The organism is Mesorhizobium sp. WSM4813 (genome assembly GCF_055811555.1).
In genome coordinates, this window is record NZ_JBVVQU010000031.1 from 1 (window position 1) to 57118 (window position 57118).

The 57118-nt window shown below is 60.4% G+C and carries 51 protein-coding genes and 1 pseudogene (1 of these 52 cut by a window edge); 15 read left to right on the forward strand and 37 right to left on the reverse strand.

Features of this window, described 5'->3' with window-relative positions:
- Positions 1-1097: 1097 nt before the first annotated feature.
- From AC0L25_RS18770 to AC0L25_RS18795, 6 genes and pseudogenes are all read left to right on the forward strand, one after another.
- On the forward strand, positions 1098-1757 hold the full coding sequence (locus AC0L25_RS18770) for an ABC transporter permease (protein WP_473596882.1): 660 nt from the start codon (positions 1098-1100) through the stop codon (positions 1755-1757).
- A complete protein-coding gene (locus tag AC0L25_RS18775; RefSeq protein WP_473596883.1) occupies positions 1757-2002 on the forward strand; it encodes an ATP-binding cassette domain-containing protein in 246 nt (81 codons plus the stop codon). The genes AC0L25_RS18770 and AC0L25_RS18775 overlap by 1 nt, the downstream gene beginning before the upstream one ends.
- A complete protein-coding gene (locus AC0L25_RS18780) occupies positions 1983-2450 on the forward strand; it encodes an ABC transporter ATP-binding protein (protein ID WP_473596942.1) in 468 nt (155 codons plus the stop codon). Before AC0L25_RS18775 ends, AC0L25_RS18780 begins: the two co-directional genes overlap by 20 nt.
- Positions 2451-2714: 264 nt before the next feature.
- Positions 2715-3209, forward strand: a complete 495-nt coding sequence (locus tag AC0L25_RS18785; RefSeq protein ID WP_473596884.1) for a hypothetical protein — start codon at positions 2715-2717, stop codon at positions 3207-3209.
- Positions 3210-3529: 320 nt separating this feature from the next.
- A complete protein-coding gene (locus AC0L25_RS18790; protein WP_473596885.1) occupies positions 3530-4093 on the forward strand; it encodes a sigma-70 family RNA polymerase sigma factor in 564 nt (187 codons plus the stop codon).
- A 542-nt stretch (positions 4094-4635) separates the two neighbouring features.
- Positions 4636-5402: pseudogene (locus AC0L25_RS18795) on the forward strand (IS5 family transposase).
- 664 nt (positions 5403-6066) lie between these two features.
- Here the strand turns inward: AC0L25_RS18795 and AC0L25_RS18800 are convergent.
- The 19 genes from AC0L25_RS18800 to AC0L25_RS18890 form a co-directional block, all read right to left on the reverse strand.
- Entirely contained in the window at positions 6067-6972 is a 906-nt protein-coding gene (locus AC0L25_RS18800; RefSeq protein WP_473596886.1) for a class I SAM-dependent methyltransferase, read from the reverse strand.
- A 62-nt stretch (positions 6973-7034) separates the two neighbouring features.
- Entirely contained in the window at positions 7035-8024 is a 990-nt protein-coding gene (locus AC0L25_RS18805) for a GNAT family N-acetyltransferase (RefSeq protein ID WP_473596887.1), read from the reverse strand.
- 9 nt (positions 8025-8033) lie between these two features.
- On the reverse strand, positions 8034-9098 hold the full coding sequence (locus AC0L25_RS18810; RefSeq protein ID WP_473596888.1) for a glycosyltransferase family 4 protein: 1065 nt from the start codon (positions 9096-9098) through the stop codon (positions 8034-8036).
- Positions 9095-9946, reverse strand: a complete 852-nt coding sequence (locus AC0L25_RS18815; protein WP_473596889.1) for a PIG-L deacetylase family protein — start codon at positions 9944-9946, stop codon at positions 9095-9097. The genes AC0L25_RS18810 and AC0L25_RS18815 overlap by 4 nt, the downstream gene beginning before the upstream one ends.
- Positions 9947-9953: 7 nt before the next feature.
- Complete coding sequence (locus AC0L25_RS18820; protein ID WP_473596890.1) at positions 9954-10886, reverse strand: glycoside hydrolase 5 family protein; 933 nt, start codon at positions 10884-10886, stop codon at positions 9954-9956.
- Positions 10879-11640 (reverse strand): TIGR04290 family methyltransferase, encoded by a 762-nt coding sequence (locus AC0L25_RS18825; protein WP_473596891.1) that lies wholly within the window; start codon positions 11638-11640, stop codon positions 10879-10881. The genes AC0L25_RS18820 and AC0L25_RS18825 overlap by 8 nt, the downstream gene beginning before the upstream one ends.
- Positions 11641-11642: 2 nt before the next feature.
- Positions 11643-12449 (reverse strand): sugar phosphate nucleotidyltransferase, encoded by an 807-nt coding sequence (locus tag AC0L25_RS18830; protein ID WP_473596892.1) that lies wholly within the window; start codon positions 12447-12449, stop codon positions 11643-11645.
- Positions 12449-13552, reverse strand: coding sequence for a CgeB family protein (locus tag AC0L25_RS18835; RefSeq protein WP_473596893.1), 1104 nt, complete (start codon positions 13550-13552; stop codon positions 12449-12451). The genes AC0L25_RS18830 and AC0L25_RS18835 overlap by 1 nt, the downstream gene beginning before the upstream one ends.
- Positions 13553-13565: 13 nt before the next feature.
- The gene (locus AC0L25_RS18840) at positions 13566-14162 is read right to left on the reverse strand and encodes a histidine phosphatase family protein (protein WP_473596894.1); all 597 of its coding nucleotides are present in this window, start codon (positions 14160-14162) and stop codon (positions 13566-13568) included.
- A complete protein-coding gene (locus AC0L25_RS18845; RefSeq protein ID WP_473596895.1) occupies positions 14159-15262 on the reverse strand; it encodes an inositol-3-phosphate synthase in 1104 nt (367 codons plus the stop codon). Before AC0L25_RS18845 ends, AC0L25_RS18840 begins: the two co-directional genes overlap by 4 nt.
- 149 nt (positions 15263-15411) lie before the next feature.
- The gene (locus tag AC0L25_RS18850; protein WP_473596896.1) at positions 15412-15597 is read right to left on the reverse strand and encodes a hypothetical protein; all 186 of its coding nucleotides are present in this window, start codon (positions 15595-15597) and stop codon (positions 15412-15414) included.
- A gap of 138 nt (positions 15598-15735) precedes the next feature.
- Entirely contained in the window at positions 15736-16809 is a 1074-nt protein-coding gene (locus AC0L25_RS18855) for a UDP-glucuronic acid decarboxylase family protein (protein ID WP_473596897.1), read from the reverse strand.
- Positions 16806-17915, reverse strand: a complete 1110-nt coding sequence (locus tag AC0L25_RS18860) for a CgeB family protein (RefSeq protein ID WP_473596898.1) — start codon at positions 17913-17915, stop codon at positions 16806-16808. Before AC0L25_RS18860 ends, AC0L25_RS18855 begins: the two co-directional genes overlap by 4 nt.
- Complete coding sequence (locus AC0L25_RS18865) at positions 17912-19006, reverse strand: CgeB family protein (protein WP_473596899.1); 1095 nt, start codon at positions 19004-19006, stop codon at positions 17912-17914. The genes AC0L25_RS18860 and AC0L25_RS18865 overlap by 4 nt, the downstream gene beginning before the upstream one ends.
- Positions 19003-20133: a CgeB family protein gene (locus tag AC0L25_RS18870; RefSeq protein ID WP_473596900.1), complete on the reverse strand. Its 1131-nt coding sequence runs from the start codon at positions 20131-20133 to the stop codon at positions 19003-19005. Before AC0L25_RS18870 ends, AC0L25_RS18865 begins: the two co-directional genes overlap by 4 nt.
- Before the next feature lie 2 nt (positions 20134-20135).
- Positions 20136-21197 (reverse strand): glycosyltransferase family 4 protein, encoded by a 1062-nt coding sequence (locus tag AC0L25_RS18875; RefSeq protein WP_473596901.1) that lies wholly within the window; start codon positions 21195-21197, stop codon positions 20136-20138.
- Between the two features lie 23 nt (positions 21198-21220).
- On the reverse strand, positions 21221-22513 hold the full coding sequence (locus AC0L25_RS18880) for a TIGR04295 family B12-binding domain-containing radical SAM protein (RefSeq protein WP_473596902.1): 1293 nt from the start codon (positions 22511-22513) through the stop codon (positions 21221-21223).
- Entirely contained in the window at positions 22510-23577 is a 1068-nt protein-coding gene (locus AC0L25_RS18885; RefSeq protein ID WP_473596903.1) for an NAD-dependent epimerase/dehydratase family protein, read from the reverse strand. Before AC0L25_RS18885 ends, AC0L25_RS18880 begins: the two co-directional genes overlap by 4 nt.
- On the reverse strand, positions 23574-24680 hold the full coding sequence (locus AC0L25_RS18890) for an NAD-dependent epimerase/dehydratase family protein (RefSeq protein ID WP_473596904.1): 1107 nt from the start codon (positions 24678-24680) through the stop codon (positions 23574-23576). Before AC0L25_RS18890 ends, AC0L25_RS18885 begins: the two co-directional genes overlap by 4 nt.
- Positions 24681-24969: 289 nt before the next feature.
- Here AC0L25_RS18890 and AC0L25_RS18895 point away from each other — a divergent pair, with 289 nt between their 5' ends.
- Positions 24970-25242 carry a hypothetical protein gene (locus AC0L25_RS18895; RefSeq protein WP_473596905.1) on the forward strand — a complete coding sequence of 91 codons (273 nt, stop codon included), beginning with the start codon at positions 24970-24972 and terminating at the stop codon, positions 25240-25242.
- A 170-nt stretch (positions 25243-25412) separates the two neighbouring features.
- On the opposite strand, the gene AC0L25_RS18900 is transcribed toward AC0L25_RS18895, so the two are convergent.
- Positions 25413-26009, reverse strand: a complete 597-nt coding sequence (locus AC0L25_RS18900) for a response regulator (protein ID WP_473596906.1) — start codon at positions 26007-26009, stop codon at positions 25413-25415.
- Between the two features lie 366 nt (positions 26010-26375).
- On the opposite strand from AC0L25_RS18900, the gene AC0L25_RS18905 reads away from it, so the two are divergent.
- Entirely contained in the window at positions 26376-29474 is a 3099-nt protein-coding gene (locus tag AC0L25_RS18905) for a CheR family methyltransferase (RefSeq protein WP_473596907.1), read from the forward strand.
- Entirely contained in the window at positions 29471-29830 is a 360-nt protein-coding gene (locus tag AC0L25_RS18910) for a response regulator (protein ID WP_473596908.1), read from the forward strand. The genes AC0L25_RS18905 and AC0L25_RS18910 overlap by 4 nt, the downstream gene beginning before the upstream one ends.
- A gap of 19 nt (positions 29831-29849) precedes the next feature.
- On the opposite strand, the gene AC0L25_RS18915 is transcribed toward AC0L25_RS18910, so the two are convergent.
- The 3 genes from AC0L25_RS18915 to AC0L25_RS18925 are packed head-to-tail and all read right to left on the reverse strand — an operon-like array spanning position 29850 to position 30491.
- Positions 29850-30071 (reverse strand): GFA family protein, encoded by a 222-nt coding sequence (locus tag AC0L25_RS18915; protein WP_473596909.1) that lies wholly within the window; start codon positions 30069-30071, stop codon positions 29850-29852.
- Between the two features lie 13 nt (positions 30072-30084).
- Positions 30085-30255: a GFA family protein gene (locus tag AC0L25_RS18920; RefSeq protein WP_473596943.1), complete on the reverse strand. Its 171-nt coding sequence runs from the start codon at positions 30253-30255 to the stop codon at positions 30085-30087.
- Positions 30252-30491 (reverse strand): hypothetical protein, encoded by a 240-nt coding sequence (locus AC0L25_RS18925; RefSeq protein WP_473596910.1) that lies wholly within the window; start codon positions 30489-30491, stop codon positions 30252-30254. The genes AC0L25_RS18920 and AC0L25_RS18925 overlap by 4 nt, the downstream gene beginning before the upstream one ends.
- Before the next feature lie 212 nt (positions 30492-30703).
- On the opposite strand from AC0L25_RS18925, the gene AC0L25_RS18930 reads away from it, so the two are divergent.
- Positions 30704-30922, forward strand: coding sequence for a hypothetical protein (locus AC0L25_RS18930; RefSeq protein ID WP_473596911.1), 219 nt, complete (start codon positions 30704-30706; stop codon positions 30920-30922).
- A gap of 1434 nt (positions 30923-32356) precedes the next feature.
- Positions 32357-34876: a caspase family protein gene (locus AC0L25_RS18935; protein WP_473596912.1), complete on the forward strand. Its 2520-nt coding sequence runs from the start codon at positions 32357-32359 to the stop codon at positions 34874-34876.
- Positions 34877-35362: 486 nt separating this feature from the next.
- Here the strand turns inward: AC0L25_RS18935 and AC0L25_RS18940 are convergent, their stop codons facing one another.
- The gene (locus AC0L25_RS18940) at positions 35363-35941 is read right to left on the reverse strand and encodes a DUF6931 family protein (RefSeq protein WP_473596913.1); all 579 of its coding nucleotides are present in this window, start codon (positions 35939-35941) and stop codon (positions 35363-35365) included.
- Between the two features lie 193 nt (positions 35942-36134).
- Between AC0L25_RS18940 and AC0L25_RS18945 the strand changes: the two genes are divergently transcribed.
- Positions 36135-36665, forward strand: coding sequence for an OmpA family protein (locus AC0L25_RS18945; RefSeq protein WP_473596914.1), 531 nt, complete (start codon positions 36135-36137; stop codon positions 36663-36665).
- Between the two features lie 106 nt (positions 36666-36771).
- On the opposite strand, the gene AC0L25_RS18950 is transcribed toward AC0L25_RS18945, so the two are convergent.
- From AC0L25_RS18950 to tagH, 8 genes are all read right to left on the reverse strand, one after another.
- Positions 36772-39105, reverse strand: a complete 2334-nt coding sequence (locus AC0L25_RS18950) for a M23 family metallopeptidase (RefSeq protein ID WP_473596915.1) — start codon at positions 39103-39105, stop codon at positions 36772-36774.
- Entirely contained in the window at positions 39102-39608 is a 507-nt protein-coding gene (locus AC0L25_RS18955; RefSeq protein ID WP_473596916.1) for a DUF1036 domain-containing protein, read from the reverse strand. The genes AC0L25_RS18950 and AC0L25_RS18955 overlap by 4 nt, the downstream gene beginning before the upstream one ends.
- Positions 39609-39619: 11 nt before the next feature.
- Entirely contained in the window at positions 39620-42184 is a 2565-nt protein-coding gene (locus AC0L25_RS18960; protein WP_473596917.1) for a serine/threonine-protein kinase, read from the reverse strand.
- Positions 42185-42189: 5 nt separating this feature from the next.
- Positions 42190-42957: a PP2C family protein-serine/threonine phosphatase gene (locus AC0L25_RS18965; protein WP_473596918.1), complete on the reverse strand. Its 768-nt coding sequence runs from the start codon at positions 42955-42957 to the stop codon at positions 42190-42192.
- Positions 42954-43115 (reverse strand): hypothetical protein, encoded by a 162-nt coding sequence (locus AC0L25_RS18970; protein WP_473596919.1) that lies wholly within the window; start codon positions 43113-43115, stop codon positions 42954-42956. Before AC0L25_RS18970 ends, AC0L25_RS18965 begins: the two co-directional genes overlap by 4 nt.
- 1 nt (position 43116) lies before the next feature.
- Positions 43117-46674, reverse strand: coding sequence for a type VI secretion system membrane subunit TssM (gene tssM / locus AC0L25_RS18975; protein WP_473596920.1), 3558 nt, complete (start codon positions 46672-46674; stop codon positions 43117-43119).
- Between the two features lie 22 nt (positions 46675-46696).
- The gene (gene tssL, locus AC0L25_RS18980) at positions 46697-48217 is read right to left on the reverse strand and encodes a type VI secretion system protein TssL, long form (protein WP_473596921.1); all 1521 of its coding nucleotides are present in this window, start codon (positions 48215-48217) and stop codon (positions 46697-46699) included.
- Positions 48218-48628: 411 nt separating this feature from the next.
- Positions 48629-49687 carry a type VI secretion system-associated FHA domain protein TagH gene (tagH, locus tag AC0L25_RS18985; RefSeq protein ID WP_473596922.1) on the reverse strand — a complete coding sequence of 353 codons (1059 nt, stop codon included), beginning with the start codon at positions 49685-49687 and terminating at the stop codon, positions 48629-48631.
- A 202-nt stretch (positions 49688-49889) separates the two neighbouring features.
- Between tagH and AC0L25_RS18990 the strand changes: the two genes are divergently transcribed.
- The 3 genes from AC0L25_RS18990 to AC0L25_RS19000 are packed head-to-tail and all read left to right on the forward strand — an operon-like array spanning position 49890 to position 53016.
- Entirely contained in the window at positions 49890-52217 is a 2328-nt protein-coding gene (locus AC0L25_RS18990; RefSeq protein ID WP_473596923.1) for a type VI secretion system Vgr family protein, read from the forward strand.
- 32 nt (positions 52218-52249) lie between these two features.
- Positions 52250-52675 carry a DUF6484 domain-containing protein gene (locus tag AC0L25_RS18995; protein ID WP_473596924.1) on the forward strand — a complete coding sequence of 142 codons (426 nt, stop codon included), beginning with the start codon at positions 52250-52252 and terminating at the stop codon, positions 52673-52675.
- Positions 52672-53016, forward strand: a complete 345-nt coding sequence (locus tag AC0L25_RS19000) for a hypothetical protein (protein WP_473596944.1) — start codon at positions 52672-52674, stop codon at positions 53014-53016. Before AC0L25_RS18995 ends, AC0L25_RS19000 begins: the two co-directional genes overlap by 4 nt.
- A 47-nt stretch (positions 53017-53063) precedes the next feature.
- On the opposite strand, the gene AC0L25_RS19005 is transcribed toward AC0L25_RS19000, so the two are convergent.
- The 5 genes in view from AC0L25_RS19005 to tagF are tightly spaced (at most 3 nt apart) and all read right to left on the reverse strand, a layout consistent with a single transcriptional unit that may run on beyond the window.
- The gene (locus tag AC0L25_RS19005) at positions 53064-53903 is read right to left on the reverse strand and encodes a hypothetical protein (protein ID WP_473596925.1); all 840 of its coding nucleotides are present in this window, start codon (positions 53901-53903) and stop codon (positions 53064-53066) included.
- 3 nt (positions 53904-53906) lie between these two features.
- On the reverse strand, positions 53907-54842 hold the full coding sequence (locus AC0L25_RS19010; protein ID WP_292518838.1) for a DUF4150 domain-containing protein: 936 nt from the start codon (positions 54840-54842) through the stop codon (positions 53907-53909).
- On the reverse strand, positions 54842-55864 hold the full coding sequence (locus AC0L25_RS19015) for a 3-oxoacyl-ACP synthase (protein ID WP_292518836.1): 1023 nt from the start codon (positions 55862-55864) through the stop codon (positions 54842-54844). Before AC0L25_RS19015 ends, AC0L25_RS19010 begins: the two co-directional genes overlap by 1 nt.
- Complete coding sequence (locus AC0L25_RS19020) at positions 55861-56961, reverse strand: DUF2169 family type VI secretion system accessory protein (RefSeq protein WP_473596926.1); 1101 nt, start codon at positions 56959-56961, stop codon at positions 55861-55863. Before AC0L25_RS19020 ends, AC0L25_RS19015 begins: the two co-directional genes overlap by 4 nt.
- A protein-coding gene (gene tagF, locus AC0L25_RS19025) for a type VI secretion system-associated protein TagF (RefSeq protein WP_473596927.1) crosses the window boundary here: on the reverse strand, positions 56961-57118 show its end. The gene runs 385 nt beyond the window's last position; 158 of the gene's 543 nt are visible here — the last part of the coding sequence; its start codon lies off the right edge, out of view; it ends in the stop codon at positions 56961-56963. The genes AC0L25_RS19020 and tagF overlap by 1 nt, the downstream gene beginning before the upstream one ends.

Sequence of the window (57118 nt, forward strand, 5' to 3'; positions counted from 1 at the left end):
TCCCAGCCAGCAGGTTGAATCAAAATTGTCGTGATTCGGGAATCCCTACGATTCAATCAAATGACAGAACGCTCTAGCGTTCCTTAATGGCTAATCACCAGCTACCATCGGCGTCGATCGATCGGGCGCCATGCCGCGCTCTTCTGTCGGCGAGCAAAGTGTATGAAGCACAGCGGTGTTGTCTTGCAAGAACATGGCGCGCGGGCGACGCCAGTTCTCGGCTTCGACGTCCATATATGGCGGATCGCCCTCGATGCTCCAATTTCACAATTGGACCTGGCCGCGCTTAGCCCAGCTGAATTGACCAGGGGCGGTCGGTTTGTGTTTGAGCGCGATCAACGGCGTCACTTGGCAGCTCATGCCGCCTTGCCGCTTGGCCGACGTAAACTGACAGCACAGTGCGCCAGAAGAGCTTGATCTGCGCGAGACCCCCGAAGGAAAGCCGGTCCTTGCGGACGGGCGTCTCGCCTTCAACCTTTCGCATTCTGGGGAGCTTGCCCTTGTGGCCGTGGCCGCCGCCGGGCAGGTCGGCGTGGATATTGAGCTCGTCGCCCCGCTGAGCGACGAGATGTCCATCGCCCGCTCTCTGTTCGCGCCCGGTGAGGTCACACGGCTTGAAATCCCTGACATCAGACGCTCGTCGCCTGATGTTCTACCGGTTTTGGACTTGTCGCGAAGCCTTGCTCAAGGCCGCAGGCGTCGGCCTCTCCGGAGAGGGACTTGAAATAGGCATGGAGGCGAACGGCGAAGCCTATATCCTATCACCGGTGAGTTCCGCCCAAGCGCGCACCATGTGGCCGCCGCCGCCTGGAGTGCACGCGGTCCACAGGCCGTCGCACGTCTCTTCGACTTCGACAGCACGGCTTGCCTTCACGCTTTCAGCAGTTGGACCTCGGTTGACCCTGGTATCAAGCTTAGCGCGGAAGATTGAGCGGACGGCGCTCCTCTCAAAAATAGACAAATCGACTTAAAAAAGCAGTCGGATCGGCTTAAAAAGCAGTCACATTGGCTTAAAAGCAGCGATAGCCGACAAAACGCTCGGCCTGGCTGTTGGCGACGAGATCCGGCTTGGACGGGATAGCTATACGATTGTCGGCGTGTCGACCGGGCAGGTCGATATGGTGGCGACCGCCTGCTGTTCGTCACCATCCCGGACGCGCAGGTCATCAAATCAGCTCCTGCCCAGCGAAGCGATCCTCCTCAACCGCGCCGCCAAGGGCAAGACCCGCATGGATCTGGGCGATGATACCGGAAGTGTCGCCGCGGTGATCGTCGAAACTCTCCCGGGCGCCGACAAGGAGGTCGTGCGTGACGCGATCAAGCGCTGGGGTGATGTCGAGGTCCTGACTCAGGATAAGGAAACGCTTCTGCTGGACGGCCGCCTCGGCAAGCTCCGCGTCCAGATCCTGGCTTTCACGACGATGACGCTGCTCATCTGCTGCGCCGTCATAGCGCTGACCATCTATACGATGACGATCGATAAGGTCGCGCAGATAGCGCTTTTAAAGCTGATTGGCGCCCGTGACAGGGTGATCATCGGCATGATCGCGCAGCAGGCGGGGATGATCGGGTTTTGCGGCCTCGTTCTGGCCATCGCCATCTCGTTCATGATCTATCCGAGATTCCCGAGAACCGTGCTGATCACCGAATCCGACCTGGGCGTGTTGTCGTTGGTGCTCATGGCGCTCAGCCTTGCTGCCAGCTGGTTTGCGATCCGTCGTGCGCTCGCGGTCCGTGCCCAGGAAGTGCTGGCCTGATGTCGCAGCGCCGTCTCGCCACGCTGGAGGTCCGCAGCGCCAGCAAAGTCTATGAAAGCGGCGGCTCCCCGGTCACCGCGCTGGCTGAAGGTTCGCTGACCTTGAGCCCCGGCGCCGTCAGCGGCATCGTCGGCCCCAGCGGCTCGGGCAAGACGACACTGCTGATGATCGCCGGTCTGCTGGAGAGCTCCGACTACGGGAGAGGTTCTGTTCGACGGCAAGGTAATTTCGCGTCCCGGTGCTAAGTTCAACGAGCTGCGGACCTTCAGGCGGACCCACCTTGGCTTTGTATTCCAAAAGGCGAATTTGATCCCTTTCCTCACGGCGGCCGAGAACGTCGCCATCGCCATGCAGGTCAACGATGTCGGTCGAGAGCAGGCGCAGGTGCGAGCCGCGAGGCTGCTCGATGCGTTGGGCATGGGACATCGCGGCTCCAACTATCCGTCCCAGCTTTCCGGCGGCGAGCAGCAGCGCGTTTCGATCGCGAGGGCCCTGGCTAACGATCCTACCGTCATTCTGGCCGACGAACCCACTGCTGCGCTGGACGGCACGCGGGCGGAGATGGTGATGACGGTCTTCAGGCATCTGGCGGACAGTCGCAATGTCGCGATCTGTGTTGTGACCCACGATACGCGCTGGATGACTTATTTCGATTCGACGCTCGAACTCGAAGACGGCCGAGCACGGAGGTAGACACCCGCCGCTGCAAATGACCGATAGCCCACAGACAGACACCGGCATTTTCGCGCTTGCGGCATTCTCGACCAAGCGCTCAAACCAATCCTGGCCGCACGTTACCGCAAGATTGCCGGATCTACCGGCCAGAAATCGCGTCGACCAGTTTGCGTTGCAGCGATAGGCGGCGGCTCGCTGAACAAGAGCTGTGCATCGTGCCGGGTGAATGGAACATCTGCCGACCATTGCCGTTGATATGCTCGTCAGGCGAAAGGGCTGCATATGTCAAAACTTCAGGCGGTAACTCCAGAGCATCTGCAGCGGCTCAAGCTCGAAGCGTCTGCTTATTTTGGTCCGAAAGTGCTCCACGAGGCATTATTGCGTCTTTGCCAGGCCTGCGGAAGCGATAGCCTTGACCGGTTCGAGAAGACTATGGTCGATCAGATCGAGGCAATGCATGACGAGAGGGCCGATTTCGAGACAATGAAGGAATTTGCCATCGAACAGCTTTACGCCTGTGTTCGAGAGGTCAGTTGTTCGCCGAAAATGAAACAGCCGCTGGAGGAAGCAGAAACTCGAAGGACACTCGGTCGGTCGGAAGAGCCGAAAACCTTGGAAGACCAGTTGCAGGCCGGACTTGAGGATTCCTTTCCCGCGAGCGACCCGCCGGCCGTGGTGTCCACAGCGATCTCCGGCGGCGCGAAAAAGCTGGTCGGGACTGACGAAGTCCTGAAAAAGCAGCGAGAGGAAGCGGCTAAGAACAACGACCGGTCATAAGGTGCCTCCGCAGCGAAAGGATGCTTCCGCCCACTTGGTTGCCGCGGCTCCGGTACCTGCCTTGGCCAGAAGCGGCTCGGCTTGCGACGTGAAACCGATGAAAGGGCGGGGCATTTCCCTTGGCTGCTCCGCGGGCGGGAATTGCCGCAAAAGAAGCTCAGCCGCAAAACGCACGGCCTGCGCGTATTTCGCCCATCCGAGATTTTCTAGCGACTTATTTCAACGTCCGGAACGAACCCAACCTTCATGCATTTAGCTAGGTCTGCTGCATCAACTTATTCTTGCTGGGAGCTGGACCATTGTCCTCGAGGGGCTACGCCTTGGCCAACCAGGAAGCGAATGACGTTTCCATCGTTGACCTGATACCTGCCTTGCGAGCCTTCGCCCGCACCTTCTGCCGTGTTCCTGACGATGCTGATGACCTGGTCCAGGAGACGTTGACCAAAGCGCTCGCCAACATCGATAAGTTCGAGCCCGGAACGCGTATGAAGTCATGGCTCTTCACCATCATGCGCAACACCTATTATACGCGCATTAAGGCCGCCGACAGGGAAAAACCAGGCCTGCTTGACTGCGCCTCCGCAATCCCGATTACGGAGGCGACGCAGGAGTGGTCCGTTCAGAGCAAAGAAGTCTCTAACGCAGTCCAGAGGCTGCCCGAACATCAGCGCGAGGTGCTGATGCTGATCGGAGTTCTTGGCGTCAGCTATGAAGAAACTGCCGAAATATGCGGTTGCGCGGTGGGAACGGTAAAGAGCCGGCTGAACCGAGCGCGCGCCAGCGTGCTGGAATACCTCGGCGAAAGTTCGTTGCAGACATTGGTGGAAAGACGCAATCACCTCTCCGAAGCACAGGGGAACCTCGCAGTCGACAGGCGTCGATAGCTAGGCTGTGAACTCATAAATGCGGAATGCGATCGGTGGAAAGCTGTCGTCGCTCCATGTGAGGAAACTGCACCCTGTGGAGGAAGATGCGATGGCAATCGTTCAAGAACCGCTCGACCTGCATCCTATGTCCCGCTGCCGGTCTGCGGCTTCGATCACTTTCCTGATTATCCTTGGGGCAAGGATGGCAAATTGGCGAGCTATGAAATCTGCGGGTGCTGCGGGGCTCAATACGGTTACAGCGATGTGACGGTGGAGGGCTGCCATGCGGTGCGCAAGCACTGGGTTGAGACGGAGCAATGTGCCTTTTGGTCATGGCCCAAGGAAAAGCCGCCAGCCAACTGGTCGCCTTCCACGCAACTGAACTTGGTTCCAACCGCGTTCCGTACAACGGATGACGACCGGCTGATTGTCCTTGCCGCAGAGTGCGAGCGGACAGGCTTGCACTTGCAGCGGCGGCCCCGGTTGCCTTGATCGTCCGCGTTGGGTCCGTTTTCCGATTGAGGCTTTCCTATCGCGGCGAAACCTGATTCAGACTCCGCATGAGCCGATATGACCTGACCGACTTCGAATGGCGCGTGATCGAGCCGCTGTTGCCCAACAAACCGCGAGGCGTGCCGCGTGTCGATGATCGGCGCGTCCTGAACGGCATCTTCTGGGTGCTGCGATCCGGTGCGCCATGGCGCGATCTGCCAGAGAGATACGGCCCACGCACCACCTGCTACAATCGCTTCGTCCGATGGCGAAAAGCAGGCGTGTGGGACCGCCTCATGGACGCCATCACCAAAGACCATGACGGCAAGGTACAGATGATCGACACCTCCATTGTTCGCGTCCATCAGCAGGGCGCGACGGCAAAAAGGGGGATCGAGATCATTTTCTCGGTCGTTCCCGAGGCGGGCTGACAACCAAAATCCATGCTCTTGTCGACGCCCAAGGCAGGCCGATCAAGCTGTCGCTCACGGCAGGCCATAAGAGCGACATCGCCTCCGCAGCGGACTTGATCAAGGATTTGCCTGAGGGTGCCATGCTACTCGCCGACAAGGGCTACGATGCAAACGCATTGCGCACTGCTGTCACCGAGCGAAAGGCATGGGCCAACATCCCGCCCAAAGCCAACCGCAAGGACGCGATCTGCTTCAGCCCTTTCTTATATAAAGCCCGTAACCTGATCGAGCGCTTCTTCAACAAAGCCAAGCAGTTCCGCCGCATCGCGACCCGTTACGATAAACTGGCTGAGAACTATCTGGCCGCCCTCAAACTCGTCGCAGTCCGCATCTGGCTACGCGGTAATGAGTCTACGTCCTAGTCTTCTTTCTTTGCGTTGCACCGACGCTTCTCGACAAGCGCGCTCTGCAATTGAACCGCAAGATCAGTCAGCCGGTCGGGGACCTTTTCCTGCTCGATAGCAGTCAGCAGAGATGCAATCTTCCGGTCTATTGCCAGCCGGAGTTGCGGGCTGATGGTATCGTCGCTCGAGCGAGACATAGTGTTCTCTTAATGAATTGATCCCTTCACCAGTGTGGTGACAGCAATAAGAGTTGCAAGGATTGCCGCGTCGTCCTCACAGCCAGCGCCGTCCCTTGCACAGCATTGTTTCGAAGCCGCTGGTCTCGTCGGGAAAGCCTATGCTTTCCCTCGGTTCCTTCGGGCAATATTCCCGGGTGCGCTCGACAACTCGACTCCCGCGACCTCAGCTGGCCACTGGTCATGATTGGCGTCTGCGGTTGCAGCAGTCAGTCTTAAGAGAGCCGATCTGCGGCGTGATACTGATCGGAATTGATCCGATTGTCATCGAGCCGGCGTCGCTCGGTATGCTGCTTTTGGCCTCTGTTGGACAAAGCCGCGTTTCCTCGACCTCGTGCTTTGGCCAACCGGTCATCACGCCGGCCCCAGAGCCTTTACCCTGGCGGCAGAGATGATGTCTATCTTGCCGCCGGATGCCATCTAGTCCTCCTTCGGATTGTGGGCACTCACAGGTGCCTTTTCTCTTTGAGGCCCGAACAATAATTGGGCCGTAATGTTCCGTCGGATGCCATAAGAAGAAAGGCATTGCCATCCCACAGGCGGAACGGCTTCTCGCCGTCAACCACAACTTGCATGCCGTGGGCTTCGGCGAGGCGGTGAACATCAGCACGATCCAACGCCGGCGATCCGCGATAGGAGTAGTTCAGAAGTGCTGCCATGCCTGACGTTTTCAGAACACGCGCAATTTCCTTGAAATGCCGCTCCGCCAGGCCAGCCAGCACCAGATAGGGGAAACTGTCGACAGCCAGCACGCAATCGAAGCTTGCGTTGCTGAAATCGGCAAGATCGAGACCAGAGGTCAGTCGCAGCTCCACATTGCGCAGCCCGGCACATCGCCGGCGAGCGACCGAAATCATCTCTAGGGCTATGTCGATGCCGACGATCCGGTGCGCTGCATCGGAGAGCGCGCTTTCGAAACGCCCGATGCCGCAACCAATGTCCAGTATGTCCCGGCCGGCGCCGGTGAAGCCTTGCCTTCCCAACCATACGACGATCTCGTCGGTGGCGGCGGTGAGTCTCTCCTCGTCTCCTAACGAAGACAGCTGAACGCTCGCCGCCAAGGAAATCATCGCCGCGGCATCGAAGCCGGAGGCCAGCCGCCGGACGACCGCGGCATCCGTTTCCTCCTCATTACGCTCATGGCGAACGGCCGCACCTGTTTCGCGCAGCATGGCAAAGATATCAGGCCTGTGATGAAGCAGCTCGGCAATCCGCTCCAGCCTGTCTCGGTTGCGAAGGTCGGCTGCGCACATATCCAGCGCCACTTCGGCCAGTTCTGCGGCATCGATCCCCGTCTCGAAGCGAAGCGCCAGCCTGGCAATGATAGCTTCGACGCAGGCATTGTCGGCCATGCACTCCTCGATCACCATTCTTGCGGTCGACGACTGTGACGATGGTTTTCGTCCAGTCGTGCTCATCGAGCCATGCTCCGCGTCCAGACCTTTCGCGTTGTCCATTGGTCGACGGCGCCCCAGCCATATTTGTAGGTCTCCTGGCCGCGCAGGAAATCGAACTCCAGCGCCCCTTCACGAGCCGCCTCGGCAATCGCGTGACCGATCAGGATTGCGCCGGGGCTTTCCTCGGCATAGGCCGGATCAAAACCGCCAAGGTAGGCGTAGGCGCGGTGGCGATGGTGAAATCCGTAGTAGGCGCCGACGATTGCATCATCGATAGCAACAAGCCAGCATCGGACAAGACCCTGTGCGGCAAGCAGGGGAAGCGCCTGCCGATGGAATTCTTCCGCAGCCGGATCGGCCAGAACGCCGTCGCCACGCCCGGCCCAACGCGCCCCGTGAAGGCGGATCAGGTGATCGAAAAATGCGTTGGGATCGGCTTGCGCCGGTATGATGGAGACGCGGCCGCGCCTGCATGCGGCCTTGTGTGCGCGGCGCAACTGGCGTCTTCGCCGCGCTGGAACACAGACCGCAAGCGCATTGTCACCAGCGATCGGGAGCACGGGACAAGCGGCGTGGTCGACGAGTTGACCCGCCTCCAGCGCAGGGTGCGTAATGGTGAGACCCGCAGCACCCGCCGGTAGGTCCGATAAGATCCATTGCGACCAATTGATCGCAAGAACCCGGTCGGCGATGACGGCGGCGACAGCCGCCTCGATGCCGGGGAAACACAGGACATCCAGATAGTCGCTTAATGAAATCCCGACCGGAAGCAGTCTCAAGCCGAAAGATGCGTCCTCCAGGTAAAGCGGGGCCAATCCCACCAGATCGTCGCCACGCCAGACGGCGATCGCCGTCAGCTCTCCGGGCGCGAATGTGCGCCACCACGGCACCAGCCAAGCGGGGCATTGGAACGGCGTCGCCGTCCGGCTGTGCGCCCAGAGCTCCCGCCAGCGCGGCGCCAGGGCCCCAAGAGCGGCCGGATCGTCGATGATCTCTGAGCGGAACATGAAAACCGCTCACTGCGCCGCCGCCAGGCGCCTGCGGCTGGTACCCAGCCCTGCCAGCGCACGGTAGGCGTCCATGTAAGACGAAATCATCCGGTCGAGCGAAAAGCGCCGCCGCGCCTCGGCCCGGCATATCTCGGGATCCAGGCGGGAGGCTGCGACGATGGCCTCCGCCATCTCGTCGACGTCGTTCACCAGAAAGCCCGTCCTGCCGTGTTCGACCACGTCCGGCAGCGCGCCGTTTGCAAAGGCGACAACCGGCGTGCCGCAGGCGAGGGCCTCCATCGCTACAAGCGAGCTGGTTTCTGCGGCAAGGCTGGGCATGACCAGGCAACGGGCGGCGTTGAGAAAGCGCCGTTTGGCGGTGAAGCCGAGCGGACCGAGGAAGCGGCACCGCTTGTCGAGGCGCGGCTGGACTTCGTCACGAAAGTACAGCGTGTGCGTTTCGTAGGGGTAGACCTTGCCGCCGATGACCAGCGGCACACCAGCCTGTTTGGCCGCGTCCAGTGCCAGGTGGATGCCCTTTTCCGGGCAAATGCGGCTGAGCAACAGCGCGAAGTTGCGCTTGGACTGCCGGGCGCTCAGCGCGTCGATATCGACGCCGTTTGGAATGGGCGCAACCAGTCTGGCACCCGCCGGCGCGGTCCTCTGTTGGGCCACCGAGACGGCGTGAAGCCATAGATCGTCACGGACCGTGCGCAAGGCGTCGGCAGGATACCAATCGAGCGGCAGGTGCAGGCTTACAAGTGTCGGGCCATCGTCAGGCAGATAGGCATCAAAATCGATGCCGTGCAGATGAACCACGTCGATCGGCCAACGGGCGCGTGCGGATTCTATCGCCACGCGGTGGGAGCGCTGTGCCCGTTTTTTCGCCGCATCGTCGAGCACGCCTGGTTCAGCAGGTGTCTCGATGAGGACGCCCTCTGCTTTGGAGCCCTGGCAACCGATCACGATGGAGCCGTGTCCCGCGCGCACGAGTGCCTGGTCGAGCATCGATAGCACCTGCTCGGCACCGCCAACCGCATCCGGGCCGACTGGCGCGAGAGGGTAGGCGACGTTCAGGACGGTGAGGGTCATGGCCGGTCGAGCCCAAGCTCCTCATGTGCAGCGGCTGCGGCGTGGAGCCAAACCGCCGGCTCGAAGCCGAGCGGAAGCGCCTCGTAATAAAGCTTGCCGTTGTTCGGCAGCGCCAGGAAATCATAGGCGGGCGCCACCCGGAAACGTTCGACGCGCGCCGCAAACGGCGCCAGCGTCCGTTGCTGTGTCCAGTGGCAAGCCAGCATGCACTGCTTCCGTTCGAAAGCCGCTTCCGTAAGGTGCAGTTCGATGCAGTCACTGCCGGAATCACTGTTGAAATCCTGGAGGACCGCGCCATCAGGCCCGGCGCAATAGAACGCCATTTCGATGATGGCCGGCGCATGGCGTCCGTGGCGGCGCAGCAAATGGCAGGCCGCATGGACGGCAAAGGCGGTCGCGTCATGATCAGGGTGACCGCCTTCATAAGGATGCGTACAGACGAAGCTGACATCGCGCTCGGACAAAACGCCGGTCAGTTCCCGTGCGAGCGAGCTAAGATTTCCGGCGGCTTGCTTGTCCGGATAACCGAGGCTGATCAGCGCCGTCGACGGCAAACCCGCTGCCGCCACCGCCGTCTCCAACTCCTTATGGCGGGCCTCGGCGTAGTCCTGCCACGTCTCGAATCCGTACGCTCGCGCGTCGTCAAGGTCTCGCGGCGCGCCGTCGGTGACGTGAACGATGCGAGATCCGCGCAATCCGGAAAGATGCCCGCCAATGCCGATGGTCTCGTCGTCTGGATGCGCGACAACGATCACGATTTCAGCACCGTCAGAGCCATGCGGTGCCGAGCCTAGCAACAGGGCCGCGAAGTCGGCGAGCGTTCCGGGCCTATCGGGTGCGAGTTGCATGACAGACTCATGCTGCCGAAGCCCGCACGGCTCTGACCGGCGAGGCAGCCATGGCGGGAGCGTAGCGGCGGGTCATCGTCGCGCAAAACTCGGCGAATTCCTCCGGTATCAGCGGCGGACTGGTGTGATGCGGCATCACTCCGCGGTGCTCTGGAGTGAAGCAGAAGGTGATGGTCACGTCGAAATCGGCAAGTGCTTCCATCTGTCGGTCGTACCAGTCCAGCGCATTCGGCCTGAAGCTGTCGGCCCAGGAAAGCCCGGTGCGCAGCTTGGTGACGCCCAGCCGTTTCATCCAGGCGACGGCGTCGTCCAGCCGGGGATCTTCAAAGTGGAACCATTGCACCAGTCCCATTTCGGGCGTGTAACGCAGGAATTCCTCGAGCGCGGATTTGGGCGTACCGTCTTCGCGTAGGAGGCCCATGTAGAAGTGGCGATAGTAGGAGGAGCCTTCCGCCTCGCGATGACGCGTCGTTGCCCCCCATTCGCGCGGAAGATCATAGAGGCTGTACCATTGTACACGCGAGGCATTGCCGAGCAGCAGTTCGGCGCTCCTGCGCAAACCCCACAGCTGTACCTCCTCGGCCCCGAAACTCGACACACCAACTTCGCTGACCCATACGGGAAGCTCGGTGACGCTCGAAATCTCGCCGATCTTCTGGGGCCATTCCTGAAGCTGCCAGAGATTCCAGTCGAGCGGGAAGCCATGCACCCCGACGGCATCGACATGATCAAGCACCCCGTACCCCTTCATGAGCGCCATGAAATCAGCATCGATCGGCGAAATGCCGCCCAGGATCTTGGTCACGGCGGGGTTTTCCGATGCGATCGCATCGGCTGCCAGTATTGCCATATTGGCGAAGCGGCTCCAGTCGGGGTCGAGTTCGGGATCCCAGTGGGACTTGTTGTTCGGCTCGTTCCAGATCATCGCGGCTTCAATCATGAAGTTGTCCTTTCGACGGGTAGACGGCGCCGCCGCCTGCCGGCTCATCGGCGGCGCGGCAGAAATAAACCTCTTGTTCCGGGTGCAGCACGATCTCGAAGCCGGCGCTTCGCAGCATAGCTTCGGTGCAGGCGCTATTGGGAATCCACCAGTTGGTCGGGTCGTCGGCATAGCGATGCTCGACGAAATGGAGCTTGGGAAACTCCGGCCGGTCGAACAGATCGTGTGTCCAGAAAGGATAATTCTCATCGAGTGCAGGCAGTTCGGTGCTGCCGCGCTGCATGGACTGGAAGATCATCAGGTCGCCGGCGACGTGCTCCCGGATCAGATCGAGAGCGAGCAGGGGGTGGCGCAGGTGATACAGCACACCCATGAACAGGACGATGTCGAATTGCTCCCGCAGCGCGCCGATGTCGTAGACCGACAGTTGCTGGAATTCGATGTCGCAGTCCGCGATTTCGGCGGCGAAGCGCGCCTGAGCCAGATAGGCTTCATCAAAATCGATGCCGAGGACACGGCCGGCGCCGCGTCGTTTCATCTCGATCGAGTAGAAGCCGGCGTTGCAGCCTATGTCGAGCACGGCCTTGCCGGACAGATCGGCAGGAATGGCGTCGGCGAACTTGCGCCATTTGATCAGCGGGTAGTTGCCGAGGAAATGGTCGGGGGCGGTTTCGACGCCTGCCAGCTCCATATTGTGGAACCACGGGCCAAGAGCATCGATGCGGCGACGGATTTCGGCGTTCGAATGCAGCATGGCTAGCCTCCTTCACCTGGATGGCTTGGTATCTGCGACTGCCCTCGCAGCACGAACATGAGGTTTTTCGGGTCCTTCAACACAGTTTCGTTGTTCTCAAGCAGCCGAAGTGCCGTGCGGTAGCCGTTGAAAGTGCCGACGTCGACATAGGCGGTGCCTGCCTTGACGCCGTAAGCCTCACCGCCGGCCGCCAGATAGGCATTGATAAGTGTACCGACGTATTCATCGCTTTGTTCCCGCTCGCGCCAAAGCGCGGCAAGCTGGTGAAGTATGCGGCCCGGCATCTTGAACGCGCCCCAAATCCAGTTCGATGCGGCGTCTTGTTGCTTGACCTGGATCTCCCTCACTCGATCGCCCTGGTCGAGAACGACGGCATCGAAGAGTTCGGGGTGATCCACCGGGAAGAGTAGAAACGACAGCCGGTCGTCCGGCAGGCGGCAGAAGCCATCTTCCGGAAACCAGATCGTGTCGGGCAGACCGATCAGAACCGTCTCGTCCGGTGCGACGAGCGGTGCGGCGCGGAAGATCGCATCGCAAAGACCGACGGGGGTCGGCTGTACGACGAACAGTGCAGCGGCGTCGCCGTAGCCGGCGGCGTAGTATTCGAGGATGTCCGATTTGCCCGATCCGATGACGAAGCAGATTTTGTCGACACCGTTGCGCACCATGCGACGCACCAGATATTCGCTCACCGCGCAGGGTCGCTCGGTTTGGCCGTCGATGCGGCTGCCGACCGGCAGGAGCTCCTTTGAGAAGCCGAGCGGTTGAATGCGGCTGCCGCGGCCGGCCGCGGGCACGATGCCCAACATCAGATTGCTTCCTTCAACGGCTCGCTCGCCGTCGAGCCTTGCAATGCATCGGACAGGAGGCGGTCCAGTTCCCTGGCGCGCTGCGCAGAGGTGTGTTCGTCCAACACCCGCTCGCGCGCACGGCGCCGGATTGCGTCAACTTCGCTGTCGGACAAGCAGACTGCCGCGACCACGTCGTCGGTGGTGTCCGCAAGGATGATTTCGCTGCCGGGTTGGAAAAAACTGCTCAGCCCGGGCCAGGTGTCGCTCACGATAGCCGCACCGCAGGCTGCCGCCTCGAACAGCCTGCCCGAAGGACACCAGCCCCTCTTGGCCATCGCCTCGCGGGTCACGTTCAGCGTCAGACGCGATGAGCAGAAGAAGGCCGGATGATCCGCAGGCGGAAGGTGCCTGACAAAAAAGATATTTTCGCCCCAAGGAAATTCGGGCGGATATTGGGCGCCGCCGATGACGAAGCGGTGGTCCGGCAGGCGCGCCGCCGTGCGGACCAGCAGCTTTTCGACTCCGGCCTGGCGATCCGCGGCATAGGTTCCGAGATAGGATAGATCCCCGGCAAATTCGGGCCGGGGCTCTGCCGGCCGGTGTCGCTCGGGATCGACATGGCCGTAGAGAGGCAAGACAAGACGGGCACCAAGCAGTGTTTTAAGCGCGTCGATTGCGGTTCCCCCAGTGTAACTCAGGACGAGGTCGAAATCGCGAAGGCCTTCGGGCCCGTAATACGCCGGTCGAAGACCTTGTTCGATCCGGGCGAGTGTCACCGGGGTGTCCAGATCGTAGAAAGCTTTCAGCCCGCGACAGGCCTGCTGCGCCAGGCGCGATGCTTCCACGGCGTCGGGGCAATAGGACGTGACGATGACGACGTCCGATTCCCCGATAGCCTGTTCCGCGACATGGCGAATGTCCTCCCAGTCCGGATAGAGAACGACATTGCCTCCATCGAGATGATCAAGGTCGCGCGCGCCGGCATAGTATGGGGTGTTGCGTTCAAAGAAGGTGACGGACCAGCCCAGCCCGCCCAGCGCCCGGATCAGGCCGCGCCACAGCGTCGCGTGTCCGTTTCCCCACGAAGAGGTGACGGTGAGACCGAAAATGACCATTCGCATCCGGCAATCCTCGTCAGGCGGCTTCGTTCAATCGGATCAGCTTGGAGCCCCAGTCACCGGATACGACCGTGGTGATCGAAGCGGGATCGATATCGAAGCGAAAACAGTCTCCCAGCGGCAAGCCGAGCACCTTGCAGACGGCGGCCTTGATCACGTCGGCATGGCTGACCAGTGCCACTGACTGGTTCTCGTAGCGTTTGTGAAGCTGCTGCATCAGCGAGGTGACACGTTGCTGCACGTCCAGCATGGTCTCGCCGCCCGGCGTCCTCGCCTGCTGACGCCTACTGTTCCACGTCCGCCAGTCCGCGTCCTGGTTCAACTCTTCGAAGGTCTTTCCCGACCACGCGCCGAAGTCGATCTCATCGAGCTCTTGGCAGATCGTGATCTTATCGGGACCGCAGGCGACTGCGATCGGTTTTGCGGTTTCCAGCGTTCGTTCGCGCGGGCTGCAACAGATGGCTGCTAGCGGCTTCGGTGCCATGTGGCCGGCCAGGCGCAAGGCTTGTGCCCTGCCGGTGTCGCCAAGGCAAACTCCGGTCATGCGTCCGGCAAGATAGTCGCCGACATTGTCGTGCGCCGCATGGCGGATCAAAAAGAATGTCGTCGTCATTCCGCCGCATCGAGCATCGGCTCGTCCTTCCCGGCGATGAAAGACAGCGTGCGCAGGCGTGCCTCGGCATCGGTGAATTGCTCGGGCGGCGACTTCATGAAATAGCTGCAAGGGCCAGTCAGCGCCCCCGCGATGCCGCGGTCGAGCGCCAGCTTGGCGCAGCGGACAGCATCGATAACGACCCCGGCCGAGTTGGGCGAATCCCACACTTCCAGTTTGAGCTCTGCATTCAGCGGTACGCCGCCGAACGTCGTGCCTTCGACGCGGATGTAGGCCCATTTTCGATCGGCAAGCCAAGGCACATGGTCGCTGGGGCCGACGTGGATGTTACCGGCCTCCAGGGGAACGTCGAACTGGCTGGTTACGGATTGTGTTTTAGAAATTTTCTTTGATTCCAGCCGCTCGCGTTCCAGCATGTTGAGGAAATCGGTGTTGCCGCCGAAATTCAGCTGATAGGTGCGGTCGATGCGGACGCCGCGCTCGCGGAACAGATTGGCGAGCAGCCGGTGCACGATCGTTGCGCCGACCTGGCTTTTGATATCGTCGCCGACCAGCGGCAGACCGCGCTGTTCGAAGCGCCGGCGCCATTCCGGCCGCGACGCGATAAAAACCGGTATGCAGTTGACGAAGGCGCAGCCGGCCTCAAGCGCGCATTCGGCATAAAAACGCGTAGCCTGTTCCGAGCCGACCGGCAGATATGAGACCAATACGTCAGCGCCGCTTTCTCGCAGCAGCGCGCTGACATTCGCGACCGGCTCTTCTGCCTCCTCGATTTCATCGCGTAGATATTTGCCGATACCGTCGAGCGTTGGTCCGCGCTCGACGCGAACGCCGGTTGCTGCGACATCGGCAAAGCGGAAGGTGTTGTTGGGTGCATTGTATATGGCTTCCGCCACATCACGCCCAACTTTGCCCTTGGCGACGTCGAAAGCACAGACGACCTGGATGTCATCGACATGATAACCGCCGAGATCGGTATGCATCAGGCCCGGTATCGGCTCATTGCCTCTGGCGTCCCGATAATATGAGAGGCCCTGGACAAGGGAAGACGCGCAATTGCCAACGCCGGCTATTCCAATCCGTACCTTTTTTGATCCCACGAAACTGCCGCCATCGCTGTTGAAGGTAAGATCTGCGCCGAACTGTCAGCTGCCGGGAATGTTCCTTGCGACCTGGAAAAATCACGAATTCCATGGCGGATCAAAGCTGCGCGCTGTTTGAGGCTGCCTGGGCCTGAGCGCCGCAAGCCTCAGTCGAGGCTTCGCAGCATATCCGCTTCTTTTTCTAGAATGGTGGCCACTTCCTCGCGCTCGAGATGCGTCATCATCAGGCTCACACAGCATTCGAGGTAGGTGATCGAGGCACGTCTCAGAAAGGCAGCCGTTTCCCTTGCGGCCATTTGCTCGATGTCCTTGGCGGCTCGCTTTCGATGCACGGGCTCCGTCCTCCATGCGGTATCGTGGCCCAACGGCGAGCTCGGATGGATGTTCCCACAATGAGAAAAAATGATAGCCCATGTTGGGATGGTCGCGGTCTCACCACGACCATCCCGGGCGCATAGCTCTCCCTGACTTCAAGCCGGCAGGTTTTGCAGTCGGCCTGAAGCGGACTTCACATTTGTCGCAATTGGGGAAATTCGATCCTCGTGACGGCTGGCTTCGAGTTCCATAAAATAGCTGATCGTCTGCATCAGACCTTGCCTGAGCGGCACCTTTGGCGACCAATCGAGAAGAGTTTTTGCCCGAGAAATGTCCGGTTGCCGCCGGCGAGGGTCATCTTGCGGCAGTGGCAGGAATTTGAAGACCGAGTTGCTGTGGGTCATATCTCTCACCAATCCGGCCAGTTGAAGAACGGTGAATTCCCCGGGGTTGCCCAAATTGACCGGTTGGCGCGGATTGGGATCTACATCCATAAGGCGGACCAGACCGTCAACCAGATCGGAGACGTAGCAGAACGACCTGGTCTGCAGCCCGTCGCCGAATATCGTCAGTGCTCTCTTCTCGAGGGCCTGCATCACCAGGTTCGAGACAATCCGGCCGTCGGCAGGATCCATCCTCGGACCATAGGTGTTGAAGATGCGCGCGACCCGGATGTCGGCCATTTCGGTTCTCAAGTAATCGAAGCACAAGGTTTCGGCGGTTCGCTTGCCTTCATCATAGCAGGCACGAGGACCGGTGCAGTTCACGTGACCGACATAGTCTTCCCTTTGCGGGTGCTGTTCCGGATCGCCATACACTTCGCTTGTCGATGCCTGAAGGAAGCGTGCATTATTTCGGGCGGCGAGCTCAAGCAGATTGAGCGTTCCGATCACGCAGGTTCGCGTGGTGTGAACCGGATCGGCTTGGTAGCGCGTCGGCGATGCGGCGCACGCCAAGTTGAAAATGCGGTCCACCGGCTCAGCAAGGTCCAATGGTCGGCAAATATCCTGTTCGATCAGCCGGAAACGAGGACGGTCCATGATCGAGATGATGTTTTCCATCCGACCGGTAAGAAAATTATCGACACAGATCACACGGTACCCAGCCTGAAGCAGTGTTTCGCAAAGATGCGAACCGAGGAAACCCGCGCCGCCGGCGACAAGCGCCGTTTTGGTCCGTTGCGTCCTTCTTGATTGCCGCATCTCTATTTTCTCCTGTCTGCCGATCATGCTGCACTTTCGATGTCCAGATCGAGAGCTGGACGTGCCGATCTTGGCCGCGCCAGCAGCGAAACGAATTCGCGGGCTCTCGCGGCGCCCGTATGTGCTGCCAGTATCGTTTCGCGTGCTCGCTTGGCCATAGCCAGCCTGACGCGGTCGGATTGCCTGGACAGGATATCGATCACGTCTTCGGCTTGGCCGGCCGTATTGATCGTGGCTGTCGGAAAGAAGCTATCCAGACCGGTCCAGCGATCGCTGATGATCGCCGTGCCACAGGCAGCCGCCTCGAAGAGGCGTACGCTGGGAGACCATCCAGCCGCTATCATGGAACTGCGTGTGACGTTCAATGTGTAGCGCTGGCGGCTGTAAAAAGCGGCGTGATCCGCCGGCGGCAAATGCTCGATGCGATCGACGTTGCTCGGCCAGACGGTCTCGGACGGGAATTGCGAGCCGGCCACGACGAACCGACGGTCCGGCATGCGTCTTGCCGGCTCGAGCAGGAGAGCATCCAGCGTCGCCTGCCGGTCCGAGCTGTAGGTACCCAGATAGCCAAGGTCCCAGCAGATCGGATCGGTCGTTCGGCGATGCCGCTCAGGGTCGACGGAGCAGTAGAGCGGCTCGGCGCGCCGTGCACCGAAGTCCGCCGCCAAACGGGCGAGCGTCGGCCCGCCGGTGAATGAGAAATAGACATCGAAATACGGAATCTGCCGTTGGCATATGTAGTCGCAATCATTCGCGGCGAGCTTTGCCAGCGTGACCGGCGTGTCGATGTCGTAGAAGCAGAACTGGCCCGTGCACAGGGACGCGACAATGTCGATGACGGCTCGGCCCTCCGGGACGAAGGACCCAACCACCACGACATCGGCACGCTGCAGGCAGCGGGCATACGTCCGACGAAGATCGTTCGTAGTTTCGTAGTAGCGCAACGTGCAGAAATCCGGGTCGCGCAGATCGCGATGGTTTGCATACCATGGCACGTCGCGTTCGAGGAAGGTGATGCGATGGCCGAGTTCGTGCAGGCCCTTCAGCAACCCGCGAAAGGTCGTGGCGTGGCCGTTTCCCCATGAAGAGGACAAGGACAGGCCAAGAAAGACGATATCGAGCCGCTTGGTCATTCCGCTGCCTCCACGGTGGGGCGCTCGAAATGACGCCTGAAGACAGCGTCGGCCACAGCTGCTCTCAACGCATAGGTATGTTCCGCGAGAACACGTCGAAGCGCAGATGCGCCGATCGCCTTTGCCCGCTGGGGTGTGAGGGTCCGCATGATTTCGGCCACATCGTCGCCGTCGCGCGCCACCAGGATCTCTTCCCCAGGGACCAGGAACAATTCGACGCCGAGCCAGGCGTCCGTGATGAGGCATGCGCCGGCACCCGCAGCCTCGAAGACACGCGTGGCAGGTGAAAAGCCGTTGGCGGCCATGCTGTCGCGGCTGATGTTGAGCACCGCCTTGGGTGTGACATTGAACGCATTATGATCGCGCGTCCCGACGTGGCCGAGCCATGCGACATTCGCCGGAAGCTGCTTGTCACCCCAACCCGATCCGCCGAGCAGAAAGCGCTGATCGCCCGAACGGCTGGCCGGATCCAGGAAGAAGGCTTCGACGCGTGCTTCACGGTCCGGCAGGCGGTTGCCGAGAAAGGCGAGATCGCAAGCGAAACGCTTATCCTTCGCGACCGGATGATGCGTTTCGGGATCGAGCGCATTGTAGATCGGCACGCACTCGGCCGCCCCCAGCGCACGATAGGACCAGACGACCGGATCGCCGCCGCCATAGGTGAGGACAAGATCGATCTCCCGCAACGCGCGGTGCAGGGGGTGGTCCGGCTCGTCGCGCAACTGGCCCAGAGTTGCCGGTGCGTCGACATCCCAGAACACTGTCAGGGCATCGGTGCGCGCGTGATCGAGCACCGCACGCAGCAACGCCTCGTCCTCGAAGCCTACTCCGCTCGCCTTGACGACGATGTCGGCTTCGCCTGCGCTTGCTGCCACCTGCATCAGCGCATGCGGGGTCGCCTCGTAGACGACGACGTTGCACCAGTCCGGTGCCTCGATATCGCGGTTCTTCTGCCTGTCGTAGACGTCCGGTTCATAGAAAGTGATGTCGTAGCCGAGCTGAGAAAGAGCCTTCAGCAAGCCGCGGTAATAGGTCGCCGCGCCGTTCCAATAGGACGACAGCAGGCTCGATCCATAAAATGCAATCTTCATGCGACTGTCTCCTCTGTGGCGATGGTATGGATGGCTTGGCGATTGTCGCATTCGGCGAGCACGCCGAACAACTCGTCCGCCCGGTGCCGGCAAGTGTGCCGCCTCCCGATGGTTTCGAGGCCGGATTTCACCAGAGAAGCGGCCAGCTCAGTATCGTCCAGGACGTTGCGAAGATGACGACCCATCTCGGATCCGTCGCGCGCGAAAAGGAAGTCGATGCCTGGCCTGAAGAGTTGCTCGACATCGGCCCAAGGCGCCGAAATGAGCGGGATGCCACAGGCGAGCGCCTCGAACATGCGGATCGTCGGGATTCCGGGCAGGCTCTCCCGATAGGGGCGCCGCGGGATGTGGACGGTAACGCGGTGGACCGCGAATGCCTTGGGCACGTCGGCATTGGCAATCCAGCCTTCGTAATCGAGGCCGGCGGCGGCAAGATCGGCGAGCGCTTCGCGTGGATAGCGCACGCCATGAACAGTGCCGCTCAGGCCAAGTTCTTCCACCGGATCGATCAGGAATTCCTTGATTTCGGCACTGCGCTCGTCGTCGCCCCAGTTGCCAATCCAGATCACGTCAGATGTAGGGCCGATCTCCGGGTGCGGCTTGAACAGGCGCGCATCCGCCGCCTCGTGCCAGGTGAACGCACGTTTGCCCCAGCCGGCGCGAAGGTAGCTTTCCCGCAATGCCTCGCCGAAGGCGAGCACGCCGTCATAGTGCTCCAGCCGTAGAGCCGAGATCGCTTGCGTGGCCGAGACAGCGCGGTGGTGAGTGTCATGGAACAGAAGCGTAAAGCCCCCTCCATTGGCCTTGGCCCTGCCGATGCGCCCGACAAGGTCCGGGTCAGTCCATTCGTGGACGATCACCACATCGGCGTCGGCAACCCAGCCTTCGTGATCGAAGGAGGCGTCGTAGGTCACCGGCATCAGCTCCGGAAAGTCCTTTCTGAAGCGCTCGACCGCGAACGGTCCTTTCTCGCCCAGCAGGTTCGAACGGCTCCAGCCGTCTGCGGGCTCCAGCGCGATCGCCTGGTGCCCACGTGCAACGAGCTCCCGCATGATGCCGCGCAGGAAATGTGCGTTGCCGTGGTTCCAGTCGGAAACCACCGAATGCGTATAGAACAGAAACCGCATTGTCAGCGTTCCGCTACGGCCAGGGTGGCCCGACCGTAGATCTCGCGCATGGCCGCCGCTTGTCTTGCCAGTGAAAACTTGCGCGCTCGGCGTGCGGCGGCTTCGCCGAGACGACGCCTATATTGGGCGTCGCCGGAGAGACAATCGACACATCTGGCGAGATCGCGTGGATCATGGACGTCGTAGAACATAGCCGCGCCGTTCCACAATTCGCGATAGGTCGGGATGTCGGCAAGCACCAAAGGTGTTGCCGACGTTGCTGCCTCCAGTGCGGCAAGTCCAAAGGGTTCATAGAGCGACGGCGATACGAAGATGCCGGCCCGCGCCATCAAGCGACGCACCTCATCGTGGCAGACAGAACCCAGAGGAAGGACATTGCTGAAATCGGCGCGTTGCCCATCAGCACCCTCGAGCGGCCCGGCAGCGAAGACCGGCCATTTCGTCATCGATGCTGCCTGGTCCAGCGTAACTGCATTCTTTCCTTCATCCCACCAGCGCGCGGCGGCGAGAGCCACTGGTTCGCGCCTCTCTGCCTTTGGACCCGGCCGTGCGCCGTTGCTGACAATGCTCAGGCGAGGGATCGGCCCGTAGCAGGCCTCGAGCATGTCGGCATGGCTGCGGCTTGGCGCGACTACCGCATTTGTCCAATCGAAACCGCGTCGGTTGCGGTCCTTCTGCCAGCCCCATTCGCCGTCCACAGCCTGTCCCCTGACGGCGTGGAGCCACGTCACAACGCATGAATGCGAAACCGCCACGACCGGGCACGGCACATCAAGTCCCACGGCCTGAGTCGGCGCATTGAGATGGACGAGGTCGATCGCGTAGTCGCGAACAAGTGCGCGCAGTTCCTGCGGCAACATTTCCAGATCGCCCTCATTGCGGGTCATCCAGTCCGGCGGTGTCTTGAGCCACGCCAAGGCCGCAAAAGCCTGTGCCTCCTTCGCCTGTTCCTCGGACGGTTCCGGGCCTAACCCGGCGAGCACGATGCAGTCGCCGCCCTGAGCCAACTCCCGCGCCAGATCAAGCGCGTAGCGCCAGACGCCGCCGACGGCATCGACGGTCATCAGGATTCGCCGCGAGCGCCGGATCAGTGACTGCAACATATCGCCTCCAACTCGGCCAGCGCACGGGGACGCTTCTCCTGGATATCGCTGAATGTCCGGAACGAGGTCAGATAATGCTCGTGGGCGCGCTCCCAGGCGAGATCGTCGGGCTCGCCCCAAAGCTCGCGATAGCTGGGCGAACTGGGGTAGGGATAGAGCGGCACCGGTTCATTGGCCCACACGCCGCGGTCAATGAGGTGCTTGCGCCAATGATCGACCAGAGCGGGATCGTCCTCGACCACGCCGATAAGATTGGCCTGGACGAACGGAACGTGACGTCGTGCCTTGACCAGCAAAGCGGCCAGTTCCTCCGTGCCCAGCCGGCAACGCTTGGCCAGCATGGCCCGTCCTTCCACGGTTAGGCTTTCGAGGCCGGCTTCAATCGAAACGCAGCCGGCCGCACCCAGCAATTCGAGGAGCTCCGGCTTCCAAAGATCGATGCGGGTCTGCACGCCGAACTTGACGTCTCGATCGACCAATGCCTCCAGCAGCGCCTTCTGCGGCAGGAAGATCTCGTCGATAAAATAGATGTAGCCGACGCCTTGCCCGATCAGCCGATCAATTTCCGCGATGATCGCATCATGGTTCCTGCGGCGGTAGGCGTCGCGGAAATCGATCTTGGCGCAGAAGCTGCAATTGTAGGGGCAGCCGCGAGACGCCTCGACCTCCGCTCCGAAACCCACCTGATCGTCGTCGAACCGGTGGTGATGGTGCGAATGCGCGGCAATCCAGTCGGATGGCCAGCTGAGGGGCGGATGATCGACAAACGAACTGGCGTGGACGCCGCCATTGCCGACAAGTTTTCCCTCGTAGAGATGAGCGGTGTGGGGCACGGCTCCCCAATCGTCACGGCGGGCGAGTTCGGCGACGACCTCTTCGCATTCGCCGCGCACGACGACATCGACGCCCAGCTTGCGCAGCGTCGGCGCAGGCGTCGCCGAGCCGTGCGGTCCGACAGCCACTGTGCGGCCGCCGCGCCCGGCGAGCCGGTTGAGGAAGTCGGCAGGCACGCGCAGCTCGGGCGGCGCGCAGCGCCAGAATAAATAGGTCGGCGCCGTGCTGACGACGGTCATGGCCGGTGCGAAGGCGGCGACGCGATCGGCAAGTGCTGCGTTGTCCAGCTTCTGGATTTGCCCGTCCAGCATCAGCACCTGATGGCCGTCGGCCTCCAGCAAAGCTTTCGAGTAGCCCAGTTCCAGCGGCAGATGCGGCTGGCGGCAGCCGAAATAGATGCTGTCCTCGTAGGTCCAGAACGGATTGACCAGGGCGACTTTCATGCCACGTACCTCGCTGGTTCAGCCTCGAGGCGATGACGCTGGAGCCAATCGGCGAGATCGCGGACGCCGTCGCGCCAGGGGACATGCGCTTTCCAGCCAAGCGTCGCTTCTATGCGGCGGGTGTCGGCGACAAAGAAGGGCTGGTCGCCGGCGCGTTCCCGGTCGTAGCGGATCGAGAGCTTTCGACCGGTCAGCTCGCCGATCTCCTTGAGCAGCATGCGCAGGCTGATGGCGTTGCCTGGTCCGCCACCGAGATTGAATGCCTGCCCCTTGATGTCGTCGATCCTGGCAAGTACCCCGCGATAGGCCGCAACGGCGTCGGAGACATGAAGGATATCGCGCACCTGCTTGCCGTTGCCATAGATCGTGATCGGCCGGCCGGAAAGCGCGCTAAGCAGAAAATGCGCGACCCAGCCCTGGTCCTCGGTGCCGAACTGGCGCGGCCCGTAGATGCAGCTCATGCGCAGGACCGCGGTCGGCAGATCGTACGACTTGGCATAATCGAGCACGTATTGATCCGCCGCGCCTTTGGAGCAGCCATAGGGCGTGCAGAAATCCAGACCGCAGCTCTCGTCAATGCCGTTGACGCGGATGCCGGCATCGCAGGGCACGCACCGATCGTCCTCTTCGCGCACGATGACATCGGGCAGGCCGCCATAGACCTTGTTGGTGCTGGCGAAGATCACAGGGATGCGCTTGCCACTCCGGCGAGCGGCTTCCAGGACGTTGAAGGTTCCGCGAAGATTGATGTCGAAATCTTCGCTTGGCTGAACGAGGCTCGTGGTCACGGCGGTCTGCGCGGCAAGATGGAATATCGCCTTGGAATGCGCCACAAGCGGCGCCAGCACGTCCGCGTCTCGGACATCGGCGGTTTCCACGGCAAGTTGATTACCGTGCTTCTGCGCCAGCCACGCCAGATTCTGCTCGACGCCCGGACGGCTGAGATTGTCGATGACCAGCACCGGCACCCCATCCGACATCAGACTGTCGGCGAGGTTCGAGCCGATGAAGCCGCTGCCGCCGACGATGGTAACCGGCGCTTCAGGAAAAGATTCCGGCCTCATGATACCAGTCCTCGCTCTTCGAGCTCCCGTTTCATGTCAGCCCCGCGGTCGATGGCGACCGTGTTGCGAACCCATGCGACGAACTCGCCGAGTGAATCCTCCAGCCGGTGCTGCGGCTCGAAACCGAGCAGTTCGCGCGCCTTCGAGATGTCGGCGAAGCAATTGCGGATATCGCCGGCACGCGCCTTGCCGAGGATTTCAGGAAGGCGTTCCGGCACACCCATAGCATCGGCGAGCAGCCGAGCGACCTCGCTGATCGCATAGGCCCGTCCACCGCCGATGTTGATAACGTGGCCGCGCGCCTGGCGTTGTTCCAGCGCCAGGCGGAAGGCACGGGCGACGTCGCGCACATGCACGAAGTCGCGCTTCTGCTCGCCATCTTCGAAAATCATCGGCCGCTGGCCGTTGGCGAGGCGTGAAGCGAAATTCGCCAAAACGCCGGTGTACGGGTTTGACAGCGCCTGTCCTGCGCCGAAGACGTTGAACAGGCGCAGCGCCACCGCGTCGACGCCATAGGCATCCCCGAAGATCAGCACGGCGCGCTCCTGGGCATATTTCGTCAGCGCATAGATAGAGGCGAGGTCGACCGGCTTTTCCTCGTCTGTCGGCAGGGGCGACAGACTTTCATCCGCCGCCGACACCGGATTCCATTGGCCGCTCTTGATGTCGTTAGCCTGCCGCCGTGCATTGTCGACGCGCCGACCGCCTGGCGTGGCATAGAGACCCTCGCCGTAGACGCTCATCGATGAAGCGACGACGATCCGCTCGACGGGACGTTTGATCAAAGCCTCGAGCAAAGTGGCTGTGCCGAGGTCGTTCGCGCCGACATAGCGGGCGATCTCGTACATGGACTGGCCGACACCGACCTCGGCGGCCAGATGGATGACGGCGTCGACGCCTTGGAGCGCCTCGGCGACAGCGTCGCGATCGCGAACGTCGCCTTTGATCAGTTCGGCTCCTGCCGGCAGGCCGATCGCCTCGCCGCTGTGCACCTGTTCCAGCAGCGCATCGAGAATGCAGACAGTATAACCATGTTCAACGAGTTCCTGGACGACGTGGCGGCCGATGAAACCGCACCCTCCTGTAACCAGTATGCGTTTCACGACAACTCCTTAAGCAGATGGCCTTGGCGCCCCGAACTGTTTGGCAAAAGGTTTGTTCCCTCTGCTTCAACAAAGAAGGTTTTGGGTAGGCTGCAACCTGAGGTGAGCGCATAGCGAACTAGCCTTGGGCCATGCGCTGGAACATTGCAGCTTCTTTGGGGTTAGGGCGCTCATCCGGCCCGTGGGCGGAAGGGGTGGATGGCAGCTGATGATCAGCGGTATCGCGTAAGCAAGCCAGACCTGGTCATGAGAGTCACACGCCTGCAAAGCCTGATTAAAGGAGATTTCAATGTCTGAAGCGAAGACAACCACCAATCATGACGACATCCGCCAATGGGCCGAAGATCGCGGTGGCCGACCTGCAGTTGTGCGAACCAAGGGCGAGGGCGGCATCTTACGGATCGACTTTGGCGAACCCGAGGAGGATTTTGAACCCATCGAATGGGACGAGTTCTTCCGGATTTTCGACGAAAACAACCTAGCCTTCCTCCACCAGGACGAAACCGGCGGCGGAAAAACCAGCCGATTTAACAAGTTCGTCGACCGCAACCAGAAAGGTTGAGGAGGCTGCTTCTGTCAGCGGAGTCGGGTAGCTTGTAAAGCGCCTCACATTCTGACAGAGAACTTTACTCTAGCTTCCTGTTCGCGCGTCTTTTTCGGGGTTTGGAAAACCAGCCGCTCTTTCCAAACTCCATAGTTAAATGCTTCGGCGGTTGCGGAACGGTCGCAGCATTAGTGCAACAGGCTCGGCCCACCAGATTTGGCAATGTTTCGCATGATGGCGTTCAGCCAATCTTCGGTCGACACGCCGGCCCGCCTCCTGTCGATCTCGCCGATGGCGCGCTCCAGCGTTCGTTCGACCAGCCGGTCGGAAGCACCGACGTCACCGAGAAGCAGACGCGCCGCGAGCCTGAGCTTCGGCAGCAGTGAAAAGACATTGTCGGACAAGTTCACCGGGTGGATACCCGCCAAGGCCGATCTTTCCGGAGGAAACAAGGCATCGAAGATAGCATAGCTATCCGACGATTTTCGAAGATTGCTGGCGTGGCGGAGACGCTCGGGAATGATGATGTCCTCGTCACCGCTGAAAAAGACGAAGGGAACACCGCGGCGCATCAGTTCGTCTGCGATCGGAAACACCCGCCGGCCGTTCAGATTGACGTCGAGGATCGCGGCCTCAGCCACCTCAGTATGCATAGACGCGTGTTCGACTGTGGCTGCCGGTCCGAGGACGACCGCGCCCATATTACCAAAATACCTTGCGAGATCCCCTGCCAATACCCAATCATCTTCGACGATCAGGATGTGCACCCCTCGGAGATCGCGCACCTCATCGTCCTTTCTTGGAGCGAGATTTCCAATTGTCCGCGCGGACTTGTTCAGAATGTTCCTGCAAGGCTGCCTGCAATCGTTTCGCCAAAACCAGCATGCGGGGCGGAATCGGTTCGTTTCCCGGCAAACCCAGCAAATCCGAAGACTGCAAAAACGCTTGTTTTGTCAGCTTTAGGTCAGGTGCGCGTCTTGACATTGGAGTGTCCACAAAGGTTCCGACGTTAACGCCGTCTGCACGGACTTGTTCCGGCCCTCATGCACGTTATATGCTGGATATTGCGTTCAGCCCAGTCGTGGGTTTTGGTCGATTTGGCGGCCATGTCGTCTAGGCTGTTCAACCGAGGGCTTGCGGTGACATCCCAGATGAAGAGATTTCCCATTGTGGGCGTCGGCGCGTCAGCCGGCGGCATTCCTGCAATGGAGGGTCTGTTCAAAGGCATCACCGGCCAGCCCGGTATGGCGTTCGTCATCGTCACCCATCTCAGTCCCGGGCGCGAAAGCCTGCTTCACGAGGTCGTCGGACGTTACACGCAAATGCCGGTTGTCGTCGTCGAGGACGGCACCACTGTCTTGTCCGACCACGTCTATGTGATGCCGCAAAACGTCGTTCTCACGATTGAGAAGGGAGTGCTGCACCTGCGGCAATCCAACGTGCTCAGCCGCGAGCGTAAACCGATCGATATCTTCTTTAGCGCGCTGGCCGAGGATCAGGGCGAATACGCGGTGGGAGTCATTTTGTCGGGCGGCGATTCCGACGGCACGCTGGGCGCGAAGGCAATCAAGGAGCGTGGCGGACTGACGGTCGCCCAGGCTACCGACGGCTACGGTCCGCGCAACCCTGACATGCCGAAGAGTGCGATCTCCAGCGGGCTGATCGATATTGCGGCGCCCGCGGAGGAGATCGGTGGGAAGCTCGAAGGATTCGCGCGCAGCTTCGATCTGCTGAACGGGGTTACCGAGGACGGCCGCCAAGAGACAGCAGACATGGCTCGGATCCGTGATGAGATCTACGGCATTCTGAAGGGCCAGTCCGGCCACGATTTCTCCGGCTACAAGACCAAGACATTCCTGCGTCGCATAAAGCGACGCATGCAGATCGCACAGCTGGATTCGTTTGAAGAGTATGTCGAATGGCTGAAGAAAGACCCTCGCGAGGTGACGAACCTCTTTCGTGATCTTTTGATCAACGTCACCGATTTTTTCCGTGATCCCGACGCGTTCAAGTTGCTCGAGGAGAAGATCATACCGCAGCTGTTCGAGAGCAAGACCGCCGGCGATTCCGTCAGGATCTGGGTGCCTGGCTGCGCCACCGGGGAGGAGGTGTTCTCCATCGGCATGCTATTGCGCGAACATCTTGAGACGCTTCCGGTTGTGCCGCGCGTCCAGATATTTGCGACAGATATCGATGAGCCGGCACTTGCGGTGGCGCGCGCGGCGCGTTACCCGGCGGCATTGCTGCAGGGCGTTTCGCCCGAACGCAAGCAGCGTTTTTTCAGCAGCGACGGTGAGAGTTACGTGCTTGCCAACGAGGTACGGGAGCTGTGCGTGTTTTCGCCTCACAGCGTCGTCCGCGACCCGCCCTTTTCGCGCATGGACATGGTTTCATGCCGCAACCTGCTGATCTATTTCGGCTCGGACATCCAGAACCGCGTTATTCCGATCTTCCACTACGCGTTGAAGCCGGGCGGTTATCTTTTCCTCGGCACGTCCGAAAGCGTCGGCCAGCACGACAACCTCTTCACCACCGTAGACAAGAAGCAGCGCATTTTTCAGGCGCGCGAACATGCCTCGCCACACATTAGGCTGCCGATGCTGATCGGTGATCACCGCTCGGGCGCCTTCATGCCCGAAAGCACGGGATCGAAGAAAGGGACTTCCAGCTATCCGCTTCGGCAGGCCGTCGAGGCGCAGGTGCTGGAGCGTTTCGCGCCGCCGCATGTTGTGGTGAATGGGGATGGTGACGTCGTCTATTATTCGGCGCGGACCGGCAGATATCTCGAAGCGCCCCAAGGCATTCCGAGCCGGCAAGTGCTGACTTTGGCCCGCGCCGGGCTAAGGCTTAACCTGCGCGCGGCATTGCGGGAAGCCGCCACGACGCGCCGCACCGTCGTGCGGGAAAATGTCGTCGTGGACGAGGACGACGAACAGACACTGTCTATCAAACTCACTGTCGAGCCCCTGGCGGAACGCGGCAAGGGCGAACGGCTTTATCTCGTCCTGTTCGAACCATTGGGGCCGGTGCAGACGCGGTCCGACGTGGCACCCGAAAACCGTAACAGCGAAGGCACTGCCGATCTCGAGCGGGAGCTGCGCGAGACGCGCGAGCGACTGCAATCGACGATCGAGGAGTACGAAACCGCACTGGAAGAAGTGAAATCGTCGAATGAGGAACTCGTCTCTGTCAATGAGGAGGCGCAGTCGACCAATGAGGAGCTTGAGGCCTCGAAGGAGGAGATGCAGTCGCTCAACGAGGAGCTCAACACCATCAATTCGGAACTGACCAGCAAGATAGAGGAACTCGATCGCGCCAACAGCGATTTGCGGAATCTGTTCGAGAGCACCCAGATCGCAACCATTTTCCTCGACCGCAATTTGGTGGTGCGGACCTTTACTCCGCCGGCCTCGTCTTTCTTCAACCTGCGTCCCTCCGACGTCGGCCGTCCGCTGACCGAGCTTTCGAGCCAGCTCGACTACCCCGAGATCAAACAGCACATCGATGCCGTGTTTGAAACCGGAGAGATCCTGAACCATCATCTGGCGCGCGACGACCAGGGCCGGTTTCACATGGTTCGCGTCAATCCGTATCGCGACAAGGAGAACAGAATTCAGGGGGTTGTGGTCACACTGATCGACGTCACCACCCTGGCCGAGGCGGAAGAGCATCAACAGGTGCTCATCTCGGAGCTGAACCACCGCGTCAAGAACATGCTGGCAGTGGTCGCCAGCATCGCCAACCGCACCCGTGAAAGTTCGGAATCGAAGGAAGAGTTCGCCAAAGCGCTGATCGGTCGCCTACACGCCATGTCGCGGGCCTACGGTCTGCTGTCGAATGAACGCTGGAAAGAAGCTTCGCTCAACGAACTGCTGCATCAGGAACTCGAAGTTTTTAGCATTGACCAGTTCGAACTTGACGGCGTCGAAGTGAAGCTTAGCCCGCAACAGGGCCTATCCCTTGGCATGGCCATTCATGAACTGGCGACCAACGCCGCCAAATATGGCGCGCTGTCGACGCCCCGGGGCAGGGTCGCTCTGAAATGGTCTGGCGAGGGCGGTGTTTTCACGCTCGCCTGGCGTGAGAGAGACGGGCCGCCTGTCAGAAAACCAGAAGTTAGCGGCTTCGGACTTTCCCTGCTGCAGGGTGAGATCGGCTACCGGCTTGGCGGAAACGTCGAGACCGCCTTCAATCGGGACGGTCTCGAAGTCCAGATCACGTTCCCGATGATGCGCAAGGAGACGCCGTGAGCAACCGGCTGCGCGTTCTAGTAGTCGAGGATGAATGGCTCATCGCCGAGGACATCGCTGCTTGTCTGCGCGCTTCGGGACATCAGGTGATCGGCCCGGCCCCTTCGGTGGCGGCGGCCCTTCGCCTGATCCGTGAAAATCACGTCGACGCCGCGCTTCTGGATGTCCAATTGCATGGCGAAATGAGCCTGGCGATCGCAGAAGAATTGCAAACCCGCCAAATCCCGTTCGCGTGTCTGAGCGGATTTGGGCCGCGCGATGTTCCACTCGCCTTTGCCTGCTTCAAATTTGTGAGCAAGCCGGCAGATCAGGCGTCTATTTTGAGTGTCTTGGCTGAATTGGTCCCGGCGTCGTAGCTTGTTTTCAGCAACCTCGTCATGGATCGGAAGGCCGAAAGCGATCGCCGCCAAATTCCTCCGCCCAACGCGATGCCATGAGCCATTTCTCACGGCGCGGTACCCACAGCTCATACTCCGGAATGAGGTCGCTGGGAGCCATGTCTAGCGAACCGAGCATGATCTCGGCCTCATTGTCCCGCAGCCAGGCAATATGCGACCCGCATTGCGAACAGAAGCTGCGTTTGGCGAACGTCTTCATTTCTCCACTGCCTTCATAGGCTGAGATCGGCCAGGTACCGAACGGCGTGAAGAAGCTGCCGCTCGGCGCGGCGGCAATCCTGACAGTGGCACATTCCAACGCGCAGCGGAGCGCCGCTTACCCTGAAGCGAACACCGCCGCACAGGCATCGCCGTGCCGTTCGACCGCGGCCATCGCTCTTCAGTCTAGCGGCTTTTCGGTCGGGCGAGGCGTGGTGCCCTTCTGGAGCGGCCGGCCGGCATTGCGGTTCGCCACCGGATTCTCCAGCGGAGCGGTCGAGGGCTTCGACGTTCCCGCGGTTTTCGGCGTCGGCGGTTTCGCTCCCGCCTCCGTACCGTTGGCGTCCCGCCTTGGTTGTCGCAAGCCGTCCGCATTCGCCTGCCGAATTGCCGGCTTCGATGGGGTAGTCTTGTCGGCCATGGTGTCTCCTTCCTGCTGCGGCGGAAAAGAACGGCTAGGTTCGTTCACAGCTCGTACGTTTCAACCGCCGGCACGGTGCGAAGTTCCACAACTTGCAGCTTGAGGCGCCTGCTTCGGTGCAACGTATGCTGCAAGGCATTACTCCTGCTCATCTATGGTAGATGGGAACTATTTTCGATACTGGCTGTTCGGCTCGCAGGAAGGAGCCGGACATGGAGCGACGTAACGCCATAATTTCGCTGGTGATAGCAGCGATCATTATCGTCGGCTTTCTCATTGGCTTTTTGTATGCCGATATGGACTGGCGCACCTCGCCACTCAAAAGAGCGCCTGAGCAAAACCAAGGTGGGAACGCCCCGGCCGACACTTCGCCTGCCGCGGGCGTCAACAAGAACCCCCAAGAGAATACCGAGATGCCGGATCAGCAATGACCGCGGTCCTTCGGGCAGGAATACAAGCCGACCCAACGCCCGGGACCGATCGCTGGATCGATTTTGCTGGTGATGTCGGATTCACGTAGGCTGCTGGTTCCTGGCTGCCAACGCAGCGGCCTCTTCGTCCGTCACTGAAATCTTCCCTGCGGGTATAAGCCATTTCTGACATTTGCGTACGGAACCACGCCGTGCTCAGGCTGCAGGGATGATAACCGGCCGATCCAATTGCTTCTCACCGATGCATCTTGATTGGCTCTCGCTGCGAGCCACTCCGCCCGCTCCCGCGTCAAGCCGATAAGGCAAGTGCCAGCGAAGTCCGCAGGCACATCCACGGTGGTATCGAACACGGCCCATGTGTTGGTCGGTTCCTGAACGGGCAAAAACCTCATAACAGCACCTGCTAATATACGGTACGAACTTACTGACGGAGCATTGTTCCGGCATCAACCAAACGAAGGAGAGTTTTTCGTTTTGAGACGCCGTGGCGACTTGAGCCTTGAGCGGGCAAATTGATCGATACCATCGCGGCTGCGACGTCGCTGAAATAGGGTGGCAGATCTCGACGAGCGAACACATCGGCTGATGTAGTTCACCGGCTTTCTAAAAGCGCAATCCCGAAACCTGCCGGGAGCCCGCCAAGCGGCGGCGCTTTTGCGCGTCAGCTGTCCGCTTTCAGTTCTTCATCTTGCGGATAGTCGACCTCAGCGTATCCCCCAAGGAACTGTCAGCTGGCTTGGGAGCGCTGCTCGGAACCAGGAACCCACCCTTTAGCAACTCCAGGGCGTCGAGTGCCTCGTCATCCTGCAAGTTTGTGAGAGCCACGCCGTCTGCGAAGACAACCCTATCGTCGTCTATGTCGTAGACCTCCCAAAGCCCGTCCTTGATTCTTCGAATGGCGTGCCGATGCTCCATAAGAAGACGCTAATTGAGTCTCGGAAATGGTGGCTAGAGAAAATCAGGGGTGGACCGATATTAGTAGTGGAAAACTCGTGCGCTCTCTGACGCGTGGCGCGTGTACGGAGGTCAAGAGTGCAGGGCGGCGATCGGGCTTGGCAGGCGGCAGTGGACGTTCGTCGTTGGGACGAAACATAGGTGCGCCAGCACAGCTGTATTTTCTCGGGAGCATCGCCGACCACAACCGAGCTGCAACTTGCTACGATCAGAATGCCGGCCGCGCGTGGTCCGAGCGGATCAAGCAGGATGTCGAGAAACCGCCTGACAATCATTGCGGACACTCGGCCTCTGATGTAATTTAGGGTCTGATCAAGTGAGGAATATACCGCTGTCGCGACGGCTTTTCGCTCTTTTCTGTCTCGGCAGATAGCATGCTCTCTAACGGACCTGGCACTGCAAGCTGTGTTTTGTGGTCGCCAGGGATCAGCGGTTAAGGGATTTGCCATGCTCCGACGTTGCGGATTCGTTGCGGCCTTGATGCTCGCAAGCGTCACGACTTTCGAGGCTTCTGCAGTCGAACGAAGGGTCGCCTTTGTAATCGGCAACTCCGATTACAAAGAAATCTCGGCCCTCAAGAACCCGGCCAAAGATGTGGTGGACGTGTCCGACACGTTTCGAGCGGCTGGTTTTGATGTTTTCGTGGCGAGCAATCTTACAAAGCTGCAGTTTGAAGACAAGTTCCGCAACTATCTTGCCGCCGTGGACGGCGCGGATGTAGCTGTCGTCTACTATTCCGGCCACGGCTTTCAGATCGGCGGCGAAAATTTCCTGATTCCTGTCGATGCCTCGTTGAAAGATGCGGCGGACGTCGAGGTCCAGGCAATCAAGCTGAACGACGTGCTGCAGCAGATGCGTTCGAAATCGAAGATCCAGGTGATCATCCTCGATGCCTGCCGCAACAATCCATTCCCTCGCAAGGACTATTGGCTCAGGGACCAGCTTCTTACCGCCAGCGGCACGGGCCTTGCGCAAGTAAGAAGCTCGCTGAACACACTGATTGCTTTCGCCACCGAACCCGGCGCGGTTGCCTATGACGGCGCCGGCGACCTCAGCCCATTTTCATTCGCATTTTCTCGTCGGGCCTTGGCTCCGAACCAGGAGATTCGCACGGTCATGGCGGCCGTGCGCCGGGATGTAGTTGAGGCTACTAAGGGCCTGCAGGTTCCCTGGGAGAACTCTTCGCTGATCGACGAAGTCGTTCTGATGCGTCGCAGCAGCCGCCCCTCTCTACCGCCCGTGTTGGAGAAAGTCGTGTTGTCGGGGGTCGGGCCTGTCGATCTGAACCTCCCGGAACCGGTGGAGGTCGACGGCGGATCAATCACCGTCAGCATCGAGAGACCGCCCGCCTTGGGACGCCTGATGCTGAATGGCAAGGTTGTCGAAGCGGGGGATCTGATCCAGGGCAAGGATCTGCCGCATTTGCAGATGGATGTCCCCAAGGGAGTTGGCGAGCCAGAAGAGATGGATATGCTGGCCTACGCTGCACGCGACAATTGGGGCGGCGAAGCAAAGGGCATGCTGGTGTTCCGGGTCAAGAGCGGCGAAGGAGCCCAGCGCGAACAGGTGATGGCCTCGCTCGAAGCCGAGCAGAAGCAGCAGGTGCTGCAGCGCGGCATTCACGTCACCGGTGCGGCCGAGGCGATCGAGAACCGGGACATCGACGTTCCGGTCGGCATCGGCGCGGTTCCTCTGAACCTGGATCTCCCGACAGACGCTGCGGCGGTCAGCCTGAAGGTTGCCAACTATCCGGCAACGGGAACGCTGTCCCTGCCGGATCGAACCCTTTCGCCCGAATCGAGCTTGACGGTCGGTGAAGTCGAGGGGCTGCGCTATGAACCCCAGATCGGAGCCAGCGCACCGGTCGAGATCGCCTTCGAGATTCGGGCGGACAGCGCAGTATCCAAACCCGCCAAAATGAAACTGTCGCCAAGCGTCGATCCGTGCGACTCGGCTGCCGGCGAACCGCTCGACCTTCAAGGCGTCGTTCCCGGCCTGCTGCCAAATGAAATCGGCGCCGACGCGGTGAAGCTCTGCGAGGCTGCGGTGAAGGCATATCCCGATGTCGCCCGCTTCCGCTACGAACTGGGTCGCGCGCTGCTTGCGGCCGGCAAGGTGGACCAGGCCAGGAAAGCCATACAACAGGCTGCCGACAGGGGACACGTGCGCGCTGTGTTCGAACTCGGCTACCTCCACGCGACGGGAACGGGCGTGGCTGTCGACCGGAAAAAGGCCAATGCCTTCTACGCGGCTGCAGCCGACAAGGGCGATCCCTATGGGATGACGTCGTGGGGCCGTGCCTTGTTCAATGGGCACGGTGTCGAACCCGACACCGGCAAGGGGCTGGACCTGCTGCTCAAGGCGGCATCGATGGGGCACACCTATGCCATGAACGATCTCGGCGCGATCTTCACCGAAGGCCGCAACGGCGTGCCCGCCGATCAGGCCCGTGCCGTTGCCTTCCTGAAGGCCGGCGTCCAGCGCCAAGACATGTATTCGATGAACTTGCTCGGTCGCAATTACCTCAGCGGCCGGGGCGTCGAGAAGGATCCGAAGGCTGCGCTGGCGCTTTTTCAGAAGGCCATTGACCTCGGCCAGCCCTATGCGCCGAGCAGTCTTGCGCGCATGTACCGTGATGGCGTTGGCGTGGAGCAGGACCTTGATGAAGCCCAACGTCTGTTTGAACTGGCAACCTCGCGCGGTGACCAGTCCGGCGCCTATGATCGCGCGGCTCTTGAGATGCAAAAGGGCGACAAGGCCGACCAGACCGTCGCCGTGCGTTTCCTGGCATTCACAGTCGCGCTCGATCTTCGCAATGAGCTGCCTGACGCCCGGGCGACGCTGGCGAAATTCGGCGCCAAGCCGAAAGCGGCGGCGTTGAAGCAGCTGCGTGGGGAACTCAAGTCGAAGATTCCGTTGAGCGGTTCTGTCGACAAGCAATTGGTCAAAGTGGCAAGGGCGGTCTGGGAACAAGCCAATCCGCGTCGGGATTTGTTCTGATCAACAAGGAGGCAATGGTGGGCAGAAATCTGAAGCAGGCAACAATTGGGATAACTCTGTCCATCGCCCTGGCGGGTCTCGTGGGCTGCACATCCTGGCCACCCCCACTTCAACCGACGCCACTGGTGGCGACGCCCGCGCCGGCGCCGAAGGTCGTTCGCAGAGCCGCGGCGCCGCGGAAGGTCGTCAACCCGGCTGCCAAACCGGTGGCCGCCAGGAAAGTGGTTAGACCGGTCGCGGACGAGCCTGCTGCCGCACCTCCCGTAATCATTCCTTCTTTGGGAGGGAGCGGCGGAGGAGGCGGCGGAGGAGGCGGTTGGGGATAACGTTAAATGCCGGCTGCAGCTAAGCCAAGCAACTGATTCAGATCATTCTGCAGCCAAGTGGAATTACTTGGCGTCGCAGGAATGGGGCTAAATCAAACAGATAGAGTCGGATTGCTCAGTTCAATTTGAACGTATCCCGCTCGCGGATCCGGGCTACGATCTAATTCGCATCCGCTGATTGGCGCAGCGCCTCGATCTCTGCCATCTGGATGCCCATTTCAACAAACGCGGAAAGAACTGAAAAGCGGTCCTCCAGTGCAACGCGCGCCAGTCCGGCCAGAACCCCCGCACTCACAGCATGGGCGGCAGCCATTGGCTGCAAGGCCGTAACCGCTGACGCGTCCATAGCCGAACCATTGCCATGCCGTTTTGCAGCCAAGGCAATCCAGGCGGCCGGCGTTGTTGGCGGCATTGCCGCAGCCTCGCTCACTTCTGGGCGATGGTGAGGGCTATCTGGTTCGCTGACCCAGTCACGAACAAGCGCGAGCAATTCCTGGTCCCTGTGATCGAGCAGAACGGTGAGGTGGCTCAGGCACTCATGGGCCCACCACACCGCAGCCCGCTCGGGAAGCAGATAGGCACAGAACGTAATCGCCTCCTCAGGCACCCGCCCGGCAAGAAGCGCGCGGCAAAATTCGATTGGAGGCTGTTCGGTCGGAAGTGCCACCATGTCCCTGGCGACAGCGGGGCAGGCCATGAAAAGATCCCGTGCCGTTTTGAATCGAAGCTCATTGGCCATGGCGCCACGCTTTCACTAGACTAGGGAACAATCGACATTGAAGCCCTGGACAGGGTGAGGTCAAGTCTCAGTCACAGCAAGATGCAACTGCCTCCACCACTCGTGTGCTTGACGTTTATTGACAGACAATCGATTCGGAATTTGGTATTGTCCGCAGTCGATGAAATCGGATGCTCAAACGGGAGTAACCGTCATGCAGTTGGGCAGTTTAGCCTTCGTGTTTACGGTCGCGGTTTTTTCGACCCACGCTTTTGCTGATCCGCTTCAGAAATCAGAAGACATCGTGAAGTTTTTTGACAGGGCGAGCGAGTTCGGCCCGACACGTGGAATTTGCGTCGGCACCGAAGAGGAGTGCAACAGCAAGAACAAAGCAGCGCCGGCCGAAAAAACCAGCCTCGACATGCTGATCAATTTCGGCCTGGATTCTGCGGAACTCGATGCGACTGCCCGCGCTGAACTGGACGAGTTCGCCAAGGCACTGAAGGACAGCCGACTGAGCACTCTGAACTTCGTTGTTGAGGGTCACACCGACGCCACCGGCTCGGCTGATTACAACGAGGGACTGTCGGAACGAAGAGCCAGATCGGTAACAACCTTCCTGACCTCTAACGGCATCGATCCTGCCCGCATCAAAGCGACAGGCTTGGGCGAAACGAATCCCCGCAACCCCAATCCATTCGATCCGGTAAACCGCCGGGTGGAAATGCGGATACGGACTGAGTAGCTGGAGCGGCTACGCTAGACTAAGACCAGAGCGCGCCTTATTCGCTGCACCGAACCGGAGGTTAGCGCAGCAAAACCGATTCCGATTTTCGGGGCCATGTGCCGGCTCAAAGCGCAGTCTGAACAGAATTCACCATAGCCGTGATCGCCTGCTTGTATTTTTCGAACTCGGGCGATGTCTGCCGGACTTCCGTCGTTGTCGTTGTCCGTTGGCTCACTTCAACCATCGCCGGGCTCAGCTTCCGCCCCATTTTCCTTTCGGCCCAACTGACGACATAGCTGGCGGATTTGCCAGTGAGAAACGGGTTGGCTTGAATGACGGCCGACCCGAGCACGGCGCTCAATTGCGCCGAACCCGGCGACGACAACACTTGATGGGCGCCTTCCATTCCCAGGAAATGACAGAGATAAAGCCGGCCGGCTGTAATTTGGTGGCCGCGCGCCCGAAGATAGGCTTCGCCTTCGCGCGCCAGATTGCTGACCATCTCGCGCGAGATGGTGGCGTCATAACGCAGAGCGAGCAGGTCGGCGGTTGATAATGTCCGCGCAAGTTCAGGCCGATAGGTGTTCATCATCCTGATCCAGGTCTTCGTTATGAACTGACCGGCGCCGGTCGCCGAAGAAAGTGGGTTCTTGGCGCGGGCTTTGCCGCCACTTTCAACTTGAACGATACGGTCGGTCAGCGTTTCGACAGCGGAAGCGTCCGTCGCGATTGCCGTAACCGTGCCCAGCGGATCGATCGCCTGCCCATTGCGATAGAGTTCGAAATGCAGGTGCGGCCCAGTTGAAAGACCGGTGGTGCCGATATAGCCAATGATATCGCCTGCCTTCACCTTCGCGCCGACACCGGTCTTGTCCGCGAATTTCTGCATATGCGCATAGCGCGTCTCGCTGCCGTCCGCGTGCGAAATCTTCACCAGATTGCCGTAACCACTTCCATCACCCTGAAAGACGATTTCGCCGTCGAAGGCGGCGGCTATCGGTGTGCCCAGAGGCGCCGCCCAATCCACGCCCTTGTGGATACGAACGGTTCCGAGGATCGGGTGCTTGCGTGGCCCGAAAGTGGAGGTCATGACTCCGTTGACCGGGGTGACCATGCCGTAGGCGACTGTGAGCGAGCGAACCTGATCGTCGCCGCTAACGCATGCAAACTGGCCGTCAATCTGCTGAAACACGAAACAGTCGAGGCTTTTTTCGCTACCCTGGACGCCAACATACAGCACCCGCCCGGCCGTCTCTTCCTTGCCACGAGGCCTTTGCGAATAGATCAGGACCAGACGTTGGTCTTCGCTGGCGAAGGCATCCAGATCCTGTCCTCTCGAGAGATACATGATCGCTTCTCCGATCACGCCGGTCGGGACTTTGTTGCGTGCTGCTGTCGAGTAGATTGCGTCGAGCAGCCGGTATTGCCTTTTGTGCGTGCCTTGTGCCTGCGCACCTGAGTAGTTGAACAGATCTTCGCGGACCCAGGGGTCCACACCAGACACAAACACACCAGCGGCGTTGCGCGTCAGCGTGCCGACAAATACGTTCTTGGCGTAGATCGAAACCTGCATGAGGGACATGGTTGTCGTCTCGCGCGTCGGCCTGAAACCGCGCATGGCGACGACATAACCTGGCTCAAGGCTTTCCCGATTGAAAAGCGCCTTCAGGGCTTCGCCTGCCAGCTTGGCATCCTCGGCAGAGAAATGCGCATCCACGGCAACGCTGTCCAAGCTACGGTCGTTGAGAATCTTTACGAACGTGTCCTCGGTGGCCTCGTATCGTTGATGTTCGCTGATGACATTTGCCACGCTAGTGTTGTTTTCGATCTGGGTTTTCCGGAAAGCGGGAAGGGCTGCCTCGCCTGCATCGATTGTTTCGCCCCAACCTGCTTCGGCATCATCGGCTTCCACCTGCGGGTCCGAAGCAACCGGAGCCTCATTTAGAACGGGCGCTGGCTGAACATCGTTTTGCAGATCGTTGGATGGCGCCGGCGCGGTCTGTCGCTGTGCCTGGAAGAATGCGAAATCTTCTTGCGTGGACGGTATCGTTGTCATGAACTTTTCGCTGGCGCTAAGCATCACGTCAGACAGGATTTCGATCTGGGGAGAAATTCCAGCCTGATCGAGTCCTGCCGGGCGCGGGATCACTTGGCTCTTTGTTGCGGCGCCGGTGTCGGGCGCAAGGGTGATCCACATCGGGTCGCCTGCGAGATCGATGATGGCAGGCACATAGACCGATGCATCGGCTGGTACATCATCGGTTCCCTCGACCGCGTGCAACTCCTCATCTTCATCGCCAAACGACCAATAGTCCGCGGTGAGATAGAAGCCGGCAGCGATCGACAACAGGACAACCACAGCAAGACCGGCAAGGAGTCTGCGCCAGAGCCGGCGTCTGCGCAGGGCGGCGCGCGCCTGCTTTTTCAACCTGAAGCTTGTGTCGATACTGTGCGTCACGGATTGCTTCCGGTCAGAAAAAAGGTCCATCGCACCTGTTCAAGCGTATCGACTTCGAGGAATAGTGCGGCGATATGGCCGCGCTGCCAGCATTCATCAATGCCGCGTATCGAGAAACGCCGCCGGTCGATGCACATTTCGGTCGACCCAGTCAGGGTCGCATGGCCAAAAACGTCCGTCGCATAGATGTAAATGTAGCGATTCGTGAGTTCCTCGCGGATGACGTTCACGCACTGATTTGCGCCGATGGTCCACCAGCCGTCGGTCTGGTCCGCATTGTCGACCTTTTGGCCGACAGCGAGATTGACCACGTCGAGCGTCTGATTGCAGACGGTGAATTCGGCGCGCGCTTCGTGGGACGACAGGAGAGCCAGCAAAATCGCGCCCGACATGACCACAAGTTTGATATGGCCTCTCAGGGCAAGCAGGCCGCGAAGCCAGTTACGCTGATTATTGGGCGGGACGGCGGTCAGGGAGGAAAAACGCGAGCGGCGGCGGTCCATCGGCGTCCATGCTACCCGCCGAGCCGGAAGTACTTTGCCGTCGCGGAGAACTCAGATCGGTTGGTATCGATCTCTTCGAGAATCTTGGGCAACAGCAGCGCGGCTGGTGTCGGCGCGGAGAACGCCGCAGCCTGTATATCCTGTGGACCCGTGATGACCATTATGATCTGCGGCACGACCTTACCGGCCGCCTTGTCGGCTGCGCCGAGATCGATCGGAATGTTGAAGGTGGCCTTGTCGGCTTGCGCCAAGATACGATTGTCGAGGCTGAATGCCATGCCCCTGTGGTCGATCAGCAGCACGCTGGAAATGAGGCCGCCATGCGTCACCAGCGTGCCGCCGATCGGCGAACCGCTCTGCACGGTCGTTCGATCGAGAACAAGCTGCGGCTTGACAGCCGGCATCTGGTCCAGAAAGCGCAGAAAGTTGGTGACTTCGCATTGAGCCGGTTCGATGAGGCGGACGCTGATGTCCGGTTCGACATGGAATGTTACCTGAAAATCGGACAGCATTCGTTCGAAGGGCTGGACCTCTGTGCCCAATCCTTCGATTGCGACTGCGGTCTCGGTTGCCGAAGTCAACGTCGCATAGAAACAGTCGCCGCCGTTAAAGTCGCGCACCCAGGAGACCCGCTGCGCAGCGTCGTCGGGGGCATTTTTCGGCGGTAGTTCCAGTTCCGGTTTCGGCACGTTCAAGGTGATCGTGGGTCCGTCCGGCTGTTTGCCTGCCGCCGGTTCGTCCTGTTGCCCCTTTGCGCTCGCGTCATCCGTCTGGCCTGCAGCGGGTTCGGGCACTTGGTTGGCCTGCTGGCCGGCCGGCTGCTCGGACCTCTCCATCATTTCGGGCTCGACCGCCGGGGGCGGCGAGACTTTGTCGGCCGGCGGCGCCGGCGCGACCTGGACACGCGGCGGAACCGGCTCCGGGGTTTCCTCGGTTGGCGAGAGGACTTCGGCGGGTTGCATCGACTCCAGCCTTTGATCCGCCGCGGCATCTGCCCGATTTTCAGCTGGCGACTGCACCTCGGCTGTCGACGGCTCCGAGGTTTCCTCGGTTGGCGAAAGGACTTCTGCAGGCCGTGCCGGCTCTAACTTTTGCGCCGCGGCATCTGTCTGATTTTCAGCTGGAGTCTCGGATGCCGCCGGCTCCAGGGCTTCTTCGGATGCCGCCGGCTCGGGGGTTTGCTCGGTTGGCGAAAGGACTTCGGCGGGCCGTGTCGGCTCCAACTTTTGATCCGCCGCGGCACCTGCATGACTTTCAGCTGGCGGAGCAGTGGCGTCTGTTTGTGACTGCTCAGGTGGAACTGCCTTTGCCGGCTCATCGCCCGGCGAATTTGGGGCACTGTCTGTCGGGGCCGGTTTTGATCCTTTTGGCGACAAAAACGATGTATCGCCGGCGGTCGGCGTGGAAGGTGTCATCAAGCCGCTCAGATAGATGCCTGCACCGGACGCGACAGCTAATGACGCCAAGGCAGCGATCGCGATCGATCGGGTCTTGGAGGAATTTGCAGAGACCTTTGGCAAAGCCGCCCGAGGAACGGCAACTGGCGCAGGCCTTGGTTCGGACAGAAGCGCCGGCCGGACATGCGGAACGAAGCGCTCGCCGGGAGCCGCCGGAGGCTGACTTGTGAGCTTGGGGCCAGGCGCGGCGGTCCCCCCCGCTCGCGGCAAACCCGTCCGGTCGCGCGGCGTGATCGACGTTGGCGGCGTTGTCTCCTCATCCGTATCGTCACGTGTCGCCTTGGCGATATCCGCCATGCTGATCGGCCGGTCTTGTGGATCCGGCTGCAGCATGGCTTCAACAATTCCACGAAAATCGGCATCGATGTCGGACAGGTCCGGAACGGTTCGGCGTTTTTCCACGATCTCGAACTGGGAGCCGCCCATGTCGATCGGTTTCCCGCGAAGAGCAGCGGCCAGCACCAATCCCAGGCTGTAGATGTCGGATTGCTCGCTGACGTCGCCGCTGTACAGCCCGAGCTGTTCGGGAGAAACGTAGTTGTACTTTCCCGCGAACTTTCCGCCGATCAGCGTCTCTCCGCCGACGGTCGCCGACCGCGCGATACCAAAATCGACAATCTTTGCGCGTTCGACCCGGCCTCCTGGCAGGATGATGTTATCCGGGGAGAGATCGCGGTGTATTGCTCCCGCCTGGTGCACAGCGCTCAAGCCGGAAGCCAGGCGATGGCAGAGCTTGCGCACGTCTTCCGTCGGCATTGGGCCACGTCGCATGATATCGAACAGCGACTGGCCGTCGACGAATTCCATGGCAAGGTAGGGTCGGCCGATACCGGGGTCGATCGTGAAGACGTGATATCGCACGACCGCGTCGTGCGACAGGTGATTGAGGATCGACGCTTCCTTGCGGAACAGCGACAGGATCGTCTGATCACGGGCGAACTCGGGTAAGACGATCTTGATCGCGACGTGGTCGCCGGTCTGTATGTTGTGGCCACGATAGACTTCGCCCATGCCACCGAATGCGATCCGCTCGTCCAGTTCATAGATGCCGCTGAGCTGCGTGCCCACGGCCGTGGTGGCGACGTTAGGCGAAATCCGCGTCTTGTCGTCGGCGCTCATCAGCCTCAACCTTCCGCTCTGGAAGGGTCAGGATGGGCCCCATTGCGCCCGTCTCCGATCTTCACGAGCACGATCGTGACATTGTCTGTTCCCCCGCGCGCCAGCACCGTTTGCAGCAGGTTTTCGCATGCCGCCTGAGGCGTCGCCGACACCGCCGCCGCCTCGATCTCGGCGTCTGTGACATGCGCTGTCAGCCCGTCGGTGCTCAACACAAAAATGTCGCCCGGCATGATTTCGCCTTGTTGGAAGTCAATGACGATCTCGTCGCTGACACCGACCGCATGCGTGATGACGTTGCGGCGCGGCCAGGCGAGCGCTTCGGCTGCGCTGATCATGCCCCTGTCGAGAAGTTCTTGAACTTCGGTATGGTCCTTCGAAATCTGGGAGATCGCGGCGTTGCGGATCAGATAGACGCGGCTGTCGCCCGCCCACAGGCAGGCAAACCGCCCATCCATCGCCAGCAAGGCGGCGACAGTGGAGCCAATGGTTACGCCGCGGGATTCCGATATCCTGCGGATTTCGGCGTTGGCCCGGCTCAGCCGGTCCTCGAAGCGCGCGCGAAGATCCGGTGCAGAGCTCGCAATGCCGATCGTTGCCAAGTGATCGACGATGCTGGCCGAAGCGACTTCCCCGGCATCATGTCCACCCATCCCATCGGCCACCACCCACAGGCCAGTTTCCGGCTCGACCAGATAGCTGTCTTCATTGAGCTCACGGACACAGCCTCTGTGGCTAACGCCGAAGCTTTCAAAGGGAAGGGCGACATTGTTCACTTTGCCACCAAGCGCTTCTCAAGCGTCCTCTGCACCGCACTGTCAGGCGCTCGCTCGCGCCAGTTTGCCACAGGCTCGAATATTAAAGTATCGAAATCAACGCCCGCCCATCTGTTGCCGATGGACCGCATCACAATATTGGAAAATTCAAAGGTCATCTCAAAACGCCTTTGGACAGCTGAACCCGGAAAGCGCAGGAAGGAAGAGAGGGTTGGGGTCCGAACTGGCCTGGACCGTATAGGCGACATCGCGCCCGCCGATCACGAAGCGGGCTTCCGTGTTGCCGCCGGTGCTGGTGATATCAGCCTTGTCCAGCAAACGCTTCAGTGCCCACGGACCCTCGAACTTGATCGCGGACTCCCGGCCCGGCATCTCCGGAATGAGGCTCAGGCTCGCGGACGCGGAAGCCATGCCGCTCGGCCAGCTCACCGTGCTTGGCGCGTTGCCAGCCTGGTTGCTTTGGACGATCTGGCCATCGATATCGAGTAGCGCCGTATCGGCATCGCCATGCAGTGAAAACGGCGTAAAGGTGACACTGACTGACGGCACCGAACCGCCTGCAGGAAAGAAGGCGTTGCGGATCTCCGCGGCCAGCTGGAAGTTTTTCAAGGTTGACTTCGACAGGTCGCGCCCGAAGCGCACATCCTGCTTCCAGTTCCAGTCCTGGCCGGTCATGTCGATCAGCGATGCCAGATTCTGTGCGAAGAACCGATCCATCAGTCCGCCAGGAGCGAACAGTTTCGCAAAATCCGCCATCGCAGTATCCTCCGGGCCATCGCTGGCGAACGGATAACGGCCCTCGATCACCTCCTCGCAGGCGCGCGTGACGGTCTGGTCGAGCATCTGGTTCAAATTCGCTAGCGAGGTTTCCGCGACGTTGCCGTCAAGCTCGTCGGCGGTCGCCGTGACCATTCGGGCGAGTTGCTTGGGCAGCCGCGAGACATTGGCGCGAAGGGTGGATATCTGCAGCTGCAGATTCATGTTGGCGCGTTCAGTTTGCGAAGGGACGTCGGCCGCCAGTTGCAGGCTTTGATAGATGTCGCGGAAATTCTGGGTCAATGCATCGATTGGGCGGCGTCCGGCGGGACCGTTCACCAAAGCCTGGAATGATCTGAATTGCGCTTCGATGTTCGCCCCGGGATTCTGCTCGCTAGCGGACCCTGTACCGGCCCGGCTCTGCGATTTGCCGCTGGCGATTTGAAGGCCGATGCGGGCCAATCCCCTGGCGGTATCTCCAGCGTTCTGCGGCTGGTTTTGAAGCATGTCGGCTTCGGCCTCGGAGGCGGAATCTTTGCCGGAACCAGCTTCTCGCGTCAGAGCCGTTTCGTCGGCGATCGCCGTAAAAAGCTGGTCGATTGGCGAGCTAGGTGACGCGGCGGCGGACAGCGCGATGTAGTGTGGCTTGTCCTTAAGCACCGCCTTGAACTTCAACTTGTCGAGAACGCCGTTCCACGCTGTGGCGAACTCCCTCCCATAGCGCTCGACAAGATCGGGACCGAGCTTAATCAACTCCTGGTCGATGCCACCTTGCTCGCCGCCGCCGCCGAGAACCCACTGGTCGTCGACAAGCATCTGCGCAATGCGCGAGAGTTGTCCGAGATAGAAGTTGTTGAAGCCGCTATAGGTGTAGATACCGGGAACCCGAAGGCCTGACAGATCGCCACCATCGACACGCTCGAACAACAGCTGCGCTTCCGGGCCGCCTTTCACGGAGATGGAAAAATCGTCCAGCGCAGCCGCATATACCGCCGACTTCACCAAGGCAGAGGCACGGTCGGCAAGGCTCATGCGTCCGAGCGAGCGTTGAGCGGCTTCGACAAGTGGCTGGTTGAGTTTGAAAACCGGATCATAAGCGTCGTCCAACGCAAGCATGGCCCGCAGATGCTTTTCGAGCTGCGCCCGTCCCTCGCGGTTGTTTTCGCCCGGATACCGGTTCTGCTCCCAATCCTGCCTCATCCAGGAAACGATCAACTGGTCGTCGACCTTCGGCGCCTTGCCGCCAAGCATCAGGTAGATCTTCAGCGGTTCGTAGAGCGCGGCGGGATCAGCCATCTTGGCCTGGATCGTCCGTTCGGCCTGAAGCAGCAGGCGCGAGCGGAACATCCGCTCCAGCGCTTGCCGGTAAGCTGTTTTTGATGCCGAAAGAAGTCTTTCCCGCTGACTGAGGCCGAACGTCGCCTCGATCGGGGTCGGCAAGTCACTGGTGTCGAACCCGGCCGGCAGTTCGCGCAACTGGTCGAGCGGGCCTATGACGTTTTCGAGGTCGGCATCCGCGACCCTCGTGCTTTTGAGGAGCGGGTCCGCCGTCTCGCGATAGCGGCTTACAGCTTGCGCTGTAGAGGCGATCAACGACCTGTTGGCCGTAAAGCTCAGGGCCAAAGTGCCCAGACCCGCCGCAGCGATCAATGCTATCGCGCCAAGGCCGCCATATCTGGCGATCGCTGCACGCCTTTCAGCCGATTTGTCGTATGAAACCCAGCCGGATTCAGCGAAAATGACGTCGGTCAGAAGATCATGCAAAAAGAAGCTTTTGCCAGTGCCGGAAAGATGGGCGCGAGAAGCGCTGCCGAAACTGCGACCGATTGCGCCCAGCACCTGGTCGATCGGCGTACCCTCCTGCGTGCCTGACGAAAAATACAGTCCACGCAGGCTGACATTCACCTGGCTGCGAGCCGGATCGAATAGGCTGGCGACGAAACTGGCAATACGGCTTTTTAGCGCGTCAAATTGAGCTGGAAAGCCAAAGATGGCTATGCGCGCGACCGGATCGGTCTCTTCCTGCAGGCGGTCGGCCATCTCCTCCGCCAGGCGCTTTGCCAATGCATCTAATTCCGCCGGCGCCTCACCGACCATGTTCTTGCTGCGATCGGCGGTCTGGAATGTCGCGCCCCACACTTTGCGGCGGCGCTGCTCGTCGAAACCGCCAAAATAATCCATGAAACCGGAGACGAGGTCGGCTTTGGTGAAGAGCAGGTACACCGGGAACTGGATTTTCAGTGTTTCGTGGATTTCGCGCAGACGGCTGCGTATTTCGACGACATGGACGTCAAGCTGCCGATCATCGAGGCTGATGAGATCGGCAAGGCTGATGGCCAGGATAACCCCGTTTATCGGTTGCCTTGTGCGGTATCTTTTAAGCAGCGACAAGAAGGCGAGCCAGCTCTTCTTGTCGCTCTGCGCATTGGAATCCTGCGTGGTGTAGCGTCCGGCGGTGTCGATCAGCACCGCCTGGTCGGTGAACCACCAGTCGCAAGATCGCGTGCCGCCAACGCCCGCCACCGGTTGGGCGTTGCCTGAACCGGCAAGCGGGAAATTCAGTCCCGAATTGACCAACGCCGTTGTCTTGCCGGCACCAGCCGGGCCGATGACGACGTACCAGGGAACCTCGTAGAGGAAATTGCGCTTGCCGCTCGACCGCTTGAGCGCAGCGATGGCTTCATTCATACGAGCCTCGAGCACCTGCGAGTCGTCATCCCTGTCGTCATTGCGGGCGACTATCGTCTCGAGCGCCTTTTGCGCCTTTCGCTTTTGCCAAAAACGCACTCCATAAAACAGCGTCGCGATCGCAACGATCACGCCGATGATCGTCACGCGCAGCCAGACGGGTGCCAGCGGACGAGTGTCGGCAAAGCGGATCAATGGTCCGGCAAACCAGACGGCTGCCGCGAAACCGGCCAACGCGATCGCGCTGAATATCCGCAGCAGCCAACGCATCATCGGCGCTTCCAAATGGCCGTGCTCACAGTGTTTCCTCCTTGGGGATCATCAAGTCGACACGGCGATTCTGGGCGCGGCCTTCCGGCGTCGCATTGTCGCCGATCGGTTCGTCTTCACCCTTGCCGTCGACGGTGATCCGGGAAGGCTTGCTGAACCGTGGCGCCATCACCGCTTCGACGGCTTTCGCCCGGGCGATGGAAAGGTCGAAGTTGGATTTGAACGGGCTCGATTTTCGCGGCTTCACATTGTCTGTGTGGCCGACGATCATGATCGGTCCAGGCTCCGGTTCCAGTGCGGCGGCAATGTTCGCGGCGATTGGTGCAAACTCCGGTTTTATCTCGGCTCGGCCGGACGGGAACAGCAGGACATTGTTGATCTCCACGATGATGAACCTGCCCTGCGTGCCGACGCTCAGCCCGCCGCGCGCGATAGTCTTGGCCAGTGCGGCATGGATGCGATCGATCTGGGAGCGGGTAGGGGCGATAGGCGGAGCGACTTTCACCGGCGGCGCAGCCGACGGCACCACGGTGGCGCGTTCGATGGCGATCGGCGTCGACGGATCGAGCGCCAGCAACTTGCCGGCAAGGGCATCGCCCTCGTTGGTGATGAGGACCCGCAATGCGAAGAATGCCGCAGTCAGCAGCGCCGACGCTGCGGCCGCAATCACCCAGAGCGGCAACCGGGCCGACGACTGTGGGCTGGACACCGCCAGGCTTTGCCAGTGCGGCGAGATGTCGTCGTCGGCGCGCGCCCTGAAGTAACGAAGCGTCTCGTAGACGTCGCGTCGAACGCGTTCGAGATTGTTGTCCTCGCGCGCAAGGCCTCGATACTGGCCTTCGAACCCCAACGACAGGCAGGCATGCATCAGTTCAAGCAAATCGTAGTGTGCCTCCGGCGCGGCCAGTATCTTGTTCAGCGCTTCGTAGAAGCCCGAGCCGGTGGGCACGACGTGAAAGAACTGTGAGAGCATGCTGTGCTGCGCCCAGGCGTCTGTCTTGGGCCAAGGCAGATTGCCGATGAGGTCGTCAGCGGTTTCGCAGAGAGCAAATTTTGCGATCCGTGCATCCTCTTCGGGAACATCGGCTTTCTCCATTGTCCGGTCGAATTTATCGATCGCCTCGGCAACATGTTCCGCCAGTTGCTCCGCCTGTCTTTCGACAGCCATGAGCCTGAGCTGGCCAAACAGCATCAGCAAAGGAGCGGCCGCGGCGAGGATCGGATTGGCTGCGGAATATTTGACGCTGTCCGTGGCATGCAGCAGGATGTCCTGTTGAATCCCCGGCGCCGCCGCAAAGGAGCCGCCGGTTGCCGCCGCTGCGCCGGGGTCTGCACCCTGGTAAATCACGGTTCCGGACGTCCAGCCCGACGGTGCATGGCGACCGACACCGGGATCGAAAACCGTTGAATCCTTAACCCGCGAGGAACCGGGCTGCCCGTCGTCGGGAACAGGTCTGTGAGGAGCCGGCGCTGGGTTTTCAGCGCGGCGCGGTGCGCGAATAACGGTCTTGCCCGCTGGGCCGAAAGGATCGTCCTTCGAGCTCATCGCCAAACGTCCGTCCACGCGTGGGCGCCGCGTGTGCGCCACAAGCGGGCAAAGCGGTCCCCGGCCAGGCGCAGGAACTGGAGGCGCTGCTGACGAGGGCAGTGTCTCGAGGAAGGTCGGCTATATCTTTCTAACCCGCCGTAACATGACATGTGCCGCAGACCCCCAGGTCAATCAGCCTTACCCGCTGGCGAACTGTCGTAAGTGATCGTAAGCTTAGAAACGGTCGATTGGAACCAGATGCAGCGCTGCGAAAGGATTTTTCTTCGCCAACGACAGCGCCGCATCTTTGGGGCTCGCCAAGGACGCCCTGATACATTCCACCTGGTGCGTGATCCGCTCCGCAGCCGAAGCTAAGCGCAGCAAACCGATCCGATTTCCGGGCCATCTGCCAGGTTCAGTCCTCCTGGTCTACTTTTGCTTATCGGCTTTGGCATAGGCTTCGCTGAAATAGGCCAGGAATATGTCCAGCATTCCGTTTTCGTGTGCTTCCTCCATGGTCCGCCATTTGGCGACAAAGGCGTCCCAAGCCAGGCCTTTCTTCGATGTGAATGACGTGGGTGGGAGGTTCTTGCTGATTGCCTCAGGCGACAGATCATCAAGCAGCCGGGAGAGCGCAGCTTGCATGGCTGCATAGGTGGCAAATTCGTGCGTCTTGAGATCACGGAATGCGTCTTCGACACTGTGCCTGGCATCAAGGTAGCCGGATCTGCGCCGCGCAAACATGATTTCGAGGATGTCGTCGGTTCCCGGGACGAACTTCAAAGGATTGTTATCGGCAGCGCTGATCATCGTCCGGTGTGTGCTCTTGGCCAGTATTTTCGCCGCCGCACGTGCCTTCAGCAGCTGGGCCAGCTCCTCGACAACCGTCCGCAGCACCGCGCCGATTTCGGCAGCCACTTCATGCGGATCACGCGATTGAAGCAATTCCGGCGAGATGCCGGCTGCGATCGCGATTTCCCGCAGCACCTCGTCTCTCGTCGAAAGGGGAGGCGCGGGCGACGACGACGTCGACACCGGTGCACTCTGCCCGGGCCGTTGCTCCACCGGCTCGAAGAAAGGCTGGTCTCCGAAATCCCGCGGCCGGCCTGTGGTGATCGGCATTTGCCGCTGCGTCGAACCGTCGCTGCTTCGAGGCTGCCCTGTCGCGGCGCGCTCGTCATCAATCGAAACCAGGACGACATAGCGGCCGATCAGCAACCGATCGCCTTGACCAAGCCGGTGAGGGCCGGCCATGCGCTGCGTCGATCCGTTGATGAAAGTGCCGTTGCGCGAGATATCGTGCAGCCAGAACGCGCCTGCCTGGTAACGCACTTCGCAGTGTCTGGCGGAGATGAACTTGTCGGGATCGGGCAAGGTCCAGTCACAGGCCTCGCGGCCGATTTCAAAGCTGCGATCACGAGCCGAGTAGCCGGTCGACATACCGGCGGGCAGGGAGACGACATTGTTGATCTGCAGCCTGATATACATTCAAAAAAATCGCCGTCGATCCTGTCGGGAAACTCACCCAGGACGCCCCATTATACCAGCAATTTCTGAGCGCGCGGCACAGAAGCGTTCAAGTCGATGATTTCACAGGCGATTAAGCTGCAGTCACCAAGGGTCCCCTTTGGTCGGTGCAAGACATGTGCTAGGCTTAGGCAGAAACGAGCGGCGGGAGGGGGCACGACCCATGCCGAACGAACGTGCCACGGTTGTGCAGACGCCGGTTGGCGCTGACCTGTTGACCTTCACGCATCTTGTCGGGCGCGATGAGATCAGTCGTTGTTTGGCCTATACGGTCGGGTTCGTAAGCAGCAGCCCCGACGTCGACCCGCTGAAGATGCTGGGCGGTGCAGTTTCGATCGAAGGTGAATCCGATCCCAAACGCTGGTTCAGCGGCCTTGTCTCCGAGTTTCGGCTGACCCGGATCGAGGACCGCCTAGCTTACTACGAAGCCATCATCAGGCCATGGCTCTGGTTTCTCGGCAATACCACCGACTGCCGCATTTTCCAGAACATGAGCATCATCGAAATCATCGAGGAGGTTTTCTCGAAATACAGCACGGCTAAATTCGAGAAGCGCCTGCAAGGCTCTTATCCGCCGCGTGAGTATTGCGTCCAGTATGACGAGAGCGATCTCGATTTCGTCCAGCGGCTGCTCGAGCACGAAGGCATCCTGTATTTCTTCGAGCATGACGAGGGCAAGCACACGCTTGTGCTCGCCGATGCCATGAACAAGCTCAAGCCGGCGCCGGGCTATGAGAAGGTGCCCTATCACTTTGAAGGGCAGGGCTCCCGGCGCGATGTCGAATACATCACGGAATGGATTCCAGGCAGCTCGGTGCGGCCGGGCGCCTATGTCCATACCGACTATGATTTCAAGAAGCCGGGCGCCGACCTGATGGCCAAATCCGCCCAGCCGTTCAGCCACAAGCTGGCCGCGGGCGAGAATTACCGCCAACCCGGCGCGCATCTCGACGTTGGCCGCGGCGACAGCCTTGCCGCGATACGGCGCGAGGAAATCCAGGCCGTGCACCAGCGCATTGCTGCAGTCGGCACCGTGCGCGGCCTGTATTCCGGCTGCACGTTCAAGCTGGACGGGTTCCCAAGAGAAGACCAGAACCAGGAATATCTGGTGGTCAGCGCCGAATACAGGCTGTTCGATCCAGGCTACAGAGCCCTTGCCGACGTCGAAAGCGAGAACTTCAAGGTGATCCTCGGCGTGGCGCCGACCGCCTTGGCCTATCGCCCGCCGCGGGTCACGACCCGGCCGATCATGCGCGGTCCGCAGACGGCGACGGTGGTCGGCCCATCTGGCGAGGAAATATTCACAGACAAATATGCACGGGTGAAGGTCCAGTTCCACTGGGACCGTCTCGGCAAGAAGGACCAGAACAGCTCCTGCTTCGTGCGCGTGTCGCAGACCTGGGCCGGCAGCGGCTGGGGCTTCATCCAGATCCCGCGCATCGGCCAGGAGGTGATCGTCGACTTCATTGAAGGCGACCCGGATCTGCCGATCATCACCGGCCGCGTCTACAACGCCTCGCAGATGCCGCCCTACGGACTGCCGGGCAGTGCCACGCAATCCGGCTGGAAGTCAGACTCATCGAAAGGCGGCGGCGGCTACAACGAGCTGATGTTCGAGGACAAGGCCGGCTCCGAACTGGTCAATTTCCAGGCGCAGAAGGACCACAACCTTCTGATCAAGAACGACCGCACCAAGGTGGTGCAGCACGATCAGTCCGACCGCATCGACCACGACGCCAAACACTCCGTCGGCCACAACCTCGACGAGGACGTCGGCAACAACAAGACGGTCAAGGTGGGCGTCGACCAGACAACCGATATTGGTTCGAATGATACCGAAACGGTGGGGATCAATCGCTCGCTAACTGTGGGCTCGAACGAGACGATCAATATCGGGTCTAACTCGACCGAGACTATCGGCGCCAATCACACACAGACCGTCGCGCTCGTCCAGACGATCACGGTTGGCGCGGCGCGGATCGATTCAGTGGGTGCTTCTGAAACCCGAAGCGTCGGCGGCCCACAAACAAACACGATCGGGGCGACGCGGTCGGTGACGGTGGGGGCGGCGCAGAGCCACGACATTGGTGCGGCGGACAGCTGGAAGATCGCTGCGAGCCAGAGTGTTCAGATCGGCGCCGATCAGAGTTTCAAGATCGGGGGTGGACAGACTTCAGAGATTGGCAAGGGCCGCACCGCCAAGATCGCCAATGATGATGCAACCCAGGTGGCCGGTTCGCGCGCGCTTAAGATAGGCAAGGGCAGCGTTGTCGAAATTGGCGAAGACGGCGCAATGAAAATCGGCAAGGACCTTGTTATCGAGGCAGGTGACTCCATCATTATCAAGTGCGGCGCAGCGGCGATCGCGATGAAGAAGGATGGAACGATTGCCATCGAAGGCAAGGACATCACCGTTAAGGGTTCGGGCAAGATCAACGTCAAAGCCTCAAGCGACATCACGATGAAAGGCTCGGAGATAAAACAGAACTGAGGACGTGTGATGACGACTACAGAGGACGTGTGATGACGACTACAAAAGATCGGATTGAGGGAGTTGCGATCGGGATTTTCCTGGGCTTCGGCACAGATGGCCCGCTTGTTATTTTTCCCGGAAACCTGCAGGAAACAGCGGTCCCTGCCCGAAGCCTTGCTGAACTCACCTCGGACATGATTGGCGCCGAAGTGGCGCTCCTCTTCCAAGAAGGCGATCCGGGGCGGCCACTTATTGTCGGCCGGATTGTTGATCCCGCACGCAAGTCGAATGCTCCGCAGATTGTTCGCGACGGCGAGCAGGTGCGAATTGCCGCGAACGAGCGAATCGAGCTTCGCTGCGGCAAGGCCACGATCATTATGGAAAAGGACGGTCGCATCACCATTCGCGGCACCTATCTGACAAGCCACGCCAGCGCTGCTAACCGCATCCGCGGTGGCTCGGTCAACTTGAACTGATGTCCGCGCCCATTCTCCGTGAAATCGTCCGTCAGCACGCTGAGATGGCAGCATTCCTGTGGACCGTCTATGATCACCATCTGCTGTATCCGGAAGAAAACCCGGACATGGATGAGGAGCGTGTCGCACGCCTCGTCGAGAGGCTTGAGGCCCATCTTGACGGTTTGAGAGTCGCCGGTGACATCGGTCGCGAAATCGCGAAAGAACTTTATGCGGAATATTCGGAACCTGGAGAGTTGTTCGTCGTCCGCATGCTGTCGGCGACAAAGTCGCTGCGAATCGTAAATCTGGACCCTGCGAAAGTTCGGGCGTGGCTTTCCGCCAACCAACACTTAACTTGAACGAGCAACCTAGTCAGTTCTACGTCCTCAGCTGGACTGTCAGTTTCTTATACAGGGACCAAGCCTGCGAACTGAACCGAGGTCCATCGCTTGCCGTCGAATACGTGCGCGGCTTCATCATCAAAAGTGACACAGAAATCATCGTTTGAGGAAAAGTAGTAGCCCGGACGGTCGTAGAGAGTAGAGAAAGTGCCATCACCGGCAATCTCGTCGATAGCCTCGGCCTCGAGTGAGGCCAGGAGTCGGTTTTTGAAGGCGTGAGCATCCTGGAGGCTTGGCCGGTCTCCGGAAATATCGATCCAAGAGCCTGAACTGTACAGGAAAGCGACTCCCTCATCTCCGACGACAACGCCCTTTTCCGGGGTTGTGAAGGCGATCCCATGGAGATCAACGTTTGTGGGGAGGTGCTCAACTGTGGCTGTGCTGCCGGCGTAGGTGATCACCCGCCCGGTAGACGCGGCAAACACGTATGTATCCGCCTCTCTCCGCGCGACCGAATATACGTCCTGTTTGCCACGCAACGGAACCCGCTGCCAGGCGCCTCGCCGGTTCTCAAAGATGAGGCCATCCTCGCCCATGATGAACTGTGGTTCGTCAGCGAAACCCGTCAGTTTGATAGTTCCGAGCAGATCGACGCTGCCGAAAGGCTCGACCGTATCGCCGATCGAGAGAATTTGACCGTCCCAGATCGCCCCGAAAAGCCGTCCCGCACGGTTGGCCCAAATAGACGCTACCCATTCGCGTATCTCGGCGACGAGCCGCACCCGCGGATCGGTGCGACCACTGAAGTGATAGATGCGGGAGAGATGGTTGCCGGGACCAATCTCCTCGTAGAAAAGGCAGTAGAAGCTGTCCCCGACAGCGATCTGGGTGTCGATGCATTCCATTTTTCACACCTTTGGTACGTCGCATTGAACTTCGTCTAGCCGGTCCTGACTCCGCTTCCTTGTGGCCCATTTGAAATAGGTATCGCAAATGGCCTTGAGGCATTCCTGCGCGTCCGGGCTGGCCGCCAGTTTAGGCAAACTCTCAGCCGTATGTTGGAGTTCGGCGTCACGGGCGGACGCGTAGCTCTGTGAGCAGGGGCCAGCCTTGCCGGCGTTCACCGCTCGCCGCTGCGCCGCCGCCCGCTTGATCTGTTTGCGCGATTTCTTGCCATGTTGAGTTGTTTTCTTTTTGCCGTCGTTCAGGCAAATGCACGGTGCATCACCTTCGGTGTAACGCGGGAAGGCGTCTATCGGTCCGGCGCCCCGCGCCGGCTCAAAAAAGGCATTCTGGATGACGTGGTCCGATTGCTGTTTGCCCTTCGTGCAGTGATTGTCTGCTTCGTCGTAGGGGTGCACGTGGATATCGATCGAAGCCAATAGGGCGAGGCAGTTCTGGCCACCAACAGTCAGCGCCGCAATATGAACCCAAGGTGGGGTATTGCCGATAGGGGAGGCGTGGTTGTTGGTGGCGAGATCGGTCATTCGGATAACCGGCTCGCCGTCGAATTTCACGTTGTTGGACCAGGAGTTGAAGTACTCCTTGCCGGTGTTCTTCGAAGTAATGACGCCCTTTTTAGCGGCAGCACCAGCTTCCGTACCGCTCGTTTTGGAAAGGTCGGACTTGTTCTTGATGTTGACCGTCTTGCCGCCGATCTTCACCGTGCCAGTGCCTTGTTCAGTATCGTCGGCGAAACCAAAACTGGGATAGGGGATGGGCACGCCCGGCGGAGTGGCTGGGTTCTCCGGGGGCGTAAAGCAAACGTCGGGAAAAGCCGCGATGGTCTTGGCGTTTACGGCCTTGCCTGAAATCTCAAGGCCATTTGCGAAGACATTGCCCATCAAGCAACCCTCGCCGCCAGAAGCGCGGCACCGCAGGCACCGGCATCATTAGAGGCTTCAATGAGGACGGGATTTCCTGCCGCATAACCTTTGCGCGCCGCAGTCCAGGCCATGCCGATCATCAACGGAACCACAGCGGCACCGATATTGCCGAGTGATTCACCTGGCGACCAGATATCTTGAAAATCGTGTCGGCCGCGCAACAGCCGCAAACCAGCCAGTGCGCTCTGCTTGAACCAGTATTGCTCGCCGATCAGGTCGGCGATCCGATAGCCGAGCTGATTCATCTCGATGCCTGTTTCCCGGAAAGCCGTATTGTAAGCCGCTGTCATGCCGTCGCCTCGCAACGGCAAATCCTGGGTATTGTAGATCGACGCTGCTTCACGCGAGAGGCCAAGGCCATGCAGGCAAAAACCGCCCCCTTCCGACCGTGTACACAAAACAGCGGCTGCAGCTTCGCCCGGAATAAAGCCGTTCGGATTTTCGAGTGTCAGAAGGCGCTTGTTCTTTTGATAGTGATCAATCGCGGGCGCTGTCAGATAGCTGTCTACTCCCGCAATCATAACGTAAGGGGCTTCACCCGACCCGATTATCCTGCGTGCCTGGTCCAGCGCGACATGTCCCGACGGGCGATCATGCGCGACGACACGGGAACGAACATGGGGTTCTATTTCGACGATTTCGGCAATACGTCGCAGAAGGCTAGCGCTGTCACCCACTGGGCGACCCGGCCGATCCTCCTCGGCCAGACAAAGTACGAGAGCGGTTTGGTCGCGCGCCTGAGGCATTGCCTCGAAGGCTTCGCAAATCGCTCCGGCTGCAAGATGGGCGATGCGCTTCTCGCCGATCCAGTTGCGCGGCAGCGGCACCGGCGCACCAATCAGCCATTCGCCGTTTGGGCCCAGAAAACGAGTTTCCTGAAAACCGTCAAGCCGGGCGCGCATTGCCGCACAGGCGGACGGCGCGTCGAGGCCGACAGCGGTTACCATGCCAATCGACGCGATGTCGATCGCTGTGCTCATGCGTCTTCGGCCTCGTCTTGAACAGTCAGGCTGGCCCGGACGAAGGCACGTCCAGTGGCGCGCGCTCGAAGCATCGACTCCGTCGGCGGGCCAATCCAGCATTCGCTGAAATCGAGAATGGTTTTGTGAATGCGCTGCGACACCCGCCAGACTAGGGAGAAGCGCCGGTTCTCCAGGTCGAAGAGGACCGTGTCGGGAGGGGTAGCGCCCTCGTAGGCCTTCTGCCTACCCTTGAATAACGTCATAGGCAGTGCGGCCAAAGGGAGCCGAAAGCTCTCCCGGCCTTGCGGCGTCAGGTTGACGAGTTGCACCTCCTCGCCGCCCCTTGGGTGGTCGGTCTGCTGGTCGGGCGGCGCCATCTGAAAGTAGCGCTCGTCAAAGTCCGACGGCAGGAAAGGAAAGGTGTTGGCCACCCAGTTGTCGTCATACGTGCCACCATATTCGATGCGTCCGGGCCAGCCGCGGCCCATCGGCCCGAAACTCATCGGCTTGTAGTCGCCGAAGGGCGAACGGATCTCTTCGCCGACCGCTTGCGTATTCGGCAGTCGCAGACCTGGGATGAGGCGCTGGTTCTTGGTCCGCGACCAGCCGGTGCCGACCGGGTTGTATTTGTAGCTCGCCGGCAGTTTGTCCTCTGGATCGAGCCGGTCGACGCCACCCCAGGCGACATCATAGGAGATGGGCAGTTTCAGGAAGGGCTGCGGCGACGTGGCGGTAAAGACCGGGCCGATGGAGCGCCATTCGCGGTGGCCGACGACCTCGAACAGTTTCGACCAATTGCCCACCTTGATGCCGACGGGCACGCGCTCCGCCGGGCGTCCGCCCGGGGCATAGGCGAAGCCGTTGGCAATCACGTCACAACGCGGCTTGCGGAAGGCGAAATCGGTTTCCCACAACGTGGCGGAATAGCCAGGTACGCCGGTTTGCGTGTCGGCCATAACCAGTGGAATCTGCTCCGCCGATTTCTGCGCCGGCCCGCCGGGCGTCGCAGGAAAGTCGAACGTGCCTTTCACCACCACCACGATCCACTCATGGCCGGCCTTGTCCATACCCATGGTGAATTCGTGCGGATACCCCATCTGGTTCCAGATCTGCATCAGCTGGTCTCCCAGCTTGCGGCGAAGATTTGGTCCAACGTTTCTTGCGGCGCTAGCGGATCAATATCGAAAATGTCCGAACGGGCTGTCCACATCACCATGTCGCTGATGATCTCACCCCCCGGCTCGACTGGCGGCACCGGCAGAACGCTTAAAG

What these genes read in the sequence shown, in the direction of transcription:
- AC0L25_RS18820 (WP_473596890.1), bottom strand. Translation starts at nt 10,886, where the DNA reads ATGATTGAAGCCGCGATGATCTGGAACGAGCCGAACAACAAGTCCCAC.
- AC0L25_RS18955 (WP_473596916.1), bottom strand. Translation starts at nt 39,608, where the DNA reads ATGGACCGCCGCCGCTCGCGTTTTTCCTCCCTGACCGCCGTCCCGCCC.
- AC0L25_RS18945 (WP_473596914.1), top strand. Translation starts at nt 36,135, where the DNA reads ATGCAGTTGGGCAGTTTAGCCTTCGTGTTTACGGTCGCGGTTTTTTCG.
- AC0L25_RS18970 (WP_473596919.1), bottom strand. Translation starts at nt 43,115, where the DNA reads ATGACCTTTGAATTTTCCAATATTGTGATGCGGTCCATCGGCAACAGA.
- AC0L25_RS18930 (WP_473596911.1), top strand. Translation starts at nt 30,704, where the DNA reads ATGGAGCGACGTAACGCCATAATTTCGCTGGTGATAGCAGCGATCATT.
- AC0L25_RS18990 (WP_473596923.1), top strand. Translation starts at nt 49,890, where the DNA reads ATGCCGAACGAACGTGCCACGGTTGTGCAGACGCCGGTTGGCGCTGAC.
- tagH (WP_473596922.1), bottom strand. Translation starts at nt 49,687, where the DNA reads ATGTATATCAGGCTGCAGATCAACAATGTCGTCTCCCTGCCCGCCGGT.
- AC0L25_RS19020 (WP_473596926.1), bottom strand. Translation starts at nt 56,961, where the DNA reads ATGCAGATCTGGAACCAGATGGGGTATCCGCACGAATTCACCATGGGT.
- AC0L25_RS18865 (WP_473596899.1), bottom strand. Translation starts at nt 19,006, where the DNA reads ATGAAGATTGCATTTTATGGATCGAGCCTGCTGTCGTCCTATTGGAAC.
- AC0L25_RS18825 (WP_473596891.1), bottom strand. Translation starts at nt 11,640, where the DNA reads ATGCTGCATTCGAACGCCGAAATCCGTCGCCGCATCGATGCTCTTGGC.
- AC0L25_RS19005 (WP_473596925.1), bottom strand. Translation starts at nt 53,903, where the DNA reads ATGGAATGCATCGACACCCAGATCGCTGTCGGGGACAGCTTCTACTGC.
- AC0L25_RS18810 (WP_473596888.1), bottom strand. Translation starts at nt 9,098, where the DNA reads ATGACCCTCACCGTCCTGAACGTCGCCTACCCTCTCGCGCCAGTCGGC.
- AC0L25_RS18805 (WP_473596887.1), bottom strand. Translation starts at nt 8,024, where the DNA reads ATGTTCCGCTCAGAGATCATCGACGATCCGGCCGCTCTTGGGGCCCTG.
- AC0L25_RS18905 (WP_473596907.1), top strand. Translation starts at nt 26,376, where the DNA reads ATGAAGAGATTTCCCATTGTGGGCGTCGGCGCGTCAGCCGGCGGCATT.
- AC0L25_RS18895 (WP_473596905.1), top strand. Translation starts at nt 24,970, where the DNA reads ATGTCTGAAGCGAAGACAACCACCAATCATGACGACATCCGCCAATGG.
- AC0L25_RS18995 (WP_473596924.1), top strand. Translation starts at nt 52,250, where the DNA reads ATGACGACTACAAAAGATCGGATTGAGGGAGTTGCGATCGGGATTTTC.
- tssL (WP_473596921.1), bottom strand. Translation starts at nt 48,217, where the DNA reads ATGAGCTCGAAGGACGATCCTTTCGGCCCAGCGGGCAAGACCGTTATT.
- AC0L25_RS18860 (WP_473596898.1), bottom strand. Translation starts at nt 17,915, where the DNA reads ATGACCAAGCGGCTCGATATCGTCTTTCTTGGCCTGTCCTTGTCCTCT.
- AC0L25_RS18935 (WP_473596912.1), top strand. Translation starts at nt 32,357, where the DNA reads ATGCTCGCAAGCGTCACGACTTTCGAGGCTTCTGCAGTCGAACGAAGG.
- AC0L25_RS18875 (WP_473596901.1), bottom strand. Translation starts at nt 21,197, where the DNA reads ATGACCGTCGATGCCGTCGGCGGCGTCTGGCGCTACGCGCTTGATCTG.
- AC0L25_RS18840 (WP_473596894.1), bottom strand. Translation starts at nt 14,162, where the DNA reads ATGACGACGACATTCTTTTTGATCCGCCATGCGGCGCACGACAATGTC.
- AC0L25_RS18800 (WP_473596886.1), bottom strand. Translation starts at nt 6,972, where the DNA reads ATGGCCGACAATGCCTGCGTCGAAGCTATCATTGCCAGGCTGGCGCTT.
- AC0L25_RS18925 (WP_473596910.1), bottom strand. Translation starts at nt 30,491, where the DNA reads ATGGCCGACAAGACTACCCCATCGAAGCCGGCAATTCGGCAGGCGAAT.
- AC0L25_RS18885 (WP_473596903.1), bottom strand. Translation starts at nt 23,577, where the DNA reads ATGAGGCCGGAATCTTTTCCTGAAGCGCCGGTTACCATCGTCGGCGGC.
- AC0L25_RS18835 (WP_473596893.1), bottom strand. Translation starts at nt 13,552, where the DNA reads ATGCGAATGGTCATTTTCGGTCTCACCGTCACCTCTTCGTGGGGAAAC.
- AC0L25_RS18915 (WP_473596909.1), bottom strand. Translation starts at nt 30,071, where the DNA reads ATGAAGACGTTCGCCAAACGCAGCTTCTGTTCGCAATGCGGGTCGCAT.
- AC0L25_RS18855 (WP_473596897.1), bottom strand. Translation starts at nt 16,809, where the DNA reads ATGATCGGCAGACAGGAGAAAATAGAGATGCGGCAATCAAGAAGGACG.
- AC0L25_RS18815 (WP_473596889.1), bottom strand. Translation starts at nt 9,946, where the DNA reads ATGCAACTCGCACCCGATAGGCCCGGAACGCTCGCCGACTTCGCGGCC.
- AC0L25_RS19015 (WP_292518836.1), bottom strand. Translation starts at nt 55,864, where the DNA reads ATGAGCACAGCGATCGACATCGCGTCGATTGGCATGGTAACCGCTGTC.
- AC0L25_RS18960 (WP_473596917.1), bottom strand. Translation starts at nt 42,184, where the DNA reads ATGAGCGCCGACGACAAGACGCGGATTTCGCCTAACGTCGCCACCACG.
- AC0L25_RS19010 (WP_292518838.1), bottom strand. Translation starts at nt 54,842, where the DNA reads ATGGGCAATGTCTTCGCAAATGGCCTTGAGATTTCAGGCAAGGCCGTA.
- AC0L25_RS18775 (WP_473596883.1), top strand. Translation starts at nt 1,757, where the DNA reads ATGTCGCAGCGCCGTCTCGCCACGCTGGAGGTCCGCAGCGCCAGCAAA.
- AC0L25_RS18940 (WP_473596913.1), bottom strand. Translation starts at nt 35,941, where the DNA reads ATGGCCAATGAGCTTCGATTCAAAACGGCACGGGATCTTTTCATGGCC.
- tssM (WP_473596920.1), bottom strand. Translation starts at nt 46,674, where the DNA reads ATGATGCGTTGGCTGCTGCGGATATTCAGCGCGATCGCGTTGGCCGGT.
- AC0L25_RS18870 (WP_473596900.1), bottom strand. Translation starts at nt 20,133, where the DNA reads ATGCGGTTTCTGTTCTATACGCATTCGGTGGTTTCCGACTGGAACCAC.
- AC0L25_RS18785 (WP_473596884.1), top strand. Translation starts at nt 2,715, where the DNA reads ATGTCAAAACTTCAGGCGGTAACTCCAGAGCATCTGCAGCGGCTCAAG.
- AC0L25_RS18880 (WP_473596902.1), bottom strand. Translation starts at nt 22,513, where the DNA reads ATGAAAGTCGCCCTGGTCAATCCGTTCTGGACCTACGAGGACAGCATC.
- AC0L25_RS18830 (WP_473596892.1), bottom strand. Translation starts at nt 12,449, where the DNA reads ATGTTGGGCATCGTGCCCGCGGCCGGCCGCGGCAGCCGCATTCAACCG.